Origin of the sequence: Cellulomonas sp., from assembly GCF_017744555.1 — a bacterium.
Lineage (GTDB): Bacteria > Actinomycetota > Actinomycetes > Actinomycetales > Cellulomonadaceae > Cellulomonas.
The window spans coordinates 1-51,248 of record NZ_JAGIBD010000024.1; the positions used below are offsets into that span (position 1 = coordinate 1).

Annotated in this window: 49 protein-coding genes and 1 tRNA gene; 25 read left to right on the forward strand and 25 right to left on the reverse strand. The window is 72.7% G+C overall.

Annotated features, from left to right (window positions below; translation table 11 throughout):
- From J7523_RS14750 to J7523_RS14760, 3 genes are all read right to left on the reverse strand, one after another.
- Positions 1 to 374: NAD(P)H-binding protein (locus tag J7523_RS14750; protein ID WP_291888126.1), on the reverse strand; the 374-nt coding region annotated here is incomplete at its 3' end.
- Positions 375 to 444: 70 nt separating this feature from the next.
- Positions 445 to 999, reverse strand: a complete 555-nt coding sequence (locus J7523_RS14755) for a DJ-1/PfpI family protein (RefSeq protein WP_291888129.1) — start codon at positions 997 to 999, stop codon at positions 445 to 447.
- 68 nt (positions 1,000 to 1,067) lie between these two features.
- On the reverse strand, positions 1,068 to 2,339 hold the full coding sequence (locus J7523_RS14760; protein ID WP_291888131.1) for a hypothetical protein: 1,272 nt from the start codon (positions 2,337 to 2,339) through the stop codon (positions 1,068 to 1,070).
- Positions 2,340 to 2,470: 131 nt separating this feature from the next.
- Between J7523_RS14760 and J7523_RS14765 the strand changes: the two genes are divergently transcribed.
- Genes J7523_RS14765 through J7523_RS14775 form a run of 3 tightly spaced genes read left to right on the forward strand, consistent with a single transcriptional unit; the run spans position 2,471 to position 4,844 of the window.
- The gene (locus J7523_RS14765; protein WP_291888134.1) at positions 2,471 to 2,695 is read left to right on the forward strand and encodes a FeoA family protein; all 225 of its coding nucleotides are present in this window, start codon (positions 2,471 to 2,473) and stop codon (positions 2,693 to 2,695) included.
- Positions 2,692 to 4,596, forward strand: a complete 1,905-nt coding sequence (gene feoB, locus J7523_RS14770) for a ferrous iron transport protein B (protein ID WP_291888136.1) — start codon at positions 2,692 to 2,694, stop codon at positions 4,594 to 4,596. Before J7523_RS14765 ends, feoB begins: the two co-directional genes overlap by 4 nt.
- Positions 4,593 to 4,844 (forward strand): hypothetical protein, encoded by a 252-nt coding sequence (locus tag J7523_RS14775; protein WP_291888138.1) that lies wholly within the window; start codon positions 4,593 to 4,595, stop codon positions 4,842 to 4,844. The genes feoB and J7523_RS14775 overlap by 4 nt, the downstream gene beginning before the upstream one ends.
- Here the strand turns inward: J7523_RS14775 and J7523_RS14780 are convergent.
- Together J7523_RS14780 and J7523_RS14785 are read right to left on the reverse strand one after the other, a co-directional pair.
- The gene (locus J7523_RS14780; RefSeq protein ID WP_291888141.1) at positions 4,810 to 5,364 is read right to left on the reverse strand and encodes a GNAT family N-acetyltransferase; all 555 of its coding nucleotides are present in this window, start codon (positions 5,362 to 5,364) and stop codon (positions 4,810 to 4,812) included. The two genes, J7523_RS14775 and J7523_RS14780, sit on opposite strands and share 35 nt — an antisense overlap.
- Positions 5,365 to 5,385: 21 nt before the next feature.
- Positions 5,386 to 5,952 carry a hypothetical protein gene (locus tag J7523_RS14785; RefSeq protein ID WP_291888144.1) on the reverse strand — a complete coding sequence of 189 codons (567 nt, stop codon included), beginning with the start codon at positions 5,950 to 5,952 and terminating at the stop codon, positions 5,386 to 5,388.
- A 103-nt stretch (positions 5,953 to 6,055) separates the two neighbouring features.
- On the opposite strand from J7523_RS14785, the gene J7523_RS14790 reads away from it, so the two are divergent.
- Both J7523_RS14790 and J7523_RS14795 read left to right on the forward strand, forming a co-directional pair.
- Positions 6,056 to 6,841: a hypothetical protein gene (locus J7523_RS14790; protein ID WP_291888147.1), complete on the forward strand. Its 786-nt coding sequence runs from the start codon at positions 6,056 to 6,058 to the stop codon at positions 6,839 to 6,841.
- 10 nt (positions 6,842 to 6,851) lie between these two features.
- Positions 6,852 to 8,219, forward strand: coding sequence for a HAMP domain-containing sensor histidine kinase (locus tag J7523_RS14795; RefSeq protein ID WP_291888151.1), 1,368 nt, complete (start codon positions 6,852 to 6,854; stop codon positions 8,217 to 8,219).
- A gap of 12 nt (positions 8,220 to 8,231) precedes the next feature.
- Here J7523_RS14795 and J7523_RS14800 read toward each other — a convergent pair whose 3' ends face one another.
- A complete protein-coding gene (locus tag J7523_RS14800) occupies positions 8,232 to 8,909 on the reverse strand; it encodes a response regulator transcription factor (RefSeq protein ID WP_291888154.1) in 678 nt (225 codons plus the stop codon).
- Between the two features lie 53 nt (positions 8,910 to 8,962).
- Between J7523_RS14800 and J7523_RS14805 the strand changes: the two genes are divergently transcribed.
- Both J7523_RS14805 and J7523_RS14810 read left to right on the forward strand, forming a co-directional pair.
- Complete coding sequence (locus J7523_RS14805) at positions 8,963 to 9,787, forward strand: hypothetical protein (protein ID WP_291888157.1); 825 nt, start codon at positions 8,963 to 8,965, stop codon at positions 9,785 to 9,787.
- A 65-nt stretch (positions 9,788 to 9,852) separates the two neighbouring features.
- The gene (locus J7523_RS14810; protein WP_291888252.1) at positions 9,853 to 10,434 is read left to right on the forward strand and encodes a DedA family protein; all 582 of its coding nucleotides are present in this window, start codon (positions 9,853 to 9,855) and stop codon (positions 10,432 to 10,434) included.
- On the opposite strand, the gene J7523_RS14815 is transcribed toward J7523_RS14810, so the two are convergent.
- Positions 10,421 to 11,176, reverse strand: a complete 756-nt coding sequence (locus J7523_RS14815) for an ABC transporter permease (protein WP_291888160.1) — start codon at positions 11,174 to 11,176, stop codon at positions 10,421 to 10,423. The two genes, J7523_RS14810 and J7523_RS14815, sit on opposite strands and share 14 nt — an antisense overlap.
- Positions 11,177 to 11,332: 156 nt before the next feature.
- Entirely contained in the window at positions 11,333 to 14,743 is a 3,411-nt protein-coding gene (locus J7523_RS14820; RefSeq protein ID WP_291888162.1) for an Ig-like domain-containing protein, read from the reverse strand.
- A 698-nt stretch (positions 14,744 to 15,441) separates the two neighbouring features.
- Between J7523_RS14820 and J7523_RS14825 the strand changes: the two genes are divergently transcribed.
- Both J7523_RS14825 and J7523_RS14830 read left to right on the forward strand, forming a co-directional pair.
- Positions 15,442 to 17,142: a glycosyl hydrolase family 18 protein gene (locus tag J7523_RS14825; RefSeq protein ID WP_291888164.1), complete on the forward strand. Its 1,701-nt coding sequence runs from the start codon at positions 15,442 to 15,444 to the stop codon at positions 17,140 to 17,142.
- Positions 17,143 to 17,359: 217 nt separating this feature from the next.
- Positions 17,360 to 17,566 carry a TrmH family RNA methyltransferase gene (locus J7523_RS14830; protein ID WP_291888167.1) on the forward strand — a complete coding sequence of 69 codons (207 nt, stop codon included), beginning with the start codon at positions 17,360 to 17,362 and terminating at the stop codon, positions 17,564 to 17,566.
- A 144-nt stretch (positions 17,567 to 17,710) separates the two neighbouring features.
- Here the strand turns inward: J7523_RS14830 and aceB are convergent, their stop codons facing one another.
- Together aceB and aceA are read right to left on the reverse strand one after the other, a co-directional pair.
- Positions 17,711 to 19,366 (reverse strand): malate synthase A, encoded by a 1,656-nt coding sequence (aceB, locus tag J7523_RS14835; protein WP_291888170.1) that lies wholly within the window; start codon positions 19,364 to 19,366, stop codon positions 17,711 to 17,713.
- 38 nt (positions 19,367 to 19,404) lie between these two features.
- The gene (gene aceA, locus J7523_RS14840) at positions 19,405 to 20,715 is read right to left on the reverse strand and encodes an isocitrate lyase (RefSeq protein ID WP_291888173.1); all 1,311 of its coding nucleotides are present in this window, start codon (positions 20,713 to 20,715) and stop codon (positions 19,405 to 19,407) included.
- A gap of 152 nt (positions 20,716 to 20,867) precedes the next feature.
- Here aceA and J7523_RS14845 point away from each other — a divergent pair, with 152 nt between their 5' ends.
- Positions 20,868 to 22,328 carry an XRE family transcriptional regulator gene (locus tag J7523_RS14845; protein WP_291888176.1) on the forward strand — a complete coding sequence of 487 codons (1,461 nt, stop codon included), beginning with the start codon at positions 20,868 to 20,870 and terminating at the stop codon, positions 22,326 to 22,328.
- An 18-nt stretch (positions 22,329 to 22,346) separates the two neighbouring features.
- Here the strand turns inward: J7523_RS14845 and J7523_RS14850 are convergent, their stop codons facing one another.
- The 3 genes from J7523_RS14850 to J7523_RS14860 form a co-directional block, all read right to left on the reverse strand.
- On the reverse strand, positions 22,347 to 23,147 hold the full coding sequence (locus J7523_RS14850; protein WP_291888177.1) for an SDR family oxidoreductase: 801 nt from the start codon (positions 23,145 to 23,147) through the stop codon (positions 22,347 to 22,349).
- 95 nt (positions 23,148 to 23,242) lie between these two features.
- Positions 23,243 to 23,890: a GyrI-like domain-containing protein gene (locus J7523_RS14855; RefSeq protein WP_291888181.1), complete on the reverse strand. Its 648-nt coding sequence runs from the start codon at positions 23,888 to 23,890 to the stop codon at positions 23,243 to 23,245.
- Positions 23,887 to 24,486 (reverse strand): hypothetical protein, encoded by a 600-nt coding sequence (locus J7523_RS14860; protein ID WP_291888184.1) that lies wholly within the window; start codon positions 24,484 to 24,486, stop codon positions 23,887 to 23,889. Before J7523_RS14860 ends, J7523_RS14855 begins: the two co-directional genes overlap by 4 nt.
- Positions 24,487 to 24,766: 280 nt before the next feature.
- Between J7523_RS14860 and J7523_RS14865 the strand changes: the two genes are divergently transcribed.
- Positions 24,767 to 24,937: a hypothetical protein gene (locus J7523_RS14865; RefSeq protein WP_291888186.1), complete on the forward strand. Its 171-nt coding sequence runs from the start codon at positions 24,767 to 24,769 to the stop codon at positions 24,935 to 24,937.
- A 10-nt stretch (positions 24,938 to 24,947) separates the two neighbouring features.
- On the opposite strand, the gene J7523_RS14870 is transcribed toward J7523_RS14865, so the two are convergent.
- A complete protein-coding gene (locus tag J7523_RS14870) occupies positions 24,948 to 26,534 on the reverse strand; it encodes a hypothetical protein (protein ID WP_291888189.1) in 1,587 nt (528 codons plus the stop codon).
- A gap of 231 nt (positions 26,535 to 26,765) precedes the next feature.
- Between J7523_RS14870 and J7523_RS14875 the strand changes: the two genes are divergently transcribed.
- Positions 26,766 to 27,017, forward strand: a complete 252-nt coding sequence (locus J7523_RS14875) for a DUF1778 domain-containing protein (RefSeq protein ID WP_291888192.1) — start codon at positions 26,766 to 26,768, stop codon at positions 27,015 to 27,017.
- A complete protein-coding gene (locus J7523_RS14880; protein ID WP_291888194.1) occupies positions 27,014 to 27,526 on the forward strand; it encodes a GNAT family N-acetyltransferase in 513 nt (170 codons plus the stop codon). The genes J7523_RS14875 and J7523_RS14880 overlap by 4 nt, the downstream gene beginning before the upstream one ends.
- A gap of 74 nt (positions 27,527 to 27,600) precedes the next feature.
- Here J7523_RS14880 and J7523_RS14885 read toward each other — a convergent pair.
- Positions 27,601 to 27,683, reverse strand: a tRNA-Leu gene (locus J7523_RS14885).
- A 225-nt stretch (positions 27,684 to 27,908) separates the two neighbouring features.
- On the opposite strand from J7523_RS14885, the gene J7523_RS14890 reads away from it, so the two are divergent.
- The 8 genes from J7523_RS14890 to J7523_RS14925 all read left to right on the forward strand — a co-directional run bounded on the left by J7523_RS14890 (position 27,909) and on the right by J7523_RS14925 (position 37,794).
- Positions 27,909 to 28,616, forward strand: coding sequence for a DUF3662 and FHA domain-containing protein (locus tag J7523_RS14890; RefSeq protein WP_291888197.1), 708 nt, complete (start codon positions 27,909 to 27,911; stop codon positions 28,614 to 28,616).
- A gap of 9 nt (positions 28,617 to 28,625) precedes the next feature.
- The gene (locus tag J7523_RS14895; protein WP_291888200.1) at positions 28,626 to 29,150 is read left to right on the forward strand and encodes an FHA domain-containing protein; all 525 of its coding nucleotides are present in this window, start codon (positions 28,626 to 28,628) and stop codon (positions 29,148 to 29,150) included.
- Between the two features lie 3 nt (positions 29,151 to 29,153).
- Positions 29,154 to 30,548, forward strand: a complete 1,395-nt coding sequence (locus J7523_RS14900; protein ID WP_291888204.1) for a PP2C family serine/threonine-protein phosphatase — start codon at positions 29,154 to 29,156, stop codon at positions 30,546 to 30,548.
- 10 nt (positions 30,549 to 30,558) lie between these two features.
- Positions 30,559 to 32,010, forward strand: coding sequence for an FtsW/RodA/SpoVE family cell cycle protein (locus tag J7523_RS14905; protein WP_291888206.1), 1,452 nt, complete (start codon positions 30,559 to 30,561; stop codon positions 32,008 to 32,010).
- On the forward strand, positions 32,007 to 33,458 hold the full coding sequence (locus J7523_RS14910; protein WP_291888209.1) for a penicillin-binding transpeptidase domain-containing protein: 1,452 nt from the start codon (positions 32,007 to 32,009) through the stop codon (positions 33,456 to 33,458). The genes J7523_RS14905 and J7523_RS14910 overlap by 4 nt, the downstream gene beginning before the upstream one ends.
- Positions 33,455 to 34,813 carry a serine/threonine-protein kinase gene (locus J7523_RS14915; RefSeq protein WP_291888211.1) on the forward strand — a complete coding sequence of 453 codons (1,359 nt, stop codon included), beginning with the start codon at positions 33,455 to 33,457 and terminating at the stop codon, positions 34,811 to 34,813. Before J7523_RS14910 ends, J7523_RS14915 begins: the two co-directional genes overlap by 4 nt.
- On the forward strand, positions 34,813 to 36,798 hold the full coding sequence (pknB, locus tag J7523_RS14920; RefSeq protein WP_291888213.1) for a Stk1 family PASTA domain-containing Ser/Thr kinase: 1,986 nt from the start codon (positions 34,813 to 34,815) through the stop codon (positions 36,796 to 36,798). Before J7523_RS14915 ends, pknB begins: the two co-directional genes overlap by 1 nt.
- A 165-nt stretch (positions 36,799 to 36,963) precedes the next feature.
- Entirely contained in the window at positions 36,964 to 37,794 is an 831-nt protein-coding gene (locus J7523_RS14925) for a class II glutamine amidotransferase (RefSeq protein ID WP_291888216.1), read from the forward strand.
- A 9-nt stretch (positions 37,795 to 37,803) separates the two neighbouring features.
- On the opposite strand, the gene J7523_RS14930 is transcribed toward J7523_RS14925, so the two are convergent.
- From J7523_RS14930 to J7523_RS14945, 4 genes are read right to left on the reverse strand one after another with little or no spacing between them, the layout of a single operon-like run.
- The gene (locus J7523_RS14930) at positions 37,804 to 38,427 is read right to left on the reverse strand and encodes an aminodeoxychorismate/anthranilate synthase component II (RefSeq protein ID WP_291888255.1); all 624 of its coding nucleotides are present in this window, start codon (positions 38,425 to 38,427) and stop codon (positions 37,804 to 37,806) included.
- A gap of 1 nt (position 38,428) precedes the next feature.
- Entirely contained in the window at positions 38,429 to 38,587 is a 159-nt protein-coding gene (locus J7523_RS14935; protein WP_291888220.1) for a hypothetical protein, read from the reverse strand.
- Positions 38,588 to 38,612: 25 nt separating this feature from the next.
- Positions 38,613 to 39,428 carry a class E sortase gene (locus J7523_RS14940; protein WP_291888223.1) on the reverse strand — a complete coding sequence of 272 codons (816 nt, stop codon included), beginning with the start codon at positions 39,426 to 39,428 and terminating at the stop codon, positions 38,613 to 38,615.
- Entirely contained in the window at positions 39,425 to 40,264 is an 840-nt protein-coding gene (locus J7523_RS14945) for a DUF881 domain-containing protein (RefSeq protein ID WP_291888225.1), read from the reverse strand. Before J7523_RS14945 ends, J7523_RS14940 begins: the two co-directional genes overlap by 4 nt.
- A gap of 193 nt (positions 40,265 to 40,457) precedes the next feature.
- Between J7523_RS14945 and J7523_RS14950 the strand changes: the two genes are divergently transcribed.
- Positions 40,458 to 40,706 carry a cell division protein CrgA gene (locus J7523_RS14950; protein WP_291888228.1) on the forward strand — a complete coding sequence of 83 codons (249 nt, stop codon included), beginning with the start codon at positions 40,458 to 40,460 and terminating at the stop codon, positions 40,704 to 40,706.
- 393 nt (positions 40,707 to 41,099) lie between these two features.
- Here the strand turns inward: J7523_RS14950 and J7523_RS14955 are convergent, their stop codons facing one another.
- Positions 41,100 to 41,834, reverse strand: coding sequence for a rhomboid family intramembrane serine protease (locus tag J7523_RS14955; RefSeq protein ID WP_363267094.1), 735 nt, complete (start codon positions 41,832 to 41,834; stop codon positions 41,100 to 41,102).
- 132 nt (positions 41,835 to 41,966) lie between these two features.
- Positions 41,967 to 42,506 (reverse strand): peptidylprolyl isomerase, encoded by a 540-nt coding sequence (locus J7523_RS14960; protein WP_291888230.1) that lies wholly within the window; start codon positions 42,504 to 42,506, stop codon positions 41,967 to 41,969.
- A 116-nt stretch (positions 42,507 to 42,622) separates the two neighbouring features.
- On the opposite strand from J7523_RS14960, the gene J7523_RS14965 reads away from it, so the two are divergent.
- Entirely contained in the window at positions 42,623 to 43,441 is an 819-nt protein-coding gene (locus J7523_RS14965; RefSeq protein ID WP_291888233.1) for a hypothetical protein, read from the forward strand.
- Between the two features lie 86 nt (positions 43,442 to 43,527).
- Here the strand turns inward: J7523_RS14965 and J7523_RS14970 are convergent, their stop codons facing one another.
- The gene (locus tag J7523_RS14970; RefSeq protein WP_291888235.1) at positions 43,528 to 44,325 is read right to left on the reverse strand and encodes a hypothetical protein; all 798 of its coding nucleotides are present in this window, start codon (positions 44,323 to 44,325) and stop codon (positions 43,528 to 43,530) included.
- 309 nt (positions 44,326 to 44,634) lie between these two features.
- Here J7523_RS14970 and J7523_RS14975 point away from each other — a divergent pair, with 309 nt between their 5' ends.
- The gene (locus tag J7523_RS14975; protein ID WP_291888237.1) at positions 44,635 to 47,811 is read left to right on the forward strand and encodes a glycoside hydrolase family 9 protein; all 3,177 of its coding nucleotides are present in this window, start codon (positions 44,635 to 44,637) and stop codon (positions 47,809 to 47,811) included.
- Between the two features lie 95 nt (positions 47,812 to 47,906).
- Here J7523_RS14975 and J7523_RS14980 read toward each other — a convergent pair whose 3' ends face one another.
- Genes J7523_RS14980 through J7523_RS14990 form a run of 3 tightly spaced genes read right to left on the reverse strand, consistent with a single transcriptional unit; the run spans position 47,907 to position 50,517 of the window.
- Positions 47,907 to 48,731, reverse strand: a complete 825-nt coding sequence (locus tag J7523_RS14980) for an ABC transporter permease (protein ID WP_291888239.1) — start codon at positions 48,729 to 48,731, stop codon at positions 47,907 to 47,909.
- A complete protein-coding gene (locus J7523_RS14985) occupies positions 48,728 to 49,597 on the reverse strand; it encodes an ABC transporter permease (protein WP_291888244.1) in 870 nt (289 codons plus the stop codon). Before J7523_RS14985 ends, J7523_RS14980 begins: the two co-directional genes overlap by 4 nt.
- Positions 49,594 to 50,517: an ATP-binding cassette domain-containing protein gene (locus J7523_RS14990; protein WP_291888246.1), complete on the reverse strand. Its 924-nt coding sequence runs from the start codon at positions 50,515 to 50,517 to the stop codon at positions 49,594 to 49,596. Before J7523_RS14990 ends, J7523_RS14985 begins: the two co-directional genes overlap by 4 nt.
- A gap of 165 nt (positions 50,518 to 50,682) precedes the next feature.
- On the opposite strand from J7523_RS14990, the gene J7523_RS14995 reads away from it, so the two are divergent.
- Positions 50,683 to 51,222 carry a hypothetical protein gene (locus tag J7523_RS14995; protein ID WP_291888249.1) on the forward strand — a complete coding sequence of 180 codons (540 nt, stop codon included), beginning with the start codon at positions 50,683 to 50,685 and terminating at the stop codon, positions 51,220 to 51,222.
- Positions 51,223 to 51,248: the final 26 nt, after the last annotated feature.

Below are 51,248 nucleotides of genomic sequence, written 5' to 3' on the forward strand. Positions count from 1 at the left end.
ACCTGGTGCTTGATCTTGTAGTACGAGTACGGCACCCGGTCGACGCCGACGATCGAGATGTAGACGAGGTGCGGAACCTGCGCGGCGCGGGCGGCGAGCAGCAGCTGCGCGGCGGCCTCGAGGTCGTGGTCGGGGTGCCGCGGGTCGCTCGCGCAGTGCACGACGGCGCTCACGCCCGTGACGGCCTCACGCACGCCCTCGCCGGTGAGCAGGTCGCCCGTGACGAAGTCGACGGCCTGCGGTGCCGCCCGGGTCGGTTCGCGGCGGCTGAGGACACGGACGGCGCGGCCGTCGTCGAGCAGCGTGCGGACCAGGGCGCGGCCGAGGGTCCCGGTGCCACCGGTGACCAGGACGGGGCGGGCGTCGTCGGGCATGCGCCCCATCCTGCCGCGCGGGGCCGGTCGCCGTCGTCGTCCGGCTCTCGTGACCGCGCACGACCCGTCGCTACCCGCGGGCCTCCAGCACGGCCATGAACGCGCGCATCCACTCCGGGTGGTCCGGCCAGGCTCGACCCGACACGAGGTTGCCGTCGACGACAGCCCCGCCGTTCTCGAAGACGCCGCCGCCCAGCTCGACGTCGACCTTGAGCTCCGGGTACGCGGACGACGTGCGGCCCTTGAGCACGCCCGCGGCCGCGAGCAGCATCGGCCCGTGGCACAGGGCCGCGACGGGCGCGTCGTGGTCGAAGAAGTACCGGACGATCCGCTGCGCGTCCTCGTCGTTGCGGATGAACTCCGGCGCCCGCCCGCCGGGGACGACCGCCGCGACGTAGTCGGCCGGGTTCACGTCCCGGAACGCGACGTCGGCGTCCCACGTGTGACCGAGCTTCTCGGTGTACGTGTCGAAGCCGTCCACGAAGTCGTGGACGACGAACTGGAGCTTCTTCTTCTCGGGTGCCGCGATGTCGACGTCGTAGCCGGCCTCCCGCAGCCGCTGGTACGGGTAGAAGACCTCGAGGGTCTCCGCCGCGTCGCCGGTCAGGATGATCACCTTCGCCATGTCGTCTCCCAGGGTGTGCGCAACGCTCCCGTCGTACACCCGGCGCGCAGACCGGGCGAGCCGGAGGGTCAGGCGTTCGGGTCGCGCTGGGCCTGCAGGGCGTCGTAGTCGGCGCGCAGGGCGTCGAGGCGGGCACGCTCCGCGGTCGCGGCGGCCTCCGCGGCCGTGATCGCCGCCTCGCGGGCGGGGAGCTCGACGTCGTCTCTGGCGAGCAGCTGCGCGGCCGTCGCGAGCGTCTGCTCGGCGGGGGCCATCGGCAGCTCGGTGCCGTCCCACCAGCGCCACGACAGGCGCAGGCGCGACCGGCGGTCCTCGGACATCGCCGCGACCTCCGCGACCTTCTCCTCGTACAGGCGGCGGTAGTCCGCGAGCGCGGCGGCGTCCGCGGCGTACTGCGCGCGGTTCGTCGCGTTCGTCTGCTCGACGTCGACGGCAGCCGCGTACGCCGCCTCGAGGTCGGTCCGCATCGTGTCCATCTGGGTGACGAACCCCGTGTGCACGGCGACGAGGGCCGCCCGGTCGGCCACGAACCGCGCGTACACGTCCTCCAGGGCCGGCGGCAGGCCACCGTCCCGCCACACCTGCGTCCCGACGTACGCGAACAGCTCCGTCGGCCGGTTCTCGGGGTGCGTCCCGACGGAGCCGGCGATCTGCTCCTGGACCGGGTCGTCCGGTCCGAGGGCCGCGACCTCCGCCTCGAGCAGCGGCGTGATCTCCGTCTGCTCGGCGGGCGTCAACCGGTTCCAGGCCGCGTGCAGGGTCTCGTGCGCGACAGTCTCGACGACGAACCCGCGCAGCCGCGCGTCCGCGGGCACGTACACGACGATCGTCTCGTCACCCGGCTGGTAGCAGCCCACCGCACCCTCGCGTGCGACCGGCTCGGCAGGGTGCCCGTCGTCGCACCGACCGGCGAACGCGGCCGCGTCGAGGAGCTCCGGGCGCGCGCCGTAGAGCAGGGTGCGCCCTTCGTCGGACAGGTGCGCCTCGTCCGCGAGCGCGACCACCTCGGCGGACGGCGGCGGCACGGGGCGCAGGCCGGGGGACAGCTGGACGCCGAGGACGGACTCGGCGGTGTCGACCACACCCGTCGGGAGCCGCGACAGGCCGTCGGTCAGCCACCACGTCGCCCCGAACGCGACGAGCAGGACGAGCACCACGACCGGGACGACGGGACGCGACCGGCGGGCCGGGACGGCTCCCTGGAGAGGCGGCCCGGGGACCGGCGCACCCGGCGGCTGCCAGCCGGCGGGCTCGGCCGCGCGGGCCGCCGCCTCGTCGATGACCCACAGGGGGACGCGACCGGTGGGCGAGCGCGGCAGGTCGTCGGGAGCAACGGGCACGCCGGAGCATCGGCTGCCGGAGCCGCGCACTTCAACTTCCGGCGGCGATTCCACCGGACGCGCCGCACACGTCTCGTCCTCGGGACCTTCGGCCCATGAGGTGAGGCACGCCTCACAGGACCGTGTGCGGTGTGGACCTCACCCAGTGCGGCGCCGGTGCCCGCGCGACGATCGTCGGCGTCGACGTCCCCGCGGGCGCCGGCTTCCGGTTGCGTGAGCTCGGCCTGCGGCCCGGTGCGGTCGTCCAGGTGACGCACGACGTCGGGCCGATGGGGCGCGTGGTCGCCGTGGGGGCGGAGCGGTTCGCGCTCGACCTGCCGACGTGCGCGTCGCTCCGGGTCGAGGTGGTCCCGTGACCTGCCACGACACCTCCGAGCCGGTCGTCGAGGCGGGCCTCGCGACGGTCGCGCTCGTGGGCAGCCCGAACGTCGGCAAGTCGACGCTCTTCAACGCGGTGACCGGCGCCCGCCAGCGGGTCGTCAACGCGCCGGGCACCACGGTCGAGCTCGCGTCGGGCACCTGGCGCGGCGCTGGCGTCACGCTGCTGGACCTGCCGGGCGCGTACTCGCTGCACGCGCAGTCGCCCGACGAGGCCGTCACCGCCGACACGCTCGCGGGCCGGGGTCCGGACGTCGCCGTCGCCGTCGTGCTGGTGGACGCGACGGCCGTGGCCCGGTCGCTGTACCTCGTCGGGCAGGTCGCCATGACAGGCGTGCCGGCGGTCGTCGCGCTGACGATGCGGGACGTCGCGGCTGCTCGCGGGATCGTCGTCGAGCCGGAGGCGCTGACGGCCGCGCTGGGGGTGCCCGTCGTGGGCGTCGACCCGCGCACCGGGGACGGGGTCGACGGCCTCGCCGCCGCCGTCCGCGACGCCGTGGCGCGACCCCGGCACCTGCACCGGCCCACGCCACCCGTCACGGACGGCGACCGGCTCGCCGAGGCGGAGGCGCTGTTCGGCTGGGTACAGCAGGTGATGCGGGCGGCGGGGCTCGACAGGGCCGACGCCCCCGCGCCCCGCACGTGGTCCGACCGGGTCGACGCGGTCCTCCTGCGCCCCTGGGTCGGCATCCCGGCGCTGCTCGCGGTCATGTGGGTGCTGTTCGAGCTGGTCACCGTCGCGGCGGCGCCCCTGATGGACGCGGTCGACACGGCCCTCAACGGGTGGCTCGGGGGCGGGGTGCGCACCGTGCTCGCGCCCGCACCCGACTGGGTGGGGTCGTTCGTCGTCGACGGGGTGCTCGCCGGGGTCGCGACCGTGCTCTCGTTCGTGCCGCTGATGGCGTTGATCTTCGTCGCGATCGCGCTCCTCGAGGACTCCGGGTACCTCGCGCGCGCCGCGTTCGTGGCCGACCGGGCGATGCGGGCCGTCGGGCTCGACGGGCGGGCCGTGATCCCGCTCGTCGTCGGGTTCGGCTGCAACCTGCCGGCGCTGTCCGCCACCCGGGTGCTCCCGCACGCGCGGCAGCGGCTGCTGACGGGCCTGCTGGTCCCGCTGACGTCGTGCACCGCGCGGCTCACCGTCTACCTCATGCTCGCGTCGGTGTTCTTCCCGCAGGACCCCGGCACCGTCGTGCTCGCCATGTACGTCGTGTCGGCGCTGCTCGTCGTGGGCGCCGGCGCGGTGCTGCGGCGCACGCTGTTCCGGGACGTCGAGCGTGAGCCGTTCGTCCTCGCGCTGCCCGCGTACCAGCGCCCCCGGCTGCGGTCGATCGCCGCATCGACGTGGGTGCGGGTGCTGTCGTTCGTGACGAAGGCCGGCGCGATCATCGTCACGACCCTGTCCGTCGTCTGGGTGCTCATGGCCGTGCCCGCAGCGCCCGGTCATCACGTCGCCGACGTGCCCGTCGAGGACAGCGTGTACGGGCGCGTCGCCGACGGGATCGCCCCCGTGTTCGCGCCCGCCGGGTTCGACGACTGGCACGCGTCCGCGGCACTGATGACGGGGTTCGTCGCGAAGGAGGTCGTGGTCGGGTCGATGGCGCAGACGTACGCGGTCACCGAGCCGTCCGACCCGTCGGAGCCAGGCGACCTGGGGAGCCGGCTGACCGCGACGTTCGACGAGTCGTCGGGCGGTGCCCCCACGGCGGCCGCGTTGGCGTTCCTGCTGTTCGTCCTCGCCTACACGCCGTGCCTCGCGACGATGGCCGAGCAGGCGCGGCTGTTCGGGTGGCGGTGGACCGGCGGCGCGGTCGCCGCGCAGCTCGTGCTCGCGTGGCTGCTCGCCGTGGCGACGTTCCAGGTCGGGAGGCTGCTGTGACCGTGCTGGCCGACGTGCTGCGCGAGACCGACCGCGGGCTCCTGCCGGCGCGGGTCGCGGAGCGGCTGGGGCTGCCCCTCGACCTCGTCACGGCGACGCTCGACCACGCGGTGAGCGCCGGGCTCGTCGTGCGACCGGCCGCCGCGTGCCACGACTGCGCGCCCGCCGAGCTCCGGCCGCCGTCGTGCGCTGGGTGCATGTTCGCGACGCCCCTCAGGTCAGGGCGAGCTCCAGCAGCGTCGCGCTGAACGTCGGGAAGTCCTTGCGCCCGACGACGGAGAACCCGTAGCCCTCGTAGTAGTCGCGCAGCACCGGGTTCGTGGTGCGGCAGTCGAGCCGGAACCGCCCGACGCCCGCAGCACGGCCCTGCTCCGCCGCCCAGTCGAGCAGCAGCGTCCCGATCCCGTGACCGCTGCGGCGGCGGTCGACCATCAGGCCGTGCACGTACACCGCCGGTGGCTGGTCCGGACCCCAGAACGGCTCGTCCTGCCACAGCAGCCGCAGCGCCCCGGCGATGCCGACCTCGGCGTCCCGGACCACGTGCCACTGGCCGTCTGCGACCTCGTCGACGACGCGCTGCAGCGGCATGTCGCCGGGCCGCCACTGCTCGACGCCGTTCGCCACCATCCAGTCCTCGAGCGACCGCCGCAGCCGGTGGATCGCGGCGGCGTCCTCGCCGGTCGCCGGCTCGACCCGGTGACGACCCGCCCCCGCGGAGCCGGACTCGGACTCGGGATCGGGCTCGGGCTCGACGGGTGCGGCGCTCACGCCCGCGACCCTACGTCCGACTCAGGCGACCGACGCCGTCCGCGCGCGGCGCACACCCTCGACCGCGGCGCCCAGACCGATCCGCGACGCGAGCCCGTCGACCTGCACGACGGCAGCCCGACCGTGGGTCCGGAACAGGTCCACCAGCTCGGCGAGCACGTGCGGCTCGGTGCGCGGCACCCCGACCTCGAGCAGCGTGTCCGGCCCGTCGTGGACCAGGTACGTCACGTACCCCATGAAGTCGTCCGCGGGCGTGACCCGGAACCGCACCGACCCGACCTGCGCCTCGACGGGCAGCGCCTGCCCGCCGACGTGCGACTCCTCGAGCAGGGCACGGATGCGGCGCGCGTCCTCAGCGGGCAGGCCGTCCGTCGCGTCGATCGCGTCGAGGTCGGCGAGCACGAAGCACGCCTCCGTCGGGTCGACGTGGGCCGGGTGCCACGAGCAGTCGACCTCGACCGCGAGGAAGCCGGCGTGCACCGAGAACGCCGACTGGATGAGCGCCGCGCGCTCCTCGACCGTCAGACCACGCAGCGGGTTGCGCCGGGTCGTCGCCGCCGCACCGCACGAGCAGGAGATCGTCACCATGCGCACCAGGGTGCCTCCGACCACTGACACGCACCCCGCCGACGCGCGGGAGGACCTCCGACACTCAGCAGATCTGAAGGTTCGCCGCGCCACCCTGTGCCCCGTGACGACCGGCGAACCCACCGCTCTGCGGCCCACCACCCCGACGTCCGAGGCGCTCAGCCGCGTCCCGGAGGTCACGGCGATCTTCTGGGCGACCAAGGCGCTGACCACCGCGATGGGCGAGTCGAGCTCGGACTACCTCGTCCGGGCCATGCCGCCGGAGGTCGCGGTGCTGCTCGGCGCCGCGGGCCTGGCCGTCGCCCTGGTGATCCAGCTGCGCTCGGGCCGGTACGTGCCGTGGCGGTACTGGTTCGCGGTGTCGATGGTCGGGGTGTTCGGCACGATGGCCGCGGACGTCGTGCACGTGGGCCTGGGGGTGCCGTACGCGGTGTCGACGGTCGCGTTCGCGGTCGGCCTGGCGGCGGTGTTCGTGCTGTGGCACCGGACCGAGGGGACGCTGTCGATCCACAGCATCCGGTCGACGCGGCGCGAGCTGTTCTACTGGGCGACCGTGATGGCGACGTTCGCCCTCGGCACGGCCACCGGCGACCTCGCGGCCGTGACGCTGCACCTCGGGTACCTCGCCGCCGGGCTGCTGTTCTCCGCGGTGCTGCTCGTGCCGGCGATCGGCTACCGGTGGTGCGGGCTCGGCGCGATCACGGCGTTCTGGTTCGCGTACGTCCTCACGCGGCCGGTCGGAGCGTCGTTCGCGGACTGGTTCGGGGTGTCCCGCGAGCGCGGCGGCCTGGCGCTGGGCTCGGGTCCCGTGGCGCTCGTGCTGACGCTCGCGATCGTCGCCCTGGTGGCCCGGATGTCCGCCACGCGTCGTGCGGCGGCGCGCGGCTAGTCTGCGCCGCATGACCTGGCCGTGGCACCTGTCGGTGCGGGCGCGCTCTGCGCTGGCCGCGGCGGGCGCGGTGACGGTCGCGCTCGTGATCGCGTCGCTCGCGCTGCTGGTCGTCCTGCACAACTCGGTCGAGCGCAGCGCGGTGGCGACGGCCGACGCCCGCGCGCACGACGTCGCTGCCGAGCTCCGCACGGACGGCGCGACCACAGAAGGGCTCGCGTTCGCGCCCGGCCCCGGCGACGCGGTCCACGTGCAGGTCCTTGACGACGGCGCGGTGGTCCGGTCCAGCCCTTCCGTCGACGGTCTCCCACCGCTGACGAGCGCGACGCCGGAACCGGGCCACGCCGTCGAGGTCCCCGCCGATGTCGTCGGACCGGGGGAGGGCCCGTTCGTCACCGTCCTGCTCGGCGTGAGCGGAGTGCCGGGTGCGGACGCCGTCGTGGTGCAGCAGTCGTACGCCGAAGGTGCCGAGACCGTGCTCGACGCGGCCCAGGCGCTGCTCGTCGCCGTACCGGCTCTCGTGCTCGTCGTCGGGGCCGTGACCTACGTGCTCACGGGGCGGGCGCTGCGGCCGGTGGAGCAGATCCGCCGTCGCAGCGCGCAGATCGGCGACACGGACGCCGGGGCCCGCATCGAGGTGCCACGCACCGGCGACGAGATCGCCCGGTTGGCGGTCACGCTCAACGGCATGCTGGACCGGCTCCACGACGCGCACCAGGCTCAGGTCAGGTTCGTCGCGGACGCGAGCCACGAGCTGCGCAGCCCGCTCGCGGCGGTCCGCGCGGAGCTCGACGTCGCCCTGCGGCAGCCGAACTCCGCGGACTGGGTGCGGACGGCGCACGCCGTGGCCGGCTCGAACGAGCGGATGCAGCAGCTCGTCGACGACCTGCTCGTGCTCACGCGATCCGCGGAGGGCGGGGCCTCGCAGCGGGACCAGGACGTCGACCTGGACGACGTGGTCGAGCGCGTCGGCTTCGCGCTGCGGCCGCCACCGGGCGTCCGGGTCGAGGTCGTGACGCGGCCGGCCCGCGTCCGGGGCGAGCCGCGCGAGCTCGAGCGCGTCGTGCAGAACCTCGCGGACAACGCCGTGCGGCACGCGGCGCACCGCGTCCGGCTCACGGTCGCGGTGTCAGGGGAGGCCGTCGAGCTCCGCGTCGACGACGACGGGGCGGGCGTGCCGGAGGAGGCGCGCGAGCGCGTGTTCGACAGGTTCGCGCGGCTCGACGAGGGGCGCGCCCGGGCCGCCGGCGGCTCGGGACTGGGGCTTGCGATCGTGCGCGGGCTCGTCACGTCGCACGACGGGACCGTGCGCGTCGGGACGTCCGACCTCGGCGGCGCCGCGTTCGTCGTGCGGCTCCCGGCGGCCGCACCGGCCTAGGATCCGGCCGCGTCAGGCGTCGTCGTCCGCGACCCGGTACCCCATGCCCCGCACGGTGACGATGGTGCGCCGGTCGAACGGGGTGTCGACCTTGCGCCGCAGGTAGCTGATGTACACCTCGACGACGTTCGGGTCACCGTCGAAGGCGGAGTCCCACACGTTGTCGAGGATCTCCCGCTTCGTCACGACGTCGCCGCCGCGGCGCAGCAGCAGCTCGAGCACGCCGTACTCGCGTGGCGTGAGCGCGATCTCGACGCCCCCGCGGGTGACGCGCCGCCGGGCCGGCTCCAGGCGCAGGTCGCCCGCCGTGAGCACGACGGGTCGCTCCGGTGCACCGCGCCGGACGAGCGCCCGCAGCCGCGCGAGCAGCACGTCGAACGAGAACGGCTTGGGCAGGAAGTCGTCCGCGCCGCGGTCGAAGAGGCTGACCTGCACGTCGTCCCCGTCCCGGGCCGTCAGCACGAGCACAGGGGTCCACACGCCCCGCTCGCGCAGACCCACGAGCACGTCACGGCCGCTGAGCCCCGGCAGCATGAGGTCGAGCACCACGGCGTCGTACGCGGTCTCGGTGGCCGCCCAGAGCCCGTCGACCCCGTCGCGCATGACGTCGACGGCGATCCCCTCGGCCTCGAGCCCGCGCCGCACGGCGTCGGCGAGCTGCTCCTCGTCCTCGACCACGAGCACCTTCACGTGCGTCCCTCCGGCTCAGACGATCCTCAGCATCGGTCCCTGACGCTGCGTGCATGACATCGAACACCTCCGCGCTCACGCCGACCGCGCGACGCGTCCTGAACAAGGTGCCCGAGATCACCGTCTTCTTCTGGGTGATCAAGGTGCTCGCGACGACGGTGGGCGAGACGTTCGCCGACTACCTCACCGGCACGGTCGGCATGACCTTGACGGGCGCGAGCCTCGTCGTCGGCGCGCTCCTCGTCGTGACCCTCGTCGCCCAGTTCCGTGCCTCCCGGTACGTGGCCCCCGTGTACTGGGTCGCCGTCGTGCTCATCAGCGTGGTGGGCACGCTCGTCACGGACAACCTCGTCGACGGGCTCGGCGTGCCGCTGTGGGTCACGACGGCCGTCTTCGCCGTCGCGCTCGGGGTCACGTTCGCGGTCTGGTACCGGCTGGAGGGCACGCTCTCGATCCACGCAATCACGACGACGCGCCGCGAGGCGTTCTACTGGCTCGCGATCCTGTTCACCTTCGCGCTCGGCACGGCCGCCGGGGACCTCCTGGCCGAGGGCCTCGGGCTCGGGTACCTCGCGTCGACGGTCCTGTTCGCGGCGGCGATCGGCGTGGTCGCGCTCGCCCGCTACCGCTTCGGGATGGGCGCCGTCCTGGCGTTCTGGCTCGCCTACGTGCTCACCCGTCCGCTCGGCGCGTCGATCGGCGACCTGCTCTCTCAGAGCAAGGCGGACGGTGGGCTCGGGCTGGGGACGACGACCACGAGCGTGCTCTTCCTGGCCGCGATCGCCGGGATCGTCGCGTACCTCACCGTCACGCGGCGGGACGTGGAGGCGGCGGAGACGGCGGAGGCGGACCACGACGCGGCCGGCGTCGCCGCGTGAGCGCGCTCACGACCGCCACCGACCCTTCGGCCCTGACGGGTGTCGCCGGGTGGGCCGTGCACCTCATGGAGACGCTCGGCGTGGTCGGCGCGGGCCTCGCGATCGCGCTCGAGAACGTGTTCCCGCCCCTGCCGAGCGAGGTGATCCTCCCGCTCGCCGGGTTCACCGCGAGCCAGGGCACGTTCGGGCTCGTCGAGGCGATCGTGTGGACGACGGCAGGGTCCGTCGTCGGCGCGCTCGTGCTCTACCTCGTCGGCGCACTGATCGGGCGGGACCGCACGCGGGCGCTCGTCGGCCGGATCCCGCTCGTGAGCCTGGCGGATGTCGACCGCGCGGAGGCGTTCTTCGGGCGGCACGCCCGCACGGCCGTGTTCGTCGGCCGCATGGTGCCCGTGTTCCGCAGCCTCATCTCGATCCCAGCCGGCGTCGAGCGGATGCCGCTCGGGACGTTCGTGCTCCTCACGGCCGCGGGGAGCGCCGTGTGGAACACGATCTTCGTGTGCGCCGGGTACCTGCTCGGCGAGAGCTGGGGCGTGGTGCAGCAGTACGCCGGGATCCTGCAGTGGGTGGTCGTCGCCGTGGTCGTCGTGCTCTGCGCGTGGTTCGTGGTCGGCCGGCTCCGCGCCCGGAGTCTCAGTCCGTCGTGAGCGCCGGCCGGAGGGCACCGACCTGCCGGGACAGTGCCTGCGCGGTGACGACGGCGGCGACGGACTCCGCGGCGAGCAGCCCGACGAGCACGAGGAGCTGCACCTGCGCAGCCTGTGTCGGGCTCGCACCGCCCAGGAGCAGCCCGACGAACGCCCCAGGCAGCACGACGAGGCCGGCGCTGCGCGTCTGGTCGAGCGCGGGCACCAGCGACCGGGCCACGGACCGGCGGGCCTGCTCGGCGACCGCCTGCCGGGACGTGGCCCCGAGCGCGAGCCACCCCTCGACGACGTCCCACTCGGCCCGCACGTCGTCCCGCAGCCGTCCGCCGGTCAGTGAGACGGCCGTCATGGATCCCCCGATGACCTGCGCGACGAACGGCACGACCGTCTCGGCACGCAGCGGAAGGGCACCGCTCGCCAGCACCGGCACGGCTGCGGCGACGGCGCCTGCGGCGATGGCGAGGGCCGCCGACGGCAGCACGCGGCGGCCGAGCCCGATGCGCCGCGTCGACGTCCACGCGGCCGCGCCGAGCATGAGCGTCAGGTAGAGCACCACGCCGCCCGGGTGCAGGAACACCCAGGCGATCACGAGCGCGACCAGCGTGAGCTGCACCGCGGCTCGTACGGCCGCGACCACCGCGTCGCGCCGGACGGGCACGCCGGCCACCGTGAGCACGAGCAGGGCCGCCCCGAGCAGGACGACGAGCGCGACGGCGACCCGGCCGAGCGGCGCGGCCGTCATCGGCGGTCCCGGGCGGGCAGGTCCCGGGCGGGCAGGGTGCGCACCGCTGCACCGTACGGCGTGGGACCGGTGGACGCGGTCGTCGACGCGACGCTCGGCGACGAGGACGGCCGGCCCGGATCGCTCCGGGCCGGCCGCGTCACGTCTGGCGGGCGGTCAGGCCGTCGTGCGGCGCCGACCCACGACCACCACGAGCGCGAGCCCGGCGAGCACCAGCAGCGCGCCGAGTCCCGCGAGGCTGCCGATCCCGGACGCACCCGTCGTGGCGAGCGGACCGGTGGCGAGCACCTCGGCGACGACGTCCAGCGACAGGGTCGAGGTGGTCGTGCCGCCCTGGCCGTCGCTCACCGTGTAGGTGAACGTCGCCGTGCCCGTCCAGCCGGGCTCGGGCGTGTAGACGAGCGTGCCGTCGACGATCGCGACCGTGCCGTGCGCGGGCTGCGTGACCGAGACGAGCGTGAGCGTGCCGCCGTCCGGGTCCTGCAGGCCGGCGAGCACGTCGAGCACCGCGGCACCCGTGGTCGGGACGCGCTGCGACGTGGTCCGGGCGGGCAGGGTGCCGTTCTGCACCGTGACCGCGGCGGTCACGGTCGTCACGTCGGTCCCGTCCGTCACGTCGTACGTGAACAGCACCTGGCCGGAGAACCCTGCCGGCGGCGTGTACGTCGCGACGCCGCCCGCGATCAAGACGCTGCCGCGCGGCGTGCCGTGCACGTCGACCGGGACGCCCGCGCTGCCGGGCACCACGGTGAGCGTGTCGCCCGGGTTCAGGTCCGTCGCACCCGCGAGGAGGTCGACGGTCACGGACCTGCCGTACGGCGTGGTCGCCGACGGGGGCGACGCGACGGGCGCCGCGTTGAGCACCGTCACGGTCACGGTCGCGGTCCTCGTGGACCAGCCGTCGCCGACCGTGTACGTGAAGGTGTCCGTCCCGGCGTAGCCGTCGTCCGGCGTGTACCGGACGATGCCGCCCGTCACGCTCGTCGTGCCGTGAGCACCCGGGGTCGCGGACACGAGCGTGAGCGGCGAGCCGTCGGGGTGGGTGTCGTTGTGCAGCACGTCGACGTCGATCGCCGTGCCCGACGGGGCGGTGGCGAGGTCGGCGTTCGCGACCGGAGCGCTGTGCACGGTGAGCGTCACGGTGACGGAGGACGACTGCGCGATCCCGTCGGACGCGCGGTACGTGAACGTGGTCGTCACGAAGCCGCTCGTGCCCGGGTTCCACGTGCCCGTGCCGTTCGCGTTCAGGACGAGCGAGCCGTACGCCGGGCCCGTCGCGAGGACGGCCGTGAGCGCGTCGCCCTCGACGTCCGTGTCGTTGCCGAGCACGGTCGGGAACGTCAGCGTGCCGCCCGCGACCCCGTCGAACGTGTCCGCGACCGCGACCGGCGCGTTGTTCGTGACAGTCACGGTCACCGTCGCCTCGTCGGACGCGCCGCGGCTGTCCTCGACCACGTACGTGAACGTGTCCGTGCCGCGGAACGACGCCGGAGGCGTGTACCTGGCCTTGCCGCCGCTGATCGTCACGGTGCCGCCCTGCGCGGACGTGCCGACGGAGCGGATCGCGAGGGTGTCGCCGTTCGGGTCGGTGTCGTTGGCGAGGACGTCGACGAGCTTCGCCGTGCCGGCCGTCGTCGTCGCGGCGTCGTCGTTCGCGACGGGCGCGGAGTTCGCCACGTCGACCTGCACGAGGGCCGTCGACCGGTTCCCGGCGGCGTCCTGGATCGTGTAGGTGAAGACGTCGCGACCGGCGAAGTCGTCGCGCGGCGCGTATGTGACGGTGCCGTCCGGGTTGATCGTCAGGCTGCCGCCCGCGGCGTCGGTGAGCCCGACGACGGTGAGCGCGCCGCCCTCGGGGTCCGACGAGCCCGCGAGCACCGCGACGTCGGTGGACCGGGCCGACGACGTCGGCGTGAACGTCACGATGTGCGGCGCAGCCACCGGCGGCTGGTCGCCCGGCACCGGGACGCCGGCCACGACCGGGCTCACCACGGCGTTCGTCGCGGACGCGTTGGCCGCCTGCGTCGAGAGGCCCGAGTAGGCCAGGTTGGCGGCGTTGACGATCTGCTGGCCGTTCGTCACGGTGCCGTCGACGATCACGTCGAACGTGACCGTGTGCTGCACGCTGCCCGTCGAGACGGGGATCGTGCCGCCCTTCGTCGCGTTCGCGCCCGTGCCGAGGTTCACCAGGATGTGGCCCTGCCCGGAGGCGCCCGACGGCGGGACGAACTGGGTGTCGTCGTCGCCCGCCTGGTCGGTGCGCGGCGTGGAGCCGTCGACCGTCACGGTGCCGGGCTTGTACGTGGTCCCCGTCGGGATCGCGTCGAAGAAGACGCTGTCCTGCGCGGCGTCCAACCCGATGTTCTCGACCGGCACGGTGTAGCGCAGCACGTCGCCGACCTCGGCGGTCCCGCCGTTGAGGTCGGTGACCGTCTTGGTGCCGAGCAGCTTCGGGTCGTACAGGTCCGTCGCGAACGAGACGAGCACCGGGAAGTACTGGTCGCTGCTCGTCGTCAGGGCGATGTTCGCGCTGGTCGCGCCGTTCGCGAGGATGCCGTCGGCGCCGAACAGGTCCGCGTCGAACCCGAGCTGGTTGGTGTACGCGGGGTTGCGGCCGCCGACCTGGGCCGCGCGGTTGCTGATCGTCGAGTTGAACGAGTTGCCCGCCGGGTTGAGCGCGTCGACGATCGCGGTGCCGTTGAGCGACATCGAGTCGCCCGTCTTGCCCATGTCGCCCTCGAACGTCACCGCGCCGAGCGTGGTCTTCACCGGGCCGCTCGGGGGCGTCTTGAAGCCGCTGACGGAAATGGTCGCGGACCCGTTGTTCGTGACCTCGCCGAAGCCCGAGAAGATCGTGAGGTTGCGCGCGGGGGCCGACGGGTCGGCGACCGCGACGACGAGCGACCACCCGGCGTACTGGTTGTCGCCCCGCTTCGACTGCACGTTGCCGACGGTGTAGACGCCGCTGCCGGCCTGCTGCACGAGGCTCGTCACGTCCGCGTAGCCCGCGTAGGCGACGTCTCCGGCGCCCGCAGCCGCGAGGTTGTCGTCGACGCGGCTCGCGGTGACCGTGCGGGACGCGGCGCCGGGCGCGACGAACGTGACGCGGTTGCGCAGCGCGGGGTCGGCGTTCGTCGTGGCGGTCTGGCCGTTGCGGCCGCCCCAGACGAGCGCGGCGAACAGCACGGCACCGCCCGGCGGCACGGTGAGCGTGGCGGACGACGAGTTGAACGTCGACGGGTCGGAGTCGACGTCCACGAAACGCATGCCGGTGCGGCCGTTGTTGTCGTAGACGCCCGACGTCGCCATCTGGGCGGTGGCGCAGTCGGCCTCGGCGCCGCACGTCATGAGCGTGTTCGCGGCCATGAGGATGTCGCCGTTGGCGTTGGTGGAGTACACCGAGCCGAACGGCACGGTGATCGCAGCCTGGGCGGGCACCGCCGTGCCGAGCGCGACGAAGGGGGCGACGACGACGGCGAGCACCGTCGCGAGCGCGGTGGTGCGCAGGCGGCGGGCCGCGCGGGTCGCGCGACCGGTGGTCGTGTCGCCGGATCGTGTCCGGGGCATGGGGTGTCCTCTCGCAGGGCAGGGGCGGCGCCGCGTCCGCGCTGGTCGGGCGGGGAGTCGGCCTCGGAATTCCCTCATGCGCCGGTGCCGGTGGCGATGCCCGGATGAGGTGACGTGGGACACGGCGGCGTCCAGAGCGGGGCGAACCGGGACGAGTCCGGGGGTGATCTCGTCGGCAGGTTCGTCCGAACGAGTGAGCACGGCCGCGTGCGGGGCCGGTGGTCCCTTTCCGTGCGGACATTCCTGTGCTGCGCGCCGCCGGGTTCACCACGGCGGGCAGGAAATCGGCGGGTCTGTCCTTTCAGGGCGTTCTGGTGCTCGATTCCCGGTCCGTTCCTGTCGCGGCGGCCGCGAGGCCTGTCGGGTCGTCGGGCCAGCGAGGTAGCAGGTAACTCCGCGGCAGGCACAGGCCCGTCGTCGCGCGGGAGATGAGTCGACCGGCCCCGCCGGGGATCGGTGACCGGCGCCGCGAAGAAATGCTGACGGCGACGTGCGGTCGATAACGATGTCGGCATTCTTGTCACAATGTTGTGGGCTGTTCGTGACCCGTCTGCGCTGGACACGCTCCCAGCAGTCAGTTGCTCCGGCAGACCATTGACTTCACCCCGTGACAGTCGTTAGCGTCCAATGTGATCCATTAGTACATAGTCCTTACATATTCCCGGATCGACGACCCCCTCGAGGACCAGGAGATGACGATGGGCACGAACCCCCACGACGCCCCCACGGACACCCCCGGCACACGACGACTCTCCGGCGCCCTGCGCCGACGCAAGGCACGCCGCATCGCCGCGGTCGCCGCCTCGGCCGTCACGGCCCTCGTCGCCGGCCTCGCCGCGACGCTCCCCGTCACGTCGGCCAGCGCGGCCGGAAGCCTCACCGCGACGTTCACGTCGTCCGGCGACTGGGGCACCGGCCACCAGGTCAGCGTCAAGGTCACCAACGGCACGTCCGCGCCCGTCACCGCGTGGACCATCGAGTTCGACCTGCCCGCCACCGCGACCATCAGCAGCTCGTGGGACGCCGACGTCACACGCTCGGGCTCGCACTACAAGGCCGTCGCGAAGAGCTGGGCCGTCCCGCTCGCCGCCGGTGCCTCGCAGACGTGGGGCTACATCGCCTCCGGCCCGGACGCGCGGCCGACGAGCTGCGCCATCAACGGCGCGAGCTGTTCGACGGGGGCGACGCAGACCCCGACGCCCACGCCCACGTCGACCAGCCCGACGCCCACCCCCACGACCCCCACGCCGACCCCGACGACGACGCCCACCACGCCGCCGCCCGGTGGCAAGAAGGTCGTCGGCTACTTCGCCGAGTGGGGCGTCTACGGCCGCAACTACCACGTCAAGAACATCGAGACGAGCGGCTCCGCCAGCAAGATGACCGCGATCCTCTACGCGTTCGGCAACCCCGCCAACGGCCAGTGCGCGATCGGTGACTCGTACGCCGCCTACGACAAGGCGTACACCGCGGACCAGGCCGTCGACGGCGTCGCCGACACCTGGGACCAGCCCCTGCGCGGCAACTTCAACCAGCTCAAGAAGCTCAAGGCCATGCACCCCGGCCTCAAGGTCATCTGGTCGTTCGGCGGCTGGACCTGGTCGGGCGGCTTCACGCAGGCCGCGGCCAACCCCGACGCGTTCGCGACGTCCTGCTACAACCTGATCCACGACGCCCGCTGGAACGGCCTGTTCGACGGCATCGACATCGACTGGGAGTACCCGAACGCGTGCGGCCTGAACTGCGACGCGAGCGGCCCGCAGGCGTTCACCAAGGTCATCACGTCGCTGCGGAACAAGTTCGGCAGCAGCTTCCTCATCACCGCTGCGATCACGGCCGACGGCAGCAACGGCGGCAAGATCGACGCGACCGACTACGCGACGGCCGCTCAGAAGCTCGACTGGGTCATGCCCATGACGTACGACTACTTCGGTGCGTTCAACGCGCAGGGCCCGACGGCCCCGCACTCGCCGCTCACGTCGTACCCGGGCATCCCGCAGGCGGGCTTCGACTCCGAGGACGCGATCAACAAGCTCATCGCCAAGGGCATCCCCGCGAACAAGCTGCTCCTCGGCATCGGCTTCTACGGCCGCGGCTGGACGGGCGTGTCGCAGACGGCGCCGGGCGGCTCGGCGACGGGCCCCGCGCTCGGCACGTACGAGCAGGGCATCGACGACTACAAGGTGCTCAAGACGAAGTGCCCCGCGACGGGCACGGTCGGCGGCACCGCCTACGCCAAGTGCGGCAGCGAGTGGTGGTCGTACGACACCCCCAGCACGATCGCCGGCAAGACGACCTGGGCCAAGAACAAGGGCCTCGCGGGCGCCTTCTTCTGGGAGCTCTCGGGCGACACGTCGAACGGTGAGCTGATCACGGCCGTGGCGAACGGCATCAAGTAGCACGCCCCATCCCCCGGGAGGGCGGTGGGCCGGTCGTCACGCCCGGCCCACCGCCCTCGTGCTGTCCTCGGGAGGCCGCGCCCGCCGCGCGTGCGGCCCGTCCGTCTGTTGTCACCGCCCGTGCGCCCAGACCGTGGGTTGTCGCCGAGACCGTGGCTTCCAACCACCGGAGTCGGCGACAACCCACGGTCTCGGCCTTCCACCGGGGCGGCGGGGCGTGCGACGACGCCGCCGGCTCGGCGACCTCCCCGCGGCCCGTCGCCGCACGGTCGTCGTGCTGGGGCACGAGCAGACGGGCATCCCGCCCGAGGCGCTCGGCCTGCTCGACCAGCTCGTCGAGATCCCGATGATGGGCACCGGCGCGAGCCTCAACGTGGCGGTCGCGGGCTCGCTCGTCCTCTACCGGCTCGCCGGCCTCCTGTGAGGTCGTGACTTCCGGGCGAGGTCGTACGTTGCAGCTCACGACCTCGACCACAATCGACGAACTCGCGCTCTGCCCTCGGCGCGAGCGGAGGGCCGGTCGCATCCGACCGGCCCTCCGCCGTCCAGCCCTGCTCGATCCGTGGGATCAGTCCCGGGCGACCAGGTACTGGGTGTACGCGGGCACCGTGAGGAACGTCGGGAAGTCGTCGGCGAGCGCGACCTGCCGGAACAGGTCGGCCGCGTCGTCGTACCGGTCGCCGTCGGTCCGCTCGAGCTCGGCGAGCACGGAGGTCAGCGCGTCCTCGACGAGGGCAGCGGTGATCGTCGTCCCGGACTCCGTGACGACCCCCTGCCGGACCCACTGCCACACCTGCGACCGGGAGATCTCGGCGGTGGCGGCGTCCTCCATGAGGTTGTCGATCGCGACGGCCCCGATCCCGCGCAGCCACGCCTCGAGGTACCGGACGGCGACGGACACGTTCGCCCGCAGACCCGCGTCGGTGACCGTCCCGCCCGCGGACCCGATGTCGAGCAGCTCGGCGGCCGTCACGCAGACGTCGGACCGCAGCCGGTCCCGCTGGTCGACCCGGTCACCCAGGGCCTCGTCGAACACCTCCCGCGCGATCGGGACGAGGTCCGGGTGCGCAACCCACGTGCCGTCGAACCCCTGCCCGGCCTCCCGCTCCTTGTCGGCACGCACCTGCGCCAGCGCCCGGGAGGTGACCTCGGGGTCGCGCCGGTTCGGGATGAACGCGCTCATCCCGCCGATGGCCTGCGCCCCGCGACGGTGGCAGGTGGCGACGAGCAGCTCGGTGTACGCCTTCATGAAGGGGACCGTCATGGTGACCTGCGACCGGTCGGGCAGCACGAACCGGGAGCCGCGGGCCCGGAAGTTCTTGATGACGCTGAAGATGTAGTCCCAGCGTCCGGCGTTGAGGCCCGCGCAGTGGTCGCGCAGCTCGTAGAGGATCTCCTCCATCTCGAACGCGGCCGTGATGGTCTCGATGAGGACGGTCGCGCGGATGGTGCCGTGCCGCAGGCCCAGGTACGTCTCGGTGAACCGGAACACGTCGTCCCACAGCCGCGCCTCGAGGTGCCCCTCGAGCTTGGGCAGGTACAGGTAGGGCCCGCGGCCGGAGTCGATGAGCGCCTGCGCGTTGTGGAACAGGTAGAGGCCCGCGTCGAGCAGCGACGCCGACGCCGCGTAGGCCTGGCCGGCGCGGTCGGTGTACCGGACGTGCTGCTCCGTGAGGTGCCAACCGCGCGGGCGGAAGACGATCGTCGGCGTCTCGGAACCGACCGTGTACCGCTTGCCCTCGGGCGACGTGAAGTCGACCTGCCCGCGGATCGCGTCGAACAGGCTGTGCTGCCCGCCGACGACGTTCGCCCAGGTGGGGCTCGTGGCGTCCTCCATGTCGGCGAGCCACACCTTCGCGCCGGAGTTGAGCGCGTTGACGGTCATCTTCCGGTCGGTCGGGCCGGTGATCTCGACGCGGCGGTCCTCCAGCCCGGGTCCGGGACCGGCGACCCGCCACGTGGGGTCGGCGCGCAGGTGCGCGGTCAGCGGCAGGAAGGACGGGTCTGCGCCGTCGGAGAACCGGTCGCGGCGCCGCTGCCGGGCGAGCAGCAGCTCGTGACGTCGTCCGGCGAACTGTGCGTGCAGGTCGGTGAGGAAGTCGAGCGCCGCCGTCGTGAGGATCTCGGCGGTGCCGGGGACGGGCGCGCCGGTCACGTCGAGCGTCGGGCGGGCGAACGGTTGGTCCAGCAGGTTCCGGCCGGGGGCCGGCATGGTCATGGTCATCGTCATCTCCTGGAGAGAGCCGTCGGGTGTGCGGTGCGTCAGTGGGTGAACTGCGCGGCCTCGGTCGAGCCGGCGAGCGCGAGGGTGGCGCTGTCGGGGGTGATCGCGGTGGCGACCTTGTCGAAGTAGCCGGTGCCGACCTCGCGCTGGTGGCGGGTCGCGGTGTAGCCGCGGGCCTCCGAGGCGAACTCGGCCTCCTGCAGCTCGACGTACGCGCTCATGCCGCGGGCCGCGTAGCCCTGGGCGAGGTCGAACATCGAGTGGTTGAGGGCGTGGAAGCCGGCGAGGGTGATGAACTGGAACGCGTACCCGTACCCGGCGAGCTCGCGCTGGAACCGCGCGATCTGCTGGTCGTCGAGGTGCTGGCGCCAGTTGAACGACGGCGAGCAGTTGTAGGCGAGGAGCTTGCCGGGGAACTGCTCGTGGATCCGCTCGGCGAACTCGATCGCGAGCGCGATGTCCGGGGTGGACGTCTCGACCCAGATGAGGTCCGAGAACGGCGCGTACGCGGCGGCCCGGGCGACGACGGCGTCGAGCCCCGGCCGCACCCGGAAGTACCCCTCGGACGTCCGCTCCCCCGTGAGGAACTCGTGGTCGCGCTCGTCGGCGTCGGACGTCACGAGGTCGGCCGCGAGCGCGTCGGTCCGCGCGATGACGACCGTCGGAACCCCCGCGACGTCGGCCGCGAGCCGCGCGGCCGAGAGCGTCCGGACGTGCTGCGACGTCGGGACGAGCACCTTGCCGCCGAGGTGGCCGCACTTCTTCTCGGCCGCGAGCTGGTCCTCCCAGTGCACGCCCGCGGCGCCGGCCGCGATCATCGCGTGCATGAGCTCGTAGGCGTTGAGCGGGCCCCCGAACCCGGCCTCGGCGTCCGCGACGATCGGCGCGAGCCACTCGCGGGTGCGCCGCCCGTTCTCGCTGGTGTCGACCTGGTCGGCGCGCAGCAGCGCGTTGTTGATGCGCCGGACGACCGCGGGCACGGAGTTCGCCGGGTACAGCGACTGGTCGGGGTACGTCTGGCCGGACAGGTTCGCGTCGGCGGCCACCTGCCACCCCGACAGGTAGATCGCCTCGAGGCCCGCGCGGACCTGCTGGACGGCCTGGTTGCCCGTGAGCGCGCCGAGCGCCGGGACGTGGGTGCGGCTGTGCAGCAGCTCCCAGAGCCGCTCGGCCCCCCTGCGGGCGAGCGTGTGCTCCTCGCGCACCGAACCGCGCAGCTCGACGACGTCCTGGGCCGAGTAGGACCGGCGCACACCGGCCCACCTCGGGTCGGTCTCCCACCGGGCGGCGAGCTGCTCGGCGGTCTCGGTCTGGTCCCCCGGACGAGGGGTCGTGCTGGTGGTGCTCATCGCGTGGCCTCCGTCGTTATGGCGGTTCTTCTCGGCGTTCTCGCCTGAGGACAACGGTGCTCGTCGTAACCGTGCAGATCACCGGTCTGAGGAGGGGAAGATCCGCGGTTCTTCTCCTGGACGGAAGGAGTCAGGGCTGAGACGGTGGTCACATGGCGACGACGACGTCCGCACCCCCGCCCGGTGGCATCGACACCTTGGTCCTCGGCCGGCGCATCCGGCACCTGCGCACGGCCCGGGACATGACGCTCGACGACCTGGGGGCGGCCATCGGCCGCGCCCCGTCGCAGGTGTCGATGCTCGAGAACGGCCACCGCGAGCCCAAGCTCTCGCTGCTCGGTCTCGTCGCCGAGGCGCTCGACGTCCCCCTGTCCGAGCTGCTGCGCACCGACCCGCCCACCCGCCGGGCCGCCCTCGAGGTCGAGCTCGAGCGGGCCCAGCGCGGTCCCCTGTTCGCGTCGCTCGGCATCCCGCCCGTCAAGGTGGGCCGCTCGCTGCCGCCCGACGCGCTCGAAGCCCTCGTCCGGCTGCAGGCCGAGATCCAGCGCCTGCTCACCGAGAACGCCGCGACCCCCGAGGAGGCCCGTCGCGCCAACGCCGAGCTGCGGGCCCGCATGCGCGCGCAGGACAACTACTTCCCCGAGCTCGAGGAGCACGCCCGCACCCTGCTCAAGGCCATCGACCACCCCGGCGGACCGCTGTCGCAGCGCGCGACCGCCGACATCGCGGCACACCTCGGCTTCTCGCTGCACTACGTCACGGACCTGCCGCACTCCACCCGGTCGGTCACCGACCTCGCACACGGCCGCATCTACCTGTCGCAGGGCACCGGCAGCACCGCGGACGCCCGCTCACCGCTCCTGCAGGCCCTCGCGAGCCACGTGCTCGGCCACGCGGAGCCGCGCGACTACGGCGACTTCCTGCGCCAGCGCGTCGAGGCCAACTACATGGCCGCCGCGCTCATGCTCCCCGAGGACGGCGCCGTGCCGTTCCTGCAGCAGGCGAAGAACGAGCGCCGGCTGTCCGTCGAGGACCTGCGCGACACGTTCGCCGTCCCGTACGAGACCGCCGCGCACCGGTTCACCAACCTCGCGACGCGGCACCTCGGCATCCCGGTGCACTTCATGAAGGTCCACGAGGGCGGCACGCTGCACAAGGCGTACGAGAACGACGGCGTCGTGTTCCCGTCGGACCCGCTCGGCGCGATCGAGGGGCAGCCCGTGTGCCGGCAGTGGACGGCCCGCGTCGTGTTCACGCTGCCCGACCGGTTCTCGCCGTACTACCAGTACACCGACACGTCGTCCGGCACGTACTGGTGCACGTCGCGCGTGCAGCCGTCGTCGCAGGGCGCCTTCTCCGTGAGCGTCGGTGTGCCGTTCTCGCAGGTCAGGTGGTTCCGCGGACGCGAGACGACCGAGCGCTCGCAGTCCCGCTGCCCCGACCCGACGTGCTGCCGGCAGCCGCCCGCGGACCTCGCGCAGCGGTGGGCCTCGCAGGCCTGGCCGAGCGCCCGCCCGCACGCGTCCCTGCTCGCCGCGCTGCCCGTGGGGGTGTTCCCGGGGGTCGACACCACGGAGGTCTACCGGTTCCTCGACCGGCACGCGCCGGAGTGACCCGGAGCGGGGCCGGCGTCAGGGCACGATCGAGTCCACGTACCCGCCGTCCACCCGGACGGCCGCCCCGGTGGTCGCCGACGCGAGCGGTGAGGCGAGGTAGACGACCAGGTGCGCGATCTCGTCGGGCTCGATGAGCCGCTGCAACAGCGACTGCGGCCGGTGCAGACGCATGAACTCGCGCTGCGCCTCGTCCCACGGGAGCGACCGGTCGACGAGCTGGTAGACGAAGTCCTCGACACCGCCGGTGTGCGTCGGCCCCGCGATCACCGAGTTGACCGTCACGCCCGTGCCCGCCGCCTCCTTGGCGAACCCGCGCGAGACGCCGAGCAGAGCAGTCTTCGAGACGCCGTAGTGGACCATCTCGGTGGGGATGACGACCGCCGAGTCGCTCGCGATGTTCAGCACGCGCCCCCAGCCCTGCGCGGTCATCGCCGGCAGGTACGCCCTGGTCAGACGCACGGCGGTGAGCACGTTGACCTCGAAGTAGCGGCGCCACTCGTCGTCCGTGATCTCCAGCGCCGGCCTGGCCTCGAAGATGCCGAGGTTGTTCACGAGCACGTCGACGTGCGGCACGGCGGCCAGCACCGCTGCCGTGCCGTCGTCCGTCGCGACGTCGCCCGGTGCCGCGACGAGGTCCGCGCCCGGGACGTCGTCGGCGATCCTGCCGACCGCCGCGTGGACGGACTCCGCCGACCTGCCGTTCACCGCGACCGTGGCGCCCGCCCGGGCGAGGCCCGTGGCGATCGCCGCGCCGATGCCCTGCGTGGAGCCGGTGACGAGCGCGGTCCGGCCGCTGAGGTCGAGGGTCGTGGTCACCTGCCCGACGCTACGCGCGACGGTCGCGGGCCACCCGGTGGGCGCAGGCCGACGGACGGGGGCGGTCCACCCGGCGCGTCCGGCCCGTGCGGTCGTCAGGCATGCCGGGCAGCATCGCCGTCGACGGGTGCGACCGGCTGCCGCAGGATCGTGCGCTGCTTCTCGGGCGGCACCCGGCGGAAGTCGCTCAGGTACACCTCGTGGTGCTTGCCGGCCATCCGCAGACCGTTGCCCGGGATGAACTCGTCGTGCATCTGCGCCAGCACCGGCGCCTCGTCGTCGAACGACCCCACGTGCAGCGTCTGCACGCAGCGCCCCTCGGACAACGTCTCGAACCGGACGTCGTCGAGCCGCGCCGGACGCTCCTTCTTGGTCCCCACCTGGGCGATCGCGGCGTCGACGAGCTCCCCGCCGATCCCGTCCGGGACGAGCAGCAGCATCGTCCAGTCCCAGCGGCTCTTGTCACGCGCCCCCGTGAACGCCGCCATGTCGTCGGCCCACCACAGGCCCTCGAGCGGCGGGACGACGTAGTCGCGGCCCAGCTCGCGCCTGCTCGCGAACTTCAGCGTGTACGCGACCGGGTACAGCGCCTCGACGGCCTGCGTGAACGCCGGCGACGTGTTCGGGTCGCCGTGCCCGTCGATCATCAGGTACCGCAGGTCGGGCATGTCGAGCACCCGGAACCGGCCACGCTGCGCGCGGTAGGCGTCGAGGTCCTTCTTGACGTCGAGCTTGTCCGTCATGCGTCTCCCGCGGGGTGCGACGTGCCGGCACGACGTGCCCGGACGGCCAGCGGGATCCCCACACCCGCTCCGACCACCAGGATGCCCACGACCCACCACACCCACGCCGGGGTGCCGCCCTCGTCGGGCGCCGGGACCGTGGTCGGGGACGGCGACGGGGTCGACGCGGTCGCCGTCGGCGTGGGCGTCGGGATCGGGGTGGGCGTCACCTCCGGCGTCTCCGTCGGCACCGCCGTCGGCGCCGGCTCGACCGTCGGCAGCGGGGCGGGCGCGACCGTCGGCTCGGTCGTCGGCACCGGCACCGGCGCCTGCGTCGGCTCGGGGGCCTGGGTCGGCTCCGCTGTCGGGGTCGGCCGGACGGGCAGCGTCCGTGTCGGCGTCGGCTCCGGGCTCGGCGTCGGCGTGGGGGTGGGTGTCGGCGTCGGCCTCGTCGGGCGCGTCACGGTCGGCGTCGGCACCGTGATCGTCGGGGAGGGCAAGGTCCCGGTCGGGTTCGGCCGCTCGATCCCGTCACCGCAGGACGCCAGCAGCAGCACCGCGAGCACGACACCCACGACGCCCGACGCCCGACGGGCGCCCTCGTGCGATGCGTTCACGCCACGTCCTCTCGCCTCGACGCTCCCGACGACCGACGCCCCCGGTGCGGGAGCCGGGAGCCGGCGCGGACCGCACGACGCCGATGCTCGCGCCGCCCGCGGGTCGGCGGTACACCCGTCGCGGGTGATCGGCGCAGGTCAGGACACCGAGATGTCGACAGCGTGAGAGTTCTCTCTCCTTCGGCCCGAACCTCCCACGGACGGCCGCAGGTCCCGGTAAGTTGCCGCGGGCCGTCGCCTGGACGCACGACCAGGTTCCAACGCCCCGTGGGAGGACGACATGACCGACCAGGACAACGCCGCACCGCTCGACGCGCACGGCCCGAACCTCACGCACGGGTTCACGGACCCGAACCCGTTCCTGTCCGAGGACCGCACGCTCCACGTCGCCGGCCGCACGGCCGCCATGCAGCGCGCCGTCAACGCCGTGCCGGACCACCGCGAGGACTGACCCGCCTGCGTCAGGCCAGCCCGCCGACGTACACGCCCTGCGCCCGTAGCTCCGCGATCCCCGGCGTCGCCGGGTCCAGCCCTTCGACGTCGACCCCGAGCAGCGCGGGCGCGCCCAGCAGAGGTCGCAGGTCGGCGACCGGGTTGCCGCCGATCCACAGCTCGTCGAGCGCGGGCATGCCGGCGAGCGCGCCGACGTCGGCGACCTGGTTGTCGCGCGCGTCGAGCTTGCTGAGCTCCGGCGCCCCGGCCAGCGGCGACAGGTCGACGACGGCGGCGCCGGACACGTCGAGCTCGTACAGGTTCGACGCCGAGAGCGGCCGCAGGTCGGACACCCCGGTGCCGGACAGACCGACCCACCGCAACGTCCTCGTCCCCGTCAACGGCCCGAGGTCCGACACGGACGTGCCGGAGAGCCCGAGGTTCTGCACCGGGAGGCCGTGCAGCGCGGACACGTCCGTGACGCGCGCGTTGCTCGTCAGCCGCACCGACGTCAGACGCGTCAGCGCGGCGAGCGGGCCGAGGTCCGCGACGTCCTGACGCGACAGGTCGACGTCCTGGACCTGCGTGAACTGCTCGAGGCCGGCGAGCGACCTGACCTGCGGTCCGCTGCCGTTCCACGCGCAGTCGAGCGTGTACACCTTCTCGTACTGCGCCGGCGCGACACCCTTGCCGTGCCCGACGCCGAGCGCCTGCTCCAGGCACGTCGCGAGAGCCGGGTCGGCCACGACGTCCGGCACGGGCTCGCGCGCCGCGACGCGGTTCGTCACGGCAGCGCCGATCCCGACGACGAGCACGACCGCCGTCGCGGCGGCGACGAGCCACCGCCTGCGTGTCCGGGCGACCCGCACCTCGGGCCGCTCGTCTGGTCGTGGAGAGGTCCAGTCCACCAGCCGCCGCCATGCGGCGCCCACGCACCACCCGGCGACCAGCAGAGCCACGCCCGCGACGACGCCGACGGCGAGCGAGCCGTCGCGCAGCACGAACGTCGCGGACGTCGGCCCACCGCGGTACCGCCCCAGCGACCGGATCGTCCACGCTCCCCACCAGGCCGTCGACACGACGACCGCGAGCGCCCCGACGCCGACGACCGCCGCGCCTGCGACGACCGCACCCCGCCGACGCACGAGGACCCCGACGGCCGCCGTGCCGACCCCGACCGCGACGAGCGAGAGCCACACCCCGGCGAGCATGCGCGGCGACCCGAGCGCGAAGTACGACGACACCGTCGCGAGCCGCAGAGCCGTCGGGTCGGACGTCACGGCGAGCAGCCCGACGACGAGCAGCACACCCGCAGCAGCCACCATCCCGACGACGAGCCGTCGCGTCCGCGACGACGAACCGGGCCGCGCCGCCGCACCCAGCACGAGCGCGCCTGCCGGCACCAGCCCGAGCGCAAGGACGAGCGCGGGGAGGCCGTCGTGCCGCACGGCGGCGAACGCGTCACCGGCCGTCGAGAGCGACCCGTCTCCGAGCAGCGCCAGCAGCCCGTCCCCGACGAGCGCCCACGTCCCGCCCCCGACGAGCGTCACGGCGGTCCACACCCCGACGACCGTGACGACGCCCGCACCGACCCGCCGCGCCACCTCGGCCCGCATCCCGTCCCCCGTCGCGCCTCCGCCGCGCCGGACGACCCGACGTCGGGCCGACCGTACCGAGCCGCCCCGCCCGGCCGCCCGTGGTCGGCGTCAAGGTCCGGTGAAGGCTCCGCGCCGATGCGCGTGGGACACCGAGGTCTGGCGCGTCGTCACCGAACGTCCACCGCTACCCCGTGGTCAACGTACGGACAAGGACCGTACATTGGTGCCATGGCACCGAAGAACCGTCGTATGGAGCAGCGCATCGACGAGGACACCGACGTCCTTCTGACGCGCGCCGCCGCTGTCACGCATGAAAGCGTCAGCGCATTCGTGGTGCGTTCCGCCCGGACCGAGGCGTCTCGCGTCCTTGCACGCGCGGACGTGACGCTGATGCCTGAGGCGCAGTTCGACCGGATGCTCGAGGCACTCGACTCCGTCCCGCACCGGATCGCGCCCCTGGCAGACGCCGCCGCTCGCGCCCGCCGGTTCAAGCACGAGTGAGCGCGCCCGAGCTCGTCGCCTTCGCTCTTGACGAGTGGGCCGACGTCGACGCGTTCACCTGTGGCAACCCCACGCTCGACGCATGGCTGCAGGACAGCGCGAAGCGCATGCAGAAGGCCGGGACCGTCAGGGTGACGCTGGTGCGACGCGCCGACGACAGTGCTCTTGTCGGTTACTACGCGATCTGCCCGACCGAGGTGCGCCGTGACGAGTACGTGCTCTCGTCGCGCGTGCGAGCGGCCGTATCAGTCGTCCCTGGATTCATGCTCGCAAAGCTCGCGGTGGCATCGGCGGCCCAAGGCGCCGGCCTCGGTCGCGACCTGCTCGTGGACGCACTCGGCACCATCTGCGACGCCGCCGAGATGGCAGGGGGCCGCATCGTCGTCGTCGACCCCATCGACGAGCGAGCAGCGGGCTTCTACTCGAAGTACGGGTTCACGACGATCGGCGGGTCTGGGCGGATGTACATGCTGATCCAGGACGCACGGCGCTCGCTCGGTCCGGGCTGACGCACTCCGCGCGCCGAGCCTTCCGCAACGACGAAGGGCCGGAGACCCTGAGGTCTCCGGCCCTTCGTGCTGTGTGCGCGAGGGGGGATTTGAACCCCCACGCCCTTTCGGACACTGGCACCTGAAGCCAGCGCGTCTGCCGTTCCGCCACTCGCGCGCGCCGCAGAACATTAGCACGGCCACGACCCTCCCCAAGACCACCCCCGGACGCGCACTCCCCCACGGCGCGCGGGGCGGCCGGGTGCGCGAGGATGCGGACGGCCCGTCGGAAGGCGAACCCGGTCGAGACGGCCGCGTCGCAGATACCATCAAGGCGGATCAGCGCGGAACCGTACGGGCCCGTGCACTGCGAGACGACAGCGAGAAGACAAGGGAGGTGGGCGTGGGCTTCCTCGACAAGTTCGAGAACGGCGTGGAGCGAGCGGTCAACAACGCCTTCTCCCGGGTGTTCCGCAGCGAGCTCAAGCCGGTCGAGCTGACGAGCGCGCTGCGCCGTGAGCTGGACGACCGGGCGGCGGTGCTGGGCCGGGACCGCACGGTGGTGCCGAACGAGTTCACGATCGAGCTGTCGCCGGGCGACTACGACCAGATCGAGGCGTGGGGCGCGGAGACGCTGGCGGACGAGTTCGCGCGGGAGGTCACGGACCACGCGGCGAGCCAGCGGTACGCGTTCGTGGGCCCGGTGACGGTGTCGTTCAGCGAGGACCCCGAGCTCGAGTCGGCCCGGTTCCGGGTGCACAGCGCGACGGTGCGCGGCGCGGTCGCCCCGGCGGCGGCGACGAACCCCACACCTCGGCACCCGCTCCTGGTGGTCGACGACCAGCGGTACATCCTCACGGGCGAGGTCACGGTGATCGGCCGCGGCTCGGAGGCGGACATCATCGTCGACGACCCGGGCGTCTCGCGACGGCACCTGGAGATCCGCGTGACGCCCGACGGGGTGATCGCGACGGACATGGGGTCGACGAACGGGCTGTACGTCGAGGGGCACCACGTGCCGGCGGCGACGCTGCTGGACGGGAACACCCTCATGATCGGCCGCACCCGGATCCTGTTCTGGACCGGTGGCGAGCCGGATCCGGACGAGTGACGCGGCCGCATGAGTGAAGTCACGGTCACCCTGCTGCGGCTGGGGTATCTCGCGCTGCTGTGGGTGCTCGTGCTGTCCGCGATCAGCGTGCTGCGCCGCGACCTGTACGGGACGCGGATCGTGGACCGTCGTCGGGCGAACAAGCAGGTCCAGGCCCGAACGGCGACGCCGGCCCCCGCAGCCGCTGCGGCGCCCGCACCCGAGGCGCCGACGAGAACCCCCCGGTCGGCCCGCTCCGGCTCCGGCCCCCGCCGGCTGGTCGTGACGGAGGGTCCGCTGCGCGGCACGATCGTGCCGCTCGGCACGTCGGCGGTGCTCATCGGCCGCGCCCCGAGCAACACGCTCGTGCTGGACGACGACTACTCGTCGTCGCGGCACGCGCGGGTGTTCCAGCAGGACGGCCAGTGGTTCGTCGAGGACCTCGGTTCCACGAACGGGACATTCGTGGCGGACCAGCGAGTCGAGTCCGCCGTTCCCCTGCCGACGGGTACACCGGTCCGCGTGGGACAGAGCGTGCTCGAGCTGCAGAGGTAACCGGTGACCGTCGCCCTGAGGTACGCGGCACGGTCCGACGTCGGACTCGTGCGCTCCAACAACCAGGACTCCGCGTACGCGGGTCCGCACCTGCTGATGGTCGCCGACGGCATGGGCGGGCACGCGGGCGGCGACGTGGCGAGCTCGCTCGCGGTGGCGGCGTTCGCGCCGCTCGACGGCGAGTCGCACGGACCCGACGACGCGCTCGACGAGCTCGAGTCCGCGCTCGACGCGGCGCGCGACGAGATCATCGCCCGCAGCGACGCCGACCCGGACCTGGCGGGCATGGGGACGACGGTCATCGCGATCCTGCGGGCCGGCAACAAGCTCGCGATGGTGCACCTCGGGGACTCGCGCGGCTACCTGTTCCGCGACGGCGTGCTCACGCAGGTGACGACGGACCACACGTTCGTGCAGCACCTGGTCGACATCGGCCGGATCACGCCCGAGGAGGCCGAGCACCACCCGCAGCGGTCGGTCGTGATGCGCGTGCTGGGCGACTTCGACCCGGACGTGACGCCGGACCTCTCGGTGCGCGAGGCGCGTCCGGGCGACCGGTGGCTGCTGTGCTCGGACGGGCTGTCCGGCTTCGTCAGCGCGGACACCATCGAGGAGACGCTCGCGGGCATCACGGACGTCGACGCGTGCGCGGACCGGCTCGTGCAGCTCGCGCTGCGGGCGGGCGGCGGCGACAACGTGACGGTCGTGCTGGCCGACGTGATCGAGCTCGACGACGTCGCGGACGGCTCGGGCCCGACGACGGCCGCGACGGTCGTGGGTGCGGCCGCGACCACGCGGCACGACCCGACGAGCGCGGCGGACGGCCCCGCGGCACGGGCGGCGAGCCTGGCACGGGCGACCAAGGCGAAGCCCAGGACGGAGCCGGCCGCCACGGACGACGACCCCGTGGACGAGACGGCGCCCGTCACCGTTGAGCCCGACGAGCACGACGACGGCGTCTACGAGGACGACGACACCCCGTCGAGCCGGCGTCGCGTGCCCACGGCGGTGCTGTGGGCCGGTGCCGTGGTGCTCGTCGTCGCGGTCGCGGTGCTCGGCTTCCTGTTCACGCGCACCCAGTACTTCGTCGCGGAGGACGACGGCGAGGTCGTCATCCTGCGCGGCCTGCCGCAGACGCTCGGCCCGGTCGAGCTGTCCACGGTCGTGGAGCGGTCGGGCACGATGATCGAGGACCTGAACTCCGCCTACCTGCGCGAACGCGTCGAGCAGACGATCCACGCCGACTCCCTCGCGGACGCCCGCGACCTCGTGACGATGCTCGAGGAGGACGCCGTCGAGCCCGAGCCGACGCCCACCCCGACCCCGACGCCCACACCGACCGTCGTCGTCCCCGCCACCGACCCCGCCGCCACCGTCCCCCCGGTGGTCGGCCCGTGAGCCGGACGTGATGGCCACCATCCAGCCGCACCGGGTGCGCGCCGGGCGGGGCACCGAGCTCGGTCTGCTCGTGCTCGCGCTGGCGATCAGCATCACGGGGTACGTGCTCGTCGGCCTCGGCACCGAGGGGACCGTGCCCGCCGACGTGCTCGGGTACAGCCTCGGCCTGACCGCGCTGGCGGTGGGCCTGCACGTGGTGATGCGGTGGCGCGCGCCGTTCGCCGACCCGGTGATCATGCCGGTCGCGGTCGCGCTCAACGGCATCGGCCTGGCGATGATCTACCGGATCGACATCGCGTACGCGGCCCGCGGCAAGGAGCACGGCTTCGCCGAGCGGCAGCTCACGTGGACGGCCCTGTCGATCGTGCTGGCGGCGCTCGTGCTGATCCTGCTGCGCGACCACCGCACGCTGCGCCGCTACACCTACACGGCGATGGTCGTCGGTCTCGTGCTCGTCGTGCTGCCGCTCGTCCCCGGCCTCGGGGTGTCGATCAACGGTGCCCGCATCTGGGTGCGCTTCGGGGGCGTGGGCCTGCAGCCCGCGGAGCTCGCGAAGATCGCGCTGGCCGTCTTCTTCGCCGGCTACCTCGTGACGCACCGCGACACGCTCGCCCTCGCCGGGCCGCGGGTGCTCGGCCTGCAGCTGCCACGCGCGCGTGACCTGGGGCCGATCCTCATCGTGTGGGGCGCGTCGCTCGCCGTGCTCGTGCTCGAGCGCGACCTCGGGACGTCGCTCCTGTTCTTCGGGCTGTTCGTCGCGATGCTCTACCTCGCCACCGAGCGCCTGAGCTGGGTGATCATCGGCCTGGGCCTGTTCCTCGTCGGCGCGTTCTTCGCCGCGACCGCGTTCGCGCACGTCGGCGCGCGGTTCGACGCGTGGCTGCACGCGATGGACGACGACGTGTTCCAGAAGGCCGTCGGCGGCAGCGGCCAGCTGGTCCGCGGCCTGTTCGGGCTCGCGAACGGCGGCCTGTTCGGCACCGGCCTCGGCCAGGGGCGCCCGGACCTGGTGCCGTACGCGGAGTCGGACTTCATCTTCGCGTCGCTCGGCGAGGAGCTCGGCCTCACCGGCATGCTCGCGATCCTGCTGGGCTACCTCATCCTCGCGGAGCGCGGCTTCCGGACGGCGATCGGGGTGCGTGACGGCTTCGGCAAGCTGCTCGCCGGCGGCCTGGCGTTCGTCGTCGCGTTCCAGACCGTCGTCGTCGTGGGCGGCGTGACCAAGATGATCCCGCTCACCGGTCTGACCACCCCGTTCCTGGCGTACGGCGGCTCGTCGCTCGTCGCCAACTGGATCATCGTCGCCTTGCTGCTGCGGGTGTCCGACGAGGCCCGGCGGCCCGCGCCGCAGGTCCGTGCGCTCACGCCCGAGGTCGGCACGCCCGTGGTCGTCGGCCCGGCCGGCGCGGGGGCGGGTCCGGACGACGACCACCCGACCGAGCGGATCGAGGGGGTGCGGTGAACACGCCTCTGCGCCGGCTCGCGTCCGTGGTGCTCGTGCTGTTCGTGGCCCTCATGGTCGGCACGTCGTGGGTCCAGTACGTCCAGGCCGACGCGCTCAACAACGACCCGCGCAACGTCCGCAACCTGTACCGCGAGTTCGGCAACGCCCGCGGACCCATCGTCGTCGCGGGTCAGGCGATCGCGTCCAGCGCGCCGGTCGACGACGCGTTCGGCTACCAGCGCTCCTACACGGACGGCGACCTCTACTCCGCGATGACGGGCTTCTACTCGGTCGTCAACGGCCGCACCGAGCTCGAGCTCGCGGCGAACGCCGAGCTCACGGGGCGCGGCGACCAGCTGTTCTTCAGCCGGATCCGCGACATGCTCACGGGCCGCAAGCCCGAGGGTGCTGCGGTGGAGACGACGATCCTGCCCGCCGCCCAGCTCGCGGCGCGCCAGGGCCTGGGGGACCAGCAGGGCGCCGTCGTCGCCATCGAGCCGTCCACCGGCAAGATCCTCGCGCTCGTCTCGACGCCCGGGTTCGACCCGAACCTGCTTGCGACGCACGACACCCAGGCGGCCGGCGCGGCGTACTCCGAGCTCGCGGCCGCGCCGGGCAACCCGCTGCTCAGCAACGCGACGCGCGAGACCTACCCGCCGGGTTCCACGTTCAAGCTCGTCACGACTGCCGCGGCCCTCGAGTCGGGTGCGTACACGCCGGAGACCCAGCTGCCCTCGCCCGTCGTGCTCGACCTGCCTCAGACCACCGCGACGCTGCAGAACTTCGGCGGCGAGTCGTGCGGTGGCGACACCGTGTCCCTCGCGGACGCGCTGCGGGTCTCGTGCAACACGGCCTTCGCGCAGCTCGGCATGGACCTGGGCGACGACGCGATCCGGGAGCAGGCCGAGCGGTTCGGGTTCGACGACGACTCGCTGCGCATCCCGATGAAGGTCGTGGAGAGCACGTTCCCGGCCGACCCGAACGCCCCGCAGACCGCGCAGTCCGCGATCGGGCAGTTCGACGTGCGGTCCACACCGATGCAAATCGCCATGATCTCGGCGGCGATCGCCAACGGCGGAAAGTTGATGACCCCGTACGTCGTTCAGACGGTGCGTTCTGCCGATCTGACAACCGTGCACGAGACCGAGCCGAAGCTGCTGTCGACTGCCGTGTCGCCCGGCACGGCGGCGTCGCTGCGCGACATGATGGTCGGCGTGGTGCAGAGCGGCACCGGACAGGCAGCCAAGATCCCGGGCGTCCAGGTGGCCGGCAAGACGGGCACCGCGGAGACCGGGTCGGACGAGGCACCCCACGCGTGGTTCACCGCGTTCGCACCCGCCGACGCCCCGCGCGTCGCCGTCGCGGTGCTCGTGGAGCACGGTGGCAGCATGGGCAGCGACGCGACGGGCGGCAAGGTCGCGGCACCGATCGCGAAGGCCGTCATCGAGGCGGTGCTCGGACAATGAGGACGGCACCCGGCGTGGCCCTCGACGGCCGGTACAGGCTCGTCAAGCCGATCGCGGTCGGCGGCATGGGCGAGGTGTGGGAGGGGTTCGACGACGCCCTCGCGCGCCCCGTCGCCGTGAAGGTCCTCAAGGAGGAGTTCGCGGGGGACATCGGCTTCCTCGAGCGGTTCCGCACGGAGGCCCGGAACTCGGCGTCGCTGTCGCACGCGAACATCGCGCAGCTGTTCGACTACGGCGAGCAGGACGGCTCCGGCTACCTGGTCATGGAGCTCGTGGTGGGCGAGCCGCTGTCCGACCTGCTGGAGCGCGAGCCGGTGCTGTCGTCGCGGCGGCTGCTGCCGATCCTCGCGCAGGCATCGCGGGCGCTGCACGCCGCGCACGTGGCGGGCGTGGTCCACCGCGACGTCAAGCCGGGCAACATCCTGCTGGGCCGCGGCGGGCGCGTGAAGATCACCGACTTCGGCGTCTCGCTCGCGACGAACCAGATCACCATGACCGCCACGGGCATGGTCATGGGCACCGCGCAGTACCTGTCGCCCGAGCAGGCCGTCGGCCGTCCCGCGACCCCGCTGTCCGACCTGTACTCGCTCGGGATCGTCGCGTACGAGGCGCTCGTCGGGCACCGCCCGTTCACGGGGCCGACCGCCGTCGACATCGCCGTCGCGCACGTGAACAGCCCGGTGCCGCCGCTGCCGCCGAGCATCGACAAGCCGCTCGCCGCGCTCGTCATGCGCCTGCTGTCGAAGGAGCCGTCGCGGCGCCCGTCGTCGGGCGAGGAGCTCGCGATGCTCCTCGACCAGCTCGTGCCGCGCACCCCGCCGAGCGGCGTCCCGGTGCTCGTCTCGAAGGCGAAGCGCCCGCCGGACACGTTCGCGACGGCCGTGACGACCGCACGCGAGCAGGGCGAGGCGCCGGCGCCGCCGCCGTCGTTCCAGCCGACCCGCCGCACGCGCCGGCAGCTCGACGAGCCCCGCAGCCGCATCGGACTCCCCCGCCCGCGCACCGACCCCGACAGCATCGCCGCGACCGCCCGGCAGGGCGCCGCCGCGGCCGCACGACGCACGCAGGAGGTGCTCGGCACTCAGCCCAAGCTCGGCCGGTTCGGGCGCTTCCGCTGGCCGCTCGTCGGGCTCGTCCTGCTGCTCGTCGCCCTGCTCGGGGCCGCCCTCGCGAACAGCCTGACGAAGGCCGACGGTCACGATCCGGCGGCAGTGCTGGTGGCCCACGCAGCAGCAGCCCCGGGACATCGGACCGACCAGTACCCTCTAGGCGGCACTGCCGATGGGATGATCTCGGTGAACGGTCCGGGTGCAGACGCACCAGGGCTGGCTGCGACGGAAGTGAAGGACGCCTAGTGGTGGACGACGGATCCCGGATCCTCGCCGGTCGGTACGAGGTCGGCGAGCTCATCGGGCGCGGTGGCATGGCCGAGGTGCACATCGGCCACGACACGCGGCTCGGACGCACGGTGGCCATCAAGATCCTGCGCTCCGACCTGGCCCGCGACCCCTCGTTCCAGAACCGGTTCCGCCGCGAGGCACAGTCGGCCGCCGCGCTCAACCACCCGGCGATCGTGTCGGTGTACGACACGGGCGAGGACGTGTTCACGGAGCCCACGGGCGTCGTCGCGCACGTGCCGTTCATCGTCATGGAGTACGTCGAGGGGCACACCGTCCGCGACATCCTGCGCGACGGCCACGCGGTGCCCATCGAGGAGGCCGTCGAGATCACGGCCGGCGTGCTGTCCGCGCTCGAGTACTCGCACCACGCGGGCATCGTGCACCGCGACATCAAGCCCGCGAACGTCATGCTCACGCCCACGGGTGCAGTCAAGGTCATGGACTTCGGCATCGCCCGCGCGGTCGCCGACTCCGCGGCCACCATGACGCAGACGCAGGCCGTCATCGGCACCGCGCAGTACCTCTCCCCGGAGCAGGCGCGCGGCGAGACCGTCGACGCCCGCTCGGACCTGTACTCGACGGGCTGCCTGCTGTTCGAGCTGCTCACGGGCCGTCCGCCGTTCACCGGCGACTCCCCCGTCGCCGTCGCGTACCAGCACGTCCGCGAGGCGGCGCCCGTGCCGAGCACGTTCGCGTCCGACGTCCCGGACTCGCTCGACCGGATCACGCTCAAGGCCCTCGCCAAGGAGCGCGACGCCCGGTACTCGACGGCCGCAGAGTTCCGCTCCGACCTCGAGGCCGTCATCCGCGGCGGCACCGTGGCGGCCCCGGCCGTCGGTGCCGCGGTCCTCGCGCCGGTGCCGAACGACGCGACGCAGGTCATGGGCCCGCCGACCACCACCACGCAGACGCTCCCGCCGAGCACGCCGCCGTGGCAGACGACCGGCTTCGGCACGGTCGCGACGAGCACCGCGATGGGCGTCGAGGACGAGGACGAGCGTCGTCGCCCGTGGCTCATGTGGGTGCTCATCGGCATCGCCGTGCTCGCGGTCGCGGGCATCATCGCGCTGCTCGTGGCCAACGCGAACAGGAACCAGACGCCGACCACCGTCGCGGTGCCGACCGTCGTGGGGCTCACCGAGGAGCAGGCCAAGAAGGCGATCACCGACGCCGACCTGCTGTACCAGCGGACCGAGGCGGCGTCCGACAAGCCCAAGGGCGAAGCCCTGTCCAGCGACCCGGCCGCGGGCACGCAGGTCGAGAAGGAGTCGACCGTCACGGTCACCATCTCGACGGGTCCGGCGACCACGACCGTGCCGGACGTCACCGGCAAGTCCGTCGACGAGGCGGTCTCGATCCTCGAGGGCAAGGGCTTCAAGGTCGACCCCAACCAGACGCAGGACAACAACGGGGCGTTCCCCGCGGGTCAGGTCACGGCCACGAACCCGGCCGCGAACTCGCCGGTCGACACCGGCGCGACCGTCACGCTGTCCGTCTCCACCGGCAACGTGACCGTCCCGAACGTCGTCGGGAAGCCGCAGGCCGAGGCCACGCAGGCCCTCAACGACGCGAACCTGCAGGTCAACACGACCGAGGTCGAGTCGCCGCAGCCCCCCGGCACCGTCGTGGCGCAGGACAAGGCGCCGGACACGCTCGTCAAGCAGCGCACGGTGGTCAACCTGCAGATCGCCAAGGCGATGACGACCGCGACCGTCCCGTCGGTGGCCGGCATGACGTACGACCAGGCCGTCCAGACGCTCGCGCAGGCCGGTCTGACCAACGTCAAGCGCGTCGACGAGACGTCCGAGCGTCCGGCCAACGAGGTGCTCCGCACCGACCCGGCCTCCGGCACCGAGGTGGAGTTCGACCAGCAGATCGACATCCACGTCTCGAAGGGCAACCAGCCGCAGGGCAACGGCACGCCGACGAAGAACCCGTAGCGCCACCCGCACGATCACGAGGCCCGGCCACCCGCAGCGCGCGGTGCGCCGGGCCTCGCCGTCCGGCACCACTGTGGACGGCGACGCACCGGTTGGTGCCCGGCCGCGCGACGGCGCATGGTGGCCCTGACGGCCCGAGCTCACGGGCCCGCCGAGGAGGCTGACATGTGCCGCTGGCTCGCGTACACCGGCTCCCCCGTGAGCCTCGACGACCTGCTCTACAAGCCGGCGAACTCCCTGGTGATGCAGCAGAGCCTGCACAGCCGGCTCGGCGCGGAGCCGACCAACGGTGACGGGTTCGGCGTCGGCTGGTACGACGAGCACTCGCCGACGCCCGGGGTGTTCCGCAGCATCGAGCCGGCGTGGAGCGACCGGAACCTGCGTGAGCTCGCGCTGCACGTCCGCTCGGGCGTCGTCCTGGCCCACATCCGCGCGACGAGCGGCTCGCCGGTGCAGCAGACCAACTGCCACCCGTTCCGCCACGGCCGGTGGCTGTGGATGCACAACGGGCTCGTCGCCGGCTTCCCGACCCTCAAGCGGGACCTGCAGCTCGCCGTCGACCCGTCCCTGTTCCCGCTCATCGAGGGGTCCACCGACTCGGAGACGCTGTTCTACCTGGCCCTGTCGAACGGCCTGGAGGACGACCCGCCGACCGCGGTCGCCCGGGCTCTGGCCATCGTCGAGGAGGCCGCCCGCCGGCGCGGCGTGCCGTTCCCGGTGCAGGGCACGTTCACCACGACGGACGGGGAGCGGCTGTGGGCGTTCCGGTACTCGTCCGAGGGCCGGTCCAGGTCGCTGTTCCGCAACGAGGACGTCGCGGTGCTGCGCGAGCAGTACCCCGAGAACCCGGTGCTGCACGGCCTGTCCGACGCGACGCGCATCGTCGTCTCGGAACCGCTCGGCGACCTGCGCGGGGCGTGGCTCGAGGTGCCGGAGAGCACGTGCCTCGTCGTCGACGGCGGGGACGAGGAGATCAGGCCGTTCGCGCCGGTCTAGGCAGTGCGCCTAGAGGCGGACGAGCGGGTGCAGACCCTCCGAGCGTGCGACGGCCTCGTCGTCCCCGCAGATCCGCAGCCAGTTGGCGAGCAGCCGGTGGCCACCCTCGGTCAGCACGGACTCGGGGTGGAACTGCACGCCGTGCAGCGGGAGCGTGCGGTGCTGGAGCCCCATGATGATGCCGTGGGCGGTCGCGGTGACCTCGAGCTCGTCGGACACCGTGCCGTCGACGACCGCGAGCGAGTGGTACCGGGTCGCCGTGAACGGCGACGGCAGGTCGGCCAGCACACCCTCGCCGTCGTGCTCGATCTGGCTCGTCTTGCCGTGCATGAGCTCGGGCGCATGCGTCACGGTGCCGCCGTACACCTCGCCGAGCGCCTGGTGACCGAGGCACACGCCGAGCATGGGCGTGCCCGTCGCGGCGCAGTCGCGGATCACCTGGATGCTCTCGCCGGCCTCGGCCGGGGTCCCCGGGCCCGGCGACACGAGGACGCCGTCGAACTCGCCGCGCTCCGACAGCGGCGGCACGGCGTCGTTGCGGACCACCACGGTCTCGGCGCCGAGCTGGTTGAGGTAGCCGACGATCGTGTAGACGAACGAGTCGTAGTTGTCGATCACGAGGATCCGCGTCACGTCACTCACCCACTGTGGTCTCGTTGAACGGCATGAAGGGTGCGACCGCGGGGAACACCCACAAGAAGCAGACGGCCAGCACGACGAACGCCGCGACGGCCAGCGTGAGCACGCGCACCGCCACGGGGCCGGGCAGGTGGCGCCACAACCATCCGTACATCAGCACCCTCCGTCTCGTCGAGCGTTCATGATGCGCCACCGAGCAGCTCGGCGGGGGTGCCGTCCGCCACAGGAGCCCAGTAGTCGAGCGTGCCGTGCACGATGAACCGCTGCCGCGCCGAGAACATCGGGTGGCACGTGGTGAGCGTGATGAGCCGTTCGGTCGGCGTCGCACCCGGGTCGTTCGGCACCGGGGCGATGACGCCGACGTTCGACGGCGCCACGATCTCCGTCGACGTCACGCGGTACACGTACCAGGTGTCGGAGGTGCGGATGACGAGCGGGTCGCCGGTCTGGAGCTCCTGGATGCGGTTGAACGGCTTGGCGTACGTGGTGCGGTGCCCGGCGATGGCGAAGTTGCCGACGCCGCCCGGCATCGCCGTGCCCGGGTAGTGCCCGACACCGAGCACGTCGAGCACCGTCGCGCGGTCCACGCCCTGGCTGATCGGCCGCTCCGGCTCGCCGTTCCAGCGCGGCACCTGGATGGTCGCGAACGTCGTCGCGTGCGGCGGCTCGGCCATGACGGGCGGCTCGTCGCGACGCGGCGGCGCCACGACCGGGCCCGTGGCTGACGCCGTCGGGCTCGGCACCGGGTCGCGCTCGAGCTCGCGCACCACCTGCGCCTGCGCACGGTTGCCCTCGATGTCGGTCCACCACAGCTGCCAGGCGAGGAACGCGAACAGCAGCACGCCCGCGGTGATCAGGAGCTCGCCGACCACCCCGAGGGTGCCGTAGACGACGTGCCCGGTCCGCGACCCACGCGCGCGTGGACGGTCCCGGCGGGAACGGCTGTGGGCGGGTGGACGGGCGGAGGGGCTGTCGCGGCGGGTGGGGTCGGTCACGGCTCCGACCTCGGGCCGGACGTCGACCCCGACGTGGGCCGGGACTCGTCGGCGCTGCGGTCCTGCGTCGTGGTCGCGGGGATGCCGGGCAGGATCTCCACCCCGGCGGGGACGCTCGCGGACGACAGCTCGGTCGCGCCCGAGTACGCGGGCAGCTGCAGCGGGTCGGACGCGACCGTCACCGACCAGCCGAGGCCGAGGTCGCGCGCGTCGCGCATGTACACCTGCACCGCCTGCGAGTCCTGCAGGGCCTGCTTGAGCCGCGCCGGGTCGCCGATGGCGCTGATCGTGTACGGGGGCGAGTAGCGCCGGCCCTGGAGGATCAGCACGTTGCCGATGCACCGCACGGCGCTCGTGGAGATCACCCGCTGGTCCATGAGCGTCATCGCCTCGGCACCGCCCGCCCACAGGGCGTTCATCACCGACTGGATGTCCTGCTGGTGCACGACGAGCAGGTCGGGACGGACGTCGGGCAGCCGCAGCGAGTCCTCCGGGGCGTCGTCGAGCTTGACGCTGAGGCCCGGACCGGCGACGGGTGTGGAGCCGCCCTCGACCACGTACCCGAGTCCGGGCGAGCCCACGTCGTGGCCCGAGTTCTCGTCCTTCGTGAGCGTGTCCACCTCGCTGCGCAGCGCGTCGACCTGCGACGACAGGTCCTCGACGCGCGACGCCTCGACCTCGGTGAGGTCCGCGAGGTCCTCCGGGTGCCGGTCGCCCGTCGCGCGCGCGAACTTCGCGTTGGCCGCGAAGATGGCCCCCGACAGGGCGAGCACGAGGGCCACCGACAGCGTGCCGCGCGCGACCAGGCGTCGCTTGCGGTGCGGGTGGTCGGTCACGGACTGCTCCTGGTGGGCCCTCGCCGGGTGGTGGTGGCCACTACGCTAGGTCACGATGTGCCCGGCCGGGGACGCCCAGGGACACCTGAGCGGCATGGTCCGGGTCGTCGCACGCGTTCCACCCGATCTGCCGACCGGCGACCGTCGCTACCGCGGCCGGTCGCTCACACCGCCGCTGACAGGAGCCCCCGACGTGCCTGAGTCGAGGTCACGCAAGAAGGCCGCGTACACGCCGCCTCCCCCGAAGTCGTCGGGCCCCAAGGTCAACCCGCCGTGGTTCGTGCCGGTGATGCTCGGGCTCATGCTCCTCGGGCTGGTGTGGATCGTGGTGACCTACCTGTCGCAGTCCAGGTACCCGATCCCCGGCATCCACCAGTGGAACCTGGCCATCGGCTTCGCGTTCATCATCGCCGGCTTCAGCATGACGACGCGCTGGCGCTGACCGCCCGCTCCCCCGCACAGCCGCCACCTGCACGAACGCCCGCCGGGTCGACGCTCATCGTCGGCCCGGCTTTCGGCATGCCAGGACGACGGTGCCCCGCCCGAGTCGGGCGGCGGACGACGAGCTCCGTCCGTCCCCAGACTGTCCCCATGTGGACGGGGAATGTCCGATGAGCGTCGCGGCGCGCTGACCTGCAGCAACGCTGTCTCTGTCCCCAGTGGTGCACAAGTCTGTGGATAACTACACCGGTGTAGTTCCACACCTGTGAGTATCGCTGGGGATCGTCATGAGAGGCCCGAATCCTTCGTCAGGAACGATCCTCCGGGCAGGTGAGGACGATACGAGCGCACGCCGACGTGCGCCCGTCGAGCGGGCGAACGCTGGGGGAACGGCTCAGAGGAAGCCGTAGCTCGAGTACACCGCGACGGTCGCGACGAGCAGGGCCGCACCGACGAGCACCGGGGCGAGCCACGCGGTGACGGCCCGTCGGGCGGGCGGGGCGTACGCGTACGCGGCTCCGAGCACGGCACCGACGACGAGGCCGCCGAGGTGTGCCTGCCAGGCGATGCCGGGCACCACGAACCCGATGACGACGTTGAGGACGATCACGCCGAGGATCCCGGCGGCGTTGCCCTGGAGCCGGCGCAGCACGACGAGCACCGCGCCGAACAACCCGAACACGGCACCGGACGCGCCGACCACGGCGACTCCCCACGTGCCGAGCGCGGGGGCGAGCAGCAGGCACGCGACCGAGCCGGCCACGGCGCTGAGCAGGTACAACGTGAGGTACCGCGCCCGCCCGAGCGCGGTCTCGAGGAAGGGGCCGACCATCCACAACGCGATCATGTTCGCGATGATGTGGAGGTAACCGCCGGGGGAGTGCAGGAACGCGGCGGTGAGGAACCGCCACGGCTCGTCGGCCCCGATCACTGGCGCGAACAGCCACTGTCGCGTCCATCCGGGTGTGGTCAGCTGCAGCACGTAGCTGACCACGCAGACGGCGATGATGCCGATCGTGACGACCGGGGGACCGCTCTGCCGGCGGCCACCCAGCGGGGTGCGGCCGGCCGGGCCCGCGGCCGTCGTGCGCGCCGCCTGGTTGACGCAGTCGACGCACTGGACGCCCACCGCCGCCTGCCGCTGGCAGTCGGGGCACACCGGCCGGCCGCACCGCTGGCAGCGCACGTACGACACCCGGTCGGGGTGTCGCGGGCAGACCGGCGGTGCGACCGGGGTCGCGGCGTTCTCGGTGATGGGTGCTCAGTCCTCGACGGTGATCGAGCTGATGACGACGTCCTCGACCGGACGGTCGCCGGGGCGCGTCGGCGTCGTGGCGATCGCGTCGACGACCGCACGGCTCTCCGCGTCCGCCACCTTGCCGAAGATCGTGTGCTTGCCGGTGAGCCACGCGGTCGGCGCGACCGAGATGAAGAACTGCGAGCCGTTGGTGCCGCCGACCTTGCCGGTCGCCGGGTCCAGGCGCTTGCCGGCGTTGGCCATCGCGAGCAGGTAGGGCTCGTTGAAGCCGAGCTCGGGGTGGATCTCGTCGTCGAAGTTGTAGCCCGGGCCGCCGCGGCCGGTGCCCAGCGGGTCGCCGCCCTGGATCATGAAGCCGGAGATGACCCGGTGGAACACGACACCGTCGTAGAGCGCGTCGGTGCGCTCCTGACCCGTGGCCGGGTCGGTCCACGGCTTCGTGCCCGTGGCGAGCCCGACGAAGTTCTCGACGGTCTTCGGGGCGTGGTTCGGGTACAGCTCGATCCGGATGTCACCGGCGGTCGTGTGCAAGGTCGCGAACATGGCGACAGTCTCGCACGCACCCCGCTGCGAGGTCCGGGGTCCGGTGGCAGAGTGGGTTCCCAGTGCCCCGACCTGCAGCACCGCCGTGCTCGACAACCAAACCGCCGGGAGTGGATATGCCCGTGAAGACCAGCCCGAAGCTCGACGTGGACACCGAGCACCTCAAGGAGCAGGCGGCCGACCTCGCCGCGAAGGCAGGCGACGCCGCCTACCAGGCGAAGGAGTGGACGACCCCGAAGGTGGAGGCGTTCATCGACTGGCTGCTCCCCCGTGCCGAGCACCTGTACAAGGAGAGCGTGAAGGCGGCGGCACCGAAGGTCGAGAAGGCCGCCGAGACGGTGTCCCCCGCGATCGACACCGCGCACGACAAGCTCGTCGACGACCTGATCCCGCGTCTCGTGACCGTGCTCAACGACGCCGCCGTCCGTGCGGGTGCGACGGCCGAGCACGTCGCGGACGTCGCCGCGGACAAGGCGTCGAAGAAGTCGGCCGCGATCGCGGCGGCCGCCGTCGCCGCAGCCGAGGAAAAGCGCAACCGGCACACCGGCGCCAAGATCTTCTGGGTGCTCACCGGCATCGCCGTCGCGGGTGCCGCCATCGCCGCGTGGTCGAGGTCCCGCTCGCAGGTGGACCCGTGGGCCGAGCCGTGGGAGCCGTCCGAGTCGCTGGGCAGCTCCGGTCACCACCACAGCGCCTCGGCGGTCGTCGGTGACGCGGCCGACGCCGTCGGCGAGGCGGCTGGTGCGGCCGTCGCGAAGGGCCGCGAGGCCGTCGGGAAGGCGGCCGAGGCGGCGGCGAGCGCCAAGGAGGACCTCACGGAGAAGGTCGCCGAAGCGAAGGACGCGGCCGCCGAGACGGCCAAGAAGGTCACCCGCAGGTCGGCGCCGAAGTCGACGACCACGCCGACCGAGGCCGAGGAGGGTCCGGCGATCTGACGCTCGGACCTCGACAGACGCAAGCCCTCGTCCCCGACCGGGGACGAGGGCTTCGTCGTGCCGCCGCGGTGGGCCGTCAGGCTGGGTCAGCCCACCAGCACCGGGGTCGTGCCGGCGGCGCTCACGTACAGCTGGGCGGGCCCGGTCGGGGCGACGCTGCCGTACTCGGTCGCGCCGAAGCCGACCGCACCCTCCGTGATCGCGCCGTCGACGACCGCACCCTCGGTGACGACGTCGACGAGGTTCGTCACGCCCGGGTTGCCGCCGAGGCAGTCCGCCGGGTTCTCGCCGGGCTCGGCGACCCAGCCGTCCCACTCGACGTCGCCGAACGCGTACTCGCCGAACGCCCAGTCGCCGAACGCCGGGTCGGACCAGGTGGTCGCGCCGCCCACGAACACCGGGCTGCCGGGCGCGAAGCCGGTGAGGTTGAAGCCGGTGAACTGGTTGGACTTGCGGGCCTCGTACGCGACGGCCGACGCGAGGAAGCCGTCGAGCGACCCGGTGCGGGTGCCCGTACGGATCCCGTCTCGGCTGCCCTCGCGCGAGCCGGGCCGCACGCCGTCGCGGTGGAACGTCTTCTTGCCGGTGACCAGCTCGCACGTGACGTCCTGGGACACCGACTGGGTCGCCTGCTGCGACGCGGTCTGCGTCGCGGTGCTCGACAGGGCCTGGGCGGCGGCCTGCTTGGAGGTGAACGTGAGCGCCTCGGCGTTCTTCTGCAGCTGCGCGTTGTTCCAGCCCATCGCGGTCTGGACGTCGCCCTTGCCGACGAAGCCGGTGCCGCTCGAGCTGAGGGTGACGGACGCGCTCGCGGGGCCGGCGAGGGCCAGCGTGAGGGCTCCGGAGACGGCGACGACGGCCGCGAGCGTGGTGGACCTGGACATCTTCGTCCCTTTCGTCGGGGGAGACATGCCGCAAAACGGATGAGTGGGACCGTAGGCCCGCGCGGCGGGTGCGGGGAGTACACGAAGGGCTGAGACGTCCGGGCAAACAGGTGAGGTCCACGCGCCGTTGAGCCGACCGGGTCAACCCGCGCCCGGGGGAGCCACCGGCGCTGCTTGAAACGATTAGGGCGTTGACCCTCGATCGGCCGCCTGTGGACGATGCGCAGGCGCGTCGTGCCGGGGCGACTGCGAGGCCGAGATCCGGAGCGGCGACGCCGTTCCTGACCGTCTCGAGCGCGAAGAGGTCCGATGTCCCGCCACCAACCCCCACCACGACACCGGGGCGCGGCCGCCCTGGCGTCGGCCACGACGCTCGCCGTCGCCGCCGGCCTGCTCGTCGCCCCGCTCGCCGGGGCCGCCCAGGCCGCCGAGCCCACGTACAACTACGGCGAGGCCCTGCAGAAGTCGATGTTCTTCTACCAGGCGCAGCGCTCCGGCGACCTGCCCGACAACTTCCCGGTCAGCTGGCGCGGCGACTCCGGCCTGCAGGACGGGTCGGACGTCGGCAAGGACCTCACGGGCGGCTGGTACGACGCCGGCGACCACGTGAAGTTCGGCCTGCCGATGGCGTTCAGCACCACGATGCTCGCGTGGGGCGCGATCGCCTCGCCGACCGGCTACACCAAGGCCGGCCAGCTCGACGAGCTCAAGGACAACCTGCGCTGGGTCGACGACTACTTCGTCAAGGCCCACACCGCCCCGAACGAGCTGTACGTGCAGGTCGGCGACGGCGAGGCGGACCACAAGTGGTGGGGCCCCGCCGAGGTCATGGCGATGGCCCGGCCGTCGTACAAGATCAGCGCGTCGTGCCCCGGCTCGGACGTCGCGGCCGAGACGGCGGCGGCGCTCGCGTCGTCGGCCATCGTGCTCAAGGACGACGCGACGTACGCCGCGAAGCTCATCACGCACGCCAAGCAGCTCTACTCGTTCGCCGACACGTACCGAGGCAACTACTCCGACTGCGTCACCGCGGCGTCGGCGTACTACAAGTCGTGGTCGGGCTACCAGGACGAGCTCGTCTGGGGCGCGTACTGGCTCTACAAGGCGACCGGTGACGCGACCTACCTCGCGAAGGCCGAGGCCGAGTACGACAAGCTCGGCACCGAGAACCAGACCACCACGCACAAGTACAAGTGGACCGTCGCGTGGGACGACAAGACGTTCGGCGCGTATGCGCTGCTCGCCATGGAGACCGGCAAGCAGAAGTACATCGACGACACGAACCGGTGGCTCGACTACTGGACGGTCGGCGTCAACGGCCAGAAGGTGCCGTACTCGCCGGGCGGCCAGGCCGTCCTCGACTCGTGGGGGTCGCTGCGGTACGCGGCCAACACGTCGTTCGTCGCGCTCGTCTACTCCGACTGGCTGACGAACGCCACGCTCAAGGCCAGGTACCACGACTTCGGCGTGCGGCAGATCAACTACGCGCTCGGCGACAACCCGCGCAAGTCGTCGTACGTGGTCGGCTTCGGCGCGAACCCGCCGACCAAGCCGCACCACCGCACCGCCCACGGGTCGTGGCTCGACTCCATCACCGACCCGGTGGACACCCGGCACGTCCTGTACGGCGCCCTGGTCGGCGGCCCGCCGTCCGCGAACGACGCCTACACCGACTCCCGGTCGGACTACACGGCCAACGAGGTCGCGACCGACTACAACGCCGGCTTCACCAGCGCGCTCGCGCGGCTGAGCCAGGAGTACGGCGGCACGCCGCTCGCGACCTTCCCCGTCGCGGAGAAGCCGGACCAGGACGAGATCTTCGTCGAGGCCCAGCTCAACCAGCCGCCCAGCGGAACGTTCACCGAGATCAAGGCGATCATCCGGAACCGCTCGGCGTTCCCCGCGCGGTCGCTCAAGAACGCGACCATGCGGTACTGGTTCACGCTCGACTCGGGCGACTCGGCGGCCAACCTGGCACTCTCGTCGAACTACAGCGAGTGCGGCGCGCAGACGGCCAAGCCGGTCCAGGCGTCGGGCAACCTGTACTACGCCGAGCTGAGCTGCGTCGGGCAGAACATCTACCCGGGCGGGCAGTCGCAGCACCGTCGTGAGCTGCAGTTCCGCGTCTCGGGCGGCACGGGCTGGAACAACGCGAACGACCCGTCGTTCGCCGGACTCACCACGACCGGGCTCGCCAAGACGTCGGCCATCACGCTGTACGACGGCGGCAAGCTGATCTGGGGCACCGAGCCGACCGGCGTGCCGACCGACACCACCGCGCCGACCGTCCCCGGCACGCCGACCGCGTCGGGCATCACGTCGAGCGGTGCCGTCCTGTCGTGGACCGCGTCGACCGACGCCGTCGGCGTCGCGGGGTACGACGTGTACCGGGTGAGCGGCTCGACGCAGACGCTCGTCGGCTCGTCCACCACGCCGTCGTTCACGCTGACCGGCCTGTCGCACGCGACGTCGTACTCGTACGTCGTCAAGGCGAAGGACGCCGCCGGGAACGTCTCGGCAGCCTCCGCGGCGGTCACGTTCTCCACGCTCGAGCTCGACACGCCGGACACGACAGCACCGTCGGTGCCGGGCACGCCCGTGGCGTCGTCCGTCACCACCACGGGCGCCCGGCTCACCTGGTCGGCGTCGACGGACAACACCGGTGGCAGCGGCCTCGCCGGCTACGACGTGTACCGGATCACCGGCGCCGAGACGCCCGTCCTCGTCGGCTCCACCACGAGCGCGTCGTACACCCTCACGGGCCTGACGCCCGGGACCGCGTACTCCTACGGGGTGCGGGCCAAGGACGTGGCGGGCAACGTGTCCGCGTCGTCGCCGGCCGTGTCGTTCACGACCGTCGAGCTCCCGTCGGACACCACGGCCCCGACCGTGCCGGGCACGCCCGCCGCCTCCGCGATCACGCAGACCGGCGCGACGCTCACCTGGACCGCGTCCACCGACGCGGGCTCCGGGGTCGCCGGGTACGACGTGTACCGGGTGCAGGGCTCGACGCAGACGCTCGTCGGCTCGCCGACCGCGGCCACGTTCGCCCTCACCGGCCTGACCGCCGGCACGTCGTACTCGTACGCCGTGCGGGCGCGGGACGTCGCCGGGAACGCGTCGGCCGTCTCGTCGGCCGTGACGTTCTCGACGCTGCCCGTCACGCAGACCGGCGGCTGCAAGGTCACGTACTCGGCGAACAGCTGGAACGTCGGGTTCACCGGGTCGGTCAAGATCACGAACACCGGCACCACCCCGCTCACCTGGACGCTCGGGTTCACGTTCCCGTCCGGCCAGCAGGTGACGCAGGGCTGGAGCGCCACGTGGACCCAGACCGGCTCGGCCGTCACCGCGGTCGGCCTCGGCTGGAACGCGACCCTCGCACCGGGGGCCAGCACCGACATCGGGTTCAACGGCTCCCACTCGGGGACCAACACGAACCCGACGGCGTTCACGGTCAACGGGACGGCCTGCACGATCGGCTGACGCCCCGACCGCACACCCGGAGGCGGCGCTCCCCGAGGGGGGTGCCGCCTCCGGCGCGTCCGGGCCCGTGGTCCGCGCGGGCTCCGGTGCCCGCCTCAGTCGAGGAACAGCGCCCGCAACCGGGTCGTGGTGAACGTCAGCCCGATCACCACCATGACGACGTAGTACCCGACGTGCACGAGCATCGACGGGTCGAGCACGCCCAACGTGAGGCCGCGCACGAGCTCGACGCCGTGCCACAGCGGCATCGCCTTGATGAGCCACTGGATCGGCTCCGGGTACACCGACAGCGGGTAGAACGTCGCCGAGAACAGGAACATCGGCAGCATGACGAACGTGACCCAGTCCATCTGCTGGAAGGTCTTGAGGTAGCTCGTCACGGCCATCCCGACCGACGCGAACCCGAACGCGATGAGGAGCACCGCCGGCACCGCGGCGAGCGCGGACCACGCCAGGTTCAGGCCCATGACCTGCATGACCGTGAGGAACCCGAGCGCGTACACGCCGCCGCGCAGCAGCGCGTACGAGATCTCGCCCAGGGCGACGTCGAGCGGGCCGATCGAGGTGGTGAGCTGCGCCTGGTAGAGCTTGCCGAAGTGGAGCTTGAAGAACACGTTCCACGTCGAGTCGTACACCGCGCCGTTCATGGCCGACACCGCGAGCAGGCCGGGCGCGATGAACGCCGCGTACGACACGGTCTCGCCGCCGGGCAGCGTCAGGTCGCCGACGAACGAGCCGAGCCCGTACCCCATCGCGACGAGGTAGAACACGGGCTCGAAGAAGCCGGACAGCACGACCGCCCAGTTCGAGGACTTCGTCGCGGTCAGGCTGCGCATGAGGATCGCGCGCGCGTTGCCCGCGTACAGCGCGCGCACGCCGCCGCCGCGCCGTACGGGTGCCGGGGCCGTGGTCGTCGTCATCCGCGCAGCCTCTTCACGAACATCCGGCGGGCCAGCACCCAGCCGGTCACGGCCATGACCAGCAGGATCGCCAGGTGCACGCCGACCGGCCACGCGCCCGGCGGCGACCCGTACGAGAGCGACCGGCCGATCTCGGTCGCGTGCCACAGCGGCGAGAGCCAGCCGATCCACTGCAGCCACACGGGCATGGTGTCGAGCGGGTAGAACGTGCCCGAGAACAGGAACAGCGGCGTGAACACGAACCGCTGCACCATCGCGAACTGGCCCTTGTCCTCCGTGATGCTCGCCGCGTACGCGAGCAGCGGCAGCCCGAACGCGAGCCCGCCGAGCGTTCCGACCAGCGGCATGAGCGCGCCCGTCCACGGGTCGACCACCGCCCCGAACGCCACGATGAGCACGTAGTAGGCGATCGTGGTGAGCAGCATCCGCACCACGACGGCGAACACGATGCCGCCGACGATCTGCTGCGGCTGCACCGGCGACGCGTTCATGCCCCAGTACAGCCGGCGCCACTTGAACCCCGACATGACGACGTACGTGAACTCGCCCATCGTGATGCCGATCGCGGACGACGCCAGGAGCGCGGGCGCCACGAACTCCAGGTACGTGACCGGCCCGTTCGCACCGTCGGCCACCGACACGTCGATGAACGCGGCGAGGCCGAGCCCGATGCCGAGCAGGTACACCAGCGGCTGGCCGATGCCCTCCATGACGATCGTCCACGCGTACGCGCGCATCGCGCGCCACGTGTGCTCGGCGACGTACCACCATCCCAGCCGACGGGGGAGCGCACCCGCCGTCATGGCCCGGGCCGTCGGGTCCTCGGTCGTCGGCCCCGCGGGGGTCCCGCTCGTGTGCGTGCTCACTCGATCAGGCTCCGTCCCGTCAGGCGCAGGAACACGTCCTCGAGGCTCGACCGCCGCACCAGGCTCGTCGTCGGGTGCAGGCCGAGGTCCGTGACGCGCTCCAGCAGGGCCTCGCCGTCGTCCGTGTACAACAGCACCCGGTCCGGAAGTACTTCGATGCGCTCCGCCATGCCCTCGAGCCGTGCGGCGGCCTCCGCGTTGCGGTCGGACCCGAACCGCAGCTCCGCGACCTCGCGCGAGGCGTACTGCCGGATGAGCGCCGACGGCGACCCCTCGGCCATGATCCGGCCGTGGTCGACCACCACGAGGCGGTCGCACAGCTGCTCGGCCTCGTCCATGTAGTGCGTGGTCAGCACGAGCGTGGTGCCACGCTCCTTGAGCCGGAACAGGCGGTCCCACAACACGTGCCGGGCCTGCGGGTCGAGGCCGGTGGTCGGTTCGTCGAGCATGAGGATGCGCGGCTCGTTGATGAGCGCGCGGGCGATCGTCAGGCGACGCTTCATGCCGCCCGACAGGTCGTCGACCTTGTTCCTGGCCTTGTCCTCGAGCTGCGCGAACGTCAGCAGCTCGTCGGCCCGTGACGCGCACGTCGCACGCGGGATGCCGAAGTACCGGCCGTACACGATGAGGTTCTCGCGGACCTTGAGCTCGGGGTCGAGGTTGTCCTCCTGCGGCACGACACCCAGCTGCGAGCGGATCTCCGGGCCGTGCGCGTCCGGGTCGAGACCCAGCACGCGCAGATCGCCCGCCGACCGCGACGACACCGCGCCGATCATCCGCATCGTCGTCGACTTCCCCGCGCCGTTCGGCCCGAGCAGCCCGAACGACTCGCCCGCGGGCACCTCGAAGTCGATGCCGTCGACCGCGGTGAGGTCGCCGAACGTCTTGGTGAGGCCACGGGCCGCGATGACAGGGGTCACAGCGGATCAACGTAGACCGCGGTACCGACACCCGGCACCTGGATAGGCCGATCGGGTCGAACCCACCGGGCCGAACCGGGGCGATCCTCACCCACCTCTTGCCACGGCCCCCCTGCCGTCGATCGAAGCGTGCAGCCAGCGCCGCGCCGTCCCAGGGGGCCCACCGTGCACCGTCCCGTCGTCACCTCGCCACGCATCCGTCTGCTCCGCCGGGGGCTCGCGGTGACGTCGAGCCTCGTCGCGCTCGTCGGCGTGCTGCTCACGGGTGGCCCCACGGCCGCCCAGTGGGACGCGATCCACGCCGCGCGAGCGGAGCATGCCGCCCTCGTCGAGCGGGTCCGGGTGCTCGAGAAGGTGTCCGTGGCCGATGCCGCGTGGAACGAGCGGCAGCAGCACCGGGCCGCCGTCGCGACGAGCACCGCCGTCCGTGCCCACCTCGCCGCCGAGCTGACCGCGCTGCGCGCACGGCTCGACACCCTCCAGGCGGCCGTCGTCGGTGCGCCCGTCGAGGCCGGCCAGGAGGGGCTGATCGACGCCACGACGGGGGCGGTCGCGTCCGCGCGGGCCGTGGTCGACGCGGGTTCGCTCGTCGGGGCCCGCCCGCTCGTCCACCAGGCGGAGGTCGCGGCGGCGAACGTCGCGGCGTCCGTGCAGGCGCGTGCGGCGGCGGAGGCGGCGGCAACTCTTCCGGCGGCGGGCGGATGATGTGAATTTCCTGCGCCACCTTCTTC

Coding starts and splice junctions, on each gene's coding strand:
- J7523_RS14755 (WP_291888129.1), bottom strand. CDS start 999: ATGGCGAAGGTGATCATCCTGACCGGCGACGCGGCGGAGACCCTCGAG.
- J7523_RS14785 (WP_291888144.1), bottom strand. CDS start 5,952: ATGGTGACGATCTCCTGCTCGTGCGGTGCGGCGGCGACGACCCGGCGC.
- J7523_RS14795 (WP_291888151.1), top strand. CDS start 6,852: ATGACCTGGCCGTGGCACCTGTCGGTGCGGGCGCGCTCTGCGCTGGCC.
- J7523_RS14805 (WP_291888157.1), top strand. CDS start 8,963: ATGACATCGAACACCTCCGCGCTCACGCCGACCGCGCGACGCGTCCTG.
- J7523_RS14810 (WP_291888252.1), top strand. CDS start 9,853: ATGGAGACGCTCGGCGTGGTCGGCGCGGGCCTCGCGATCGCGCTCGAG.
- J7523_RS14815 (WP_291888160.1), bottom strand. CDS start 11,176: ATGACGGCCGCGCCGCTCGGCCGGGTCGCCGTCGCGCTCGTCGTCCTG.
- J7523_RS14820 (WP_291888162.1), bottom strand. CDS start 14,743: ATGCCCCGGACACGATCCGGCGACACGACCACCGGTCGCGCGACCCGC.
- J7523_RS14825 (WP_291888164.1), top strand. CDS start 15,442: ATGGGCACGAACCCCCACGACGCCCCCACGGACACCCCCGGCACACGA.
- aceB (WP_291888170.1), bottom strand. CDS start 19,366: ATGACCATGACCATGCCGGCCCCCGGCCGGAACCTGCTGGACCAACCG.
- aceA (WP_291888173.1), bottom strand. CDS start 20,715: ATGAGCACCACCAGCACGACCCCTCGTCCGGGGGACCAGACCGAGACC.
- J7523_RS14845 (WP_291888176.1), top strand. CDS start 20,868: ATGGCGACGACGACGTCCGCACCCCCGCCCGGTGGCATCGACACCTTG.
- J7523_RS14855 (WP_291888181.1), bottom strand. CDS start 23,890: ATGACGGACAAGCTCGACGTCAAGAAGGACCTCGACGCCTACCGCGCG.
- J7523_RS14865 (WP_291888186.1), top strand. CDS start 24,767: ATGACCGACCAGGACAACGCCGCACCGCTCGACGCGCACGGCCCGAAC.
- J7523_RS14870 (WP_291888189.1), bottom strand. CDS start 26,534: ATGCGGGCCGAGGTGGCGCGGCGGGTCGGTGCGGGCGTCGTCACGGTC.
- J7523_RS14875 (WP_291888192.1), top strand. CDS start 26,766: ATGGAGCAGCGCATCGACGAGGACACCGACGTCCTTCTGACGCGCGCC.
- J7523_RS14895 (WP_291888200.1), top strand. CDS start 28,626: ATGAGTGAAGTCACGGTCACCCTGCTGCGGCTGGGGTATCTCGCGCTG.
- J7523_RS14905 (WP_291888206.1), top strand. CDS start 30,559: ATGGCCACCATCCAGCCGCACCGGGTGCGCGCCGGGCGGGGCACCGAG.
- J7523_RS14915 (WP_291888211.1), top strand. CDS start 33,455: ATGAGGACGGCACCCGGCGTGGCCCTCGACGGCCGGTACAGGCTCGTC.
- J7523_RS14925 (WP_291888216.1), top strand. CDS start 36,964: ATGTGCCGCTGGCTCGCGTACACCGGCTCCCCCGTGAGCCTCGACGAC.
- J7523_RS14935 (WP_291888220.1), bottom strand. CDS start 38,587: ATGTACGGATGGTTGTGGCGCCACCTGCCCGGCCCCGTGGCGGTGCGC.
- J7523_RS14960 (WP_291888230.1), bottom strand. CDS start 42,506: ATGTTCGCGACCTTGCACACGACCGCCGGTGACATCCGGATCGAGCTG.
- J7523_RS14965 (WP_291888233.1), top strand. CDS start 42,623: ATGCCCGTGAAGACCAGCCCGAAGCTCGACGTGGACACCGAGCACCTC.
- J7523_RS14970 (WP_291888235.1), bottom strand. CDS start 44,325: ATGTCCAGGTCCACCACGCTCGCGGCCGTCGTCGCCGTCTCCGGAGCC.
- J7523_RS14975 (WP_291888237.1), top strand. CDS start 44,635: ATGTCCCGCCACCAACCCCCACCACGACACCGGGGCGCGGCCGCCCTG.
- J7523_RS14980 (WP_291888239.1), bottom strand. CDS start 48,731: ATGACGACGACCACGGCCCCGGCACCCGTACGGCGCGGCGGCGGCGTG.